Origin of the sequence: Nocardia sp. CA-290969 (assembly GCF_050936135.1) — a bacterium.
Classification (GTDB): domain Bacteria; phylum Actinomycetota; class Actinomycetes; order Mycobacteriales; family Mycobacteriaceae; genus Nocardia.
Map to the genome: position 1 here is coordinate 743,980 of NZ_JBNJNJ010000001.1, position 55,400 is coordinate 799,379.

The window sequence follows — 55,400 nt, forward strand, 5'->3', positions numbered from 1 at the left end:
TCAGCGGGGTTCCGGGTCGCGCCCATTCGAGCAACAACGCGCCGGTGGCCGGATCGAAATCGTACAGCCGGGCCGCGCCGTCGCCCTGGTAGCAGTGCATTCCGGTGGCTTCGCCGGCGTTCTCCTCATCGGGGACCGCGATCTTCAGCACTGCCACCGATCCGTCGCCGCGTCGCACCGGGGCCACGAACGAATGTGTGCCACCGGAGAACGGCCGGCCGATCAGTTCGAGCTCCCATTTCCGGCACTGCCGGTCCACCACTGCCGGCAATTCCGCGAGCCAGCGGTCGCCGCGCTCTTCGAAGATGGTGCGGATATTGTCCACCACATCGGGCGGCAGGCCGATCGTCATCGGACCAGCTTGCGTAATGCCGAACCGGCGGACAACCGATTTTTACCCATCCCGAAACGGGCAGCCGGGCGATCGGATCCGCGTAGGCTGCGAGGGCCCGGGCAGTTCCCGACCCGGTTCGACAGCGAGAGGACGGCTCGTCGATGCCTTCGCCGAATTTCCACCCCGACCTGCGCCGGGCCCGGTTGCTGCCCCGTTCGGTCGTGCATCCGCGCACCCTCGGACTCATCCGCCGCATCACGAGCCGTACGGGGGCGGCCCAGCCGGTCGGCGGGACTGTCGAGCGGGTCGACGAGGCGGTGACGGTCCGGGTGTTCCGCCCCGCCGCGGCACCCCAACCGGGACCGGCGTTGCTGTACATCCACGGCGGCGGCTATGTGATCGGCAATGCCGCGATGGGGGACCGGTTCTGCCGTCTGGTCGCCGATCGCCTGGGGGTTGTGGCGGCGTCGGTGGAATACCGGCTGGCGCCGGATCACCCCTTCCCGGTGCCGCTGGATGATTGTTACGCGGGTCTGCGCTGGCTGGCCGCACAATCCGAGGTCGACCCGGAACGGATCGCCATCGCCGGCGAAAGCGCGGGCGGTGGATTGGCCGCGGCGCTGGCACTACTGGCCCGCGACCGTGGCGAGATCCGGCCGGTGTTCCAGCTGCTGTCCTACCCCATGCTCGACGACCGCACCTCCGCCGCCGAAATCGATCCGCGCCGGATGCGCATGTGGAGCGCCCGGAGCAACCGGTTCGGCTGGTCCTCCTATCTGGGTCCGGCGGCCGACGGTGACGTTCCGCCGCTCGCCGCACCCGCGCGATACGAAGATCTTTCCGGCCTCCCGCCCGCCTGGATCGGGGTCGGCACCCACGACCTCTTCCACGCCGAGGACCTCGCCTACGCCGATCGTTTGCGCGCCGCGGGCGTGCCCTGCGAGGTGCACGAGGTCGACGGCGCGTACCACGGTTTCGACCTCGTCGAGGGCGGTACGGGGGTCGGCCGCGCCTTCCTGCAAGCGCGGCTCACCGCGCTGACGGCGGCGCTGGGCGAGGGAGAGCGCGTCTCGTAACGTCCGGTCGCATCCGGTTGGACGATTCGCGGCCACGGTCGGCGCGGACGTGGTCGCGTGCCCCTGGGTACACCGCGACCCTGCTCGGCACACCGCGGGCGGGCATACCGGGCCGGTGCCCGCCGCGTCGCGTCGGCGCGGGGGCGGCCGACGGGTCCGCACGGTCCTCGGTGGCCGGGGCAGTAGGGTGGAGCCGCCCATTGTCGACAGGAGTGCGCAGGTGTTCGCGGGATCCGTCACCACTCGCCGGCGCCTGGGCCAGTCTCCGGCCCGGGGGCTCGGCCACGGAGCCGAGAACTTTGAGTAGCGCGCGTACCAGGCACAGCTACGCGGGCCGGTCGGTCGCCGAGCGCCGGGCCGAACGTCGCGCGCTGTTCGTCGAAGCCGGGTTGACGGTATTCGCCGAGCGGTCCTATGCGGCGAGTTCGATCTCCGATGTGTGCGCGGCCGCGGGGCTTTCGCGCCGGCAGTTCTACGAGCAGTACTCGGGGCGCGAGGAACTCCTCGTCGATGTGTACGACCACGTCCAGCGGCAGGCGCGGGCGGCGTTCCGGGAAGGGCTGACGGACTCGGGCAGTAGCGATCCCCGGGCGCTGATCGAGGCGGGGCTGCGTGCCTACGTACAGTCGATCACCTCCGATATGCGCTGTGTACAGGTGGCATTCGTGGAGATCGTGGGGGTCAGCGAAGCGGTCGAGGCCCATCGGGTGCGCGTGCGGGAGGGCTGGGGTGAGGTGGTCGCGGCGGCCGCGGCCGCGGTGCCGGAGGTGCGTACCCCGCCGGGTGGCTGGGAACTGGCGATGGCCGCGTTCATCGGCTCGGTCAACGGCGCGGTGCACCATTGGAGCCGGAGCCGGCCGCGTCCCCCGGTCGACGAACTGCTGGCCGTGCTCTCCGCTCTGCTGATGGCGCTCGTGCTACCGGATTCCGCCACTCGCTGATTGTGCTTCCCGATCCGCCCGTGCCATACTCTGCGGCAAGTTTGAGACGCTGTCGTCTCAAAATGGCTGTGAGGATGTGGGTCGATGAAGACCGAACCCGGACGGATACGCCGGATCTGCACCCTGGTGCTCACCACTTTCGCGCTGACAGCGGCCCTGACCGGTCCCGCCGGTCCGGCCCTGGCCGGGCCGCCGCCCGCGATGCTCGAGCCCGCCGGAGTGGTACCGCTACCACCGGAACTCGATCCGGGCTTCTACCATCCGCCGGTCGAGGTGGTCGCCGCCCGGGCGCCGGGCGAGATCATCGCGGTACGCCCGGTGCGGGTCGCCAATTTCGGGCTCATTCCGCTCAATGTCGACGCCTGGCAGGTGTCCTACCGGTCGAACAACAGCCGGGACGAGGCCATCCCCGCCGTGGCGACCCTGCTGAAACCCCGCGGCACCGCCGCGGCGCCGCGGCCGCTGCTGTCGGTGCAGATCGCCGAGGATTCCACCGCCGGGTACTGCACCCCGTCGTATGCGCTACAGCATCTGTCGGCCGCACCGCTGCTCGGCCAGATCGTCGCGCCCGCCGAATTCGTCTTCGCGCAGGCCGCGCTGCAACAGGGCTGGGCGGTGGTGATCCCCGACCATCAGGGCCCGGACTCGGCCTACGCCGCCGGACCGCTGGCCGGGCGCATAACCCTCGACGGGATCCGGGCGGCCACCTCGTTCGCACCACTGGAGGCCGGTGATACGGCGCCGGTGGGAATGTACGGCTACTCCGGCGGTTCCATCGCGACCGGTCATGCCGCGGAACTGCACGCCTCCTACGCACCGGAACTGAATATCGTCGCCTCCGCGATGGGCGGGGTCGGTGCGGACCTCGGTGCGGCACTGGAGATGTCGAACAATCAGGCGACTTCCGGCCTGGTCTTCGCGGCTGTCATGGGCCTGGCGCGCGAATATCCGGAGTTCGCCGGGTTCCTCGACCGCAACCTGGACGCGGTCGGCAAAACACTGATGACCCTCAAAGCGCCGCTGTGCGTGCAATACCAGAGCGCTCTGCTGCCTTTCCTGAACCTGAAAGGCATGATGCGCACCGCCGGGGACCCCATGCGCGACCCCGCCGTCACCGCGATGCTCGACGACACCCGCATGGGACAATCCGTACCCGGTATGCCCCTGTTCGTCTGGCATTCCGCATGGGATGAGATCCTGCCGCTGCATTCGACGAATGCCCTGGTGGACACCTACTGCCGCGACCCCGGCGCCCGCGTCCACTACACCCGCGACCACGCGAGCGAACATATCGCCGCCGAGGTGACCGGCGGACCCGCCGCCCTGCTGTGGTTGCGCGACCGGCTCACCGGCGTGCCCGCCGCACCGGGCTGCACCACCACGGATGTTCCCACCATGCTGGCCACGCCGGGCGAGTTGCCGTTCCTCGCCTCGGTATTCGGCGAAACCGTCGCCTCGTTCTTCGGTAAGCCGATCGGCGCCCGGTAGCGGCGAAGGCGGTGGTTCGGTGCGGCGGACCCCGCACCGAACCACCGCGGTCACGACCGGCGCGGCCGGGCGGACCCGTACTGCCGCAGGACCACCGGAACCGTGACGACCAGCGCGACCGTCAGCCAGGCCACCGAAGCCGCGACCGGTTCCCGCCGCGGCCAGGCCGCGTCATCGGGGACAGTGCCCGGTGCACCGAACAGTTCCCGCAGCGCGGCGGTGCCGGTGATCACCAGGATCACCGGCACCGCCGCGGCCGTGGTACGGCTCAGTAGCGGGCGGGGTCAGTAATAGTGCCGCCGGCCACCGACGGGGCGGCCCACCGATCCGGCGACCGCCAGGACCGCGCCGATGACGAGCAGGATGATGCCGAGGGTGGTGAGCAAACCGATACCGAGCAGGTAACCGGCGATGAGCAGGATGAGGCCTAGAACAATCATGACACTGACTTTCTGATCGGAGATTCGACGCCGGGACGACGCCGAGAACTACTTGGTGGTCGCAGCGCCCTTGCCCGGTTTGCGCAGAAATTTGCTCATCGACCAGGCCGGGGCAGCCGGACGGGCGGGCGCGGGCCGCTTCGCCGGACGTTCGGCCTCGGCGAGATCCCGCTGGGTGGCGGCGATCTCCTTACGCGATTGCCGTAGCTCACGCCGCGTCGCCAGACCTCGGCGGGTGGACCGCCAGGCCCCGGCGGAAACGAGACCGACCCCCAGCCCGCCGGCCACACCGACGATGATGCCGATGAGGAACAGTTCACCGGTGGTACCGGCGAAGTGGTAGTCGAAGACCGAGAAGTCGCTGGTCAGACGATTGGCGTCACTGGTATTGGCCGCGACACCGGCAACGCCGGCGGCAATCGCCGCGACGGCGATCACGAGCCCGAGAACTATGATCATGGCAATTCCCATGGTCGAGGGACACTGTGCTCCCGCTATTCCCGGTCACGCCGATGTCAAACGGTCGGAAGGCCGTGTATTCCGGTCGGTTTCATCGACAGTGCTGATCCCGGGGACATGCTGTCCTGCGTGACGGCACCGGGGCGGGGCGGGTGGCAGACTGCGGGTATGAGCACAGCCGAGTGGGCAAACGTCGACGAATACGTGGTGGACCAGCTGGTGCGCGATGCCGAGGCGAGCGCGACCCTGCGGGCGAACGCCGAGGCGGGGTTACCGTCCATCGACGTCTCCGAGGCGCAGGGCAAATTCCTGTATCTGCTGGCCCGGTCGACCGGGGCGCGGCGGGTGCTGGAGATCGGCACGCTGGGTGGGTTCAGCACCCTGTGGCTGGCCCGGGCGGTCGGGGAGCGGGGGAGCGTGACGACGCTCGAATTCGAACCGCGGCACGCGCAGGTGGCGCGGGAGAACCTGGACCGGGCCGGGGTGGGGAATGTGGTCGATATCCGGATCGGCGCGGCGATGGAATCGTTGCCCGTGCTCGCCGAGGAGAAACCGGATCCGTTCGACCTGATCTTCATCGACGCCGACAAGGTGAACAATTCGAACTACGTGCGGTGGGCGCTGCGGTTGAGCCGGCCCGGGGCGGTGATCGTGGTCGACAATGTGGTCCGCGGCGGGCGTCTGGTCGATGCGTCCTCCGACGATCCCGCGGTCCGGGCGAGCCGGGAACTCGTCGAACTCCTCGCCGCGGAACCGCGGCTGGACGCGACGGTTCTGCAGACGGTGGGCGCGAAGGGCTGGGACGGTTTCGCGTTCGCCGTGGTGAACTAGCGCGGACTCCGCTCCTGCTCCGGGAGCGCGTTCTCCTCGGCGCCGGGCGCGGCGGTGATGCGCCCGTCCTCGATCGCGCGGCGCAGGGTCGCGTGGTCGCGGGCGCTGCGGTCGGCGTAGTCCTCGGCGAAAGCCGCCATCGCCGAATCGAATTCGTCACCCGAACCCAGATAGCCGGCCAGGGCGAAGCGGTCGCCGCCACGGGCGTGCGCCTGGGCGAGGACCCGGGCGCACAAACGGCCGTACAGGGCCATCAGGTCCGGTGACATGGTGTCGATATCGGCGGACCCCTTGCCGTCGCGCAGCTGGCGGATGTAGAAATCGCGGGTCACGCCGTCGGCATCGGGCCCGCGATGCCAGCCGAGGAAGATATCGCTGGTCGCCTGCATGAGCCGCTGCCCGGTCACCACCCGTTCCGCTTGGTTCGGGTACTCGGGACCGTCGAGGTACCGGGCGAGTACCGAAGGTTGCGCCTCCTTGGCCTGCAGGAACAGCGGATCGTCGCCGGGGCCGCGCAGCAGGACGATCCAGCAGCGGGTGCCCACACTGCCCACGCCCACCACCTTGCGAGCCGCGTGCACGTAGCCGAACCGGTCGAGCAGGAAGCGGCGGTCGGGTTGCAGGGTGGCGCGGTAGTCGGACAGACGTTTGCGCATCGTCCGCTGCACCAGCTCGGCGTCGGTGGCCAGTTCCTCGACCGGCACGATCAGCGGCGGCATACTGACGATCCGCGGCCGCCCGTCGGCGCCGGTGACACACAGTTTCGACAGGGCGTGCGCACTGTCGCGACCCCACGCCTTGCCGATCGTCTTCTCGACTCGCTTACGTGTCGGGGAATCGAGGACCGCACGCAACTCGGCCATCTCGGTCTCCGCCTCGATATGCGCGTACCACACCGCGAGCTCACCGAGCCCGGCCTGGTAGGTGAGGGTTTCGCGGTATTCGGCGGCGCAGGCCCGCAGGATCCGGTGGCGGTGCTTGGTTTTGAAACCGTTGTCGCGCCCGGCGACCGCCAGGCTCGCCACCAGCCGCTTGACGTCCCATTCGAACGGGCCGGGATAGGTTTCGTCGAAGTCGTTGACATCGAACGCGAGCCGGCGCTCCGGGGTCGCGAACAGGCCGAAATTGCTCAGATGTGCGTCCCCGCACAGCTGAGTATGCAGGCCCGTATCGGGGGCGTGGGCCAGATCGTCGGCCATCACCAGCGCGGCACCGCGGAAGAACGCGAACCGGGAGGTCGCCATCCGGGCGTAGCGCACGGGGACCAAGTCCGGGAGCCGGGTCCCGGCCTGGGATTCGAGGAGCGCGAGGGGGTCGCGATCGTCCTCGGGGCCGAGGGCGGCGAGCGCGTCGAACGGAATCCGTTCGCGCTGCGGGGCTCCCTCCTCGATGCGCTGCGCGCGATCGGCGGGCGCGCCCTGGCCAGGCTCGGTAGCAGCCCTCGGGCCGGGCTCGGAAGCTGAATGCGGGCGCGCCATGGGCGAAGAGTATGGGTGGTGTGCCCCGCCCCGCGTCACCCGCCGCGGGTGATGCGGGACCCACGCCGGCCCGATCACACCCGCGGAACCGACCGAGCTGGCCGATCACGCACTGCTGCGGGCTGCCCGCGCGTTACCGATCGGTGCGGTGGCCGATGTCCCGGAACTGCTCGCCCCGGGCCGGCGAAGAACTGGCCGCGCAGCAACTGTTCCTGGAACGAGCCACCACCTCCGACCGACCTACTTCAGGGTGCGGTCGAACAGCTCCCGCAGCTCCCGGAAATGCCGCTCGGCCGCTTCTTCCTGATAAGCGGCGGTATCGGCCATGGTGTACCCGTGGAATGCGTCCGGGTAGACGGCCGTGCGGTAATCGACACCGGCGGACTTCAATGCCGTATCGAAGGCCGCGATCTGTTCGGGGGTGTTGGAGCCGTCGTTGTCGGCATGCCCGGCCAGCACGGCGGCCCGGACCCGGGGGACCTCGGTGTGCGGACTGCCGGGGTCGTCGGTGACGATCCCGCCGGTGTGGAACATCCCGATCGCCGCCACCTCGTCCGGGTGGTACGCGGCCAGGCGCAGCGCGATCCGACCGCCGAAACAGTAGCCGGTGGCGCCGACCGCGGTCCCGGTCACTCCGGGCAGCCCGTGCAGGGTTTCCAGCCAGACCGCGCCGTCGGCCCGCAGAACCTCGGGCGTGAGCCGGGCCATCCGCTCACCCACCCCGGAAGCGAAGAATGCGTCGCGGCTCGCCGGATCACGCAGGTCCACCGTGGGCGCGAGGTCCGCGGCCCGCCCATCCCGCCAGAACACATGCGGCGCCAGCACCACATAACCCCACGACGCGATCCGGTCCACCATCCGCTCGATCTGCGGGCGCAACCCGATCGCATCCTGGAAGAGCAGCACCCCGGGCCCGGACTCACCGGACACATAGCCCTCCGCACTGCCACCGGGAAGCGAAATCTCGATCATCGTCACGGTCGCCGACCCTACCGCGCGCCCCGCGAACCCCGTTCAGTCGTTCGGGTCGGTCATGGTCCGACGTGGCGTCAGCCGGCTCGGCAGCTGTGTATGCATTTCGGCGTCGGCGATCTCGACGTGTTCGGGAACCATTCGGTCGGCCGCCGGCGTGTGTGACCGGATTGCCGGAGGTCGCGTGTCCCGCCGCGGTTACCGGGCGTCGGTCGCCGATACTCGGCGGATGACCGGCACCCGCGAGGTTCCCGATACGGCGCCGACGCTCGATCGCCGCCGCCGCAACATCGTGTTCGTCACCATCGTGCTCGGCATGCTGATGGCGGCGCTGGATCAGACGATCGTGGCGACCACCCTGCCGACGATCGTCGCCGATCTCGGCAGCGCCGGGCATATGGCCTGGCTGGTCACCGCGTATATGCTCGCGGAGGCCGTATCGACGGTGCTGGCCGGCAAATTCGGCGACCTCTTCGGTCGTAAACCGGTGTTCCAGATCAGCGCGGTGGTCTTCATCCTGGGGTCGATACTCGCCGGGGTCGCCCAGGACATGCTGACCTTGATCATCGCCCGGGGGATCCAGGGCGTGGGTGCCGGTGGGCTGATGGTGACCGCGATGGCGTTGATCGCCGATGTCATTCCGTTGCGGCAGCGCGGGAAGTACCAGGGTGCGATGGGTGCGGTGTTCGGGGTCACCACCGTACTCGGGCCGACGCTGGGCGGCCTGTTCACCGATCACGCCAGCTGGCGGTGGTGTTTCTACATCAATGTTCCGGTTGCGGTGGTGATGATCGTGCTGGCCGCCCGGACGATCCCCACGGTGCGCCCGGCCGTGCGCCCGGTGATCGATTACCTCGGGATCGCGCTGGTCGCGCTCGGGGTGGCCGGATTGATCCTCGGACTCGAATGGGGCGGGTCCGAATACGCCTGGGGTTCGCCGATGATCATCGGCCTGTTCGCCGGTGCGGCTCTGCTGCTGGCGGCGTTCGTCCTGGTGGAGGCCAGGGCGCCCGAGCCGATGCTGCCCATGGAGCTCTTCCGCAACCGGGTGTTCACCGTGTGCTCGATTCTCAGTTTCATCGTGGGTTTCGCGATGCTCGGTGCCATGACCTATCTGCCCACGTATCTGCAGTACGTGGACGGTGTGTCGGCGACGGAGTCCGGGTTGCGCACCTTACCGATGGTGTTCGGCCTGCTGGTCACCTCGATCATCTCCGGCAATATCGTCTCGACCACCGGTCGCTACAAACCTTTCCCGATCGCCGGTGCGGCGGTGATGGCGCTGGGCCTGTACCTGATGTCGACCATGGGCCGCGATACCGGTATCTGGCTGGAATCGCTGTACATGCTGACCCTGGGCATGGGCATCGGCCTGTCCATGCAGGTGCTCACCATCGTCGTGCAGAACACCGTGCCCTACGCGCAGCTGGGTACCGCGACCTCCGGTGTGACGTTCTTCCGCACGGTGGGCAGCGCCGTCGGTACCGCGGTGTTCGGCACCCTCTACACGGGGAAACTCGATCCGGCCCTGGCCGCGGCGCTGGCCGAGACCGGAGTGCCCCCGGAGGCCGCGCAGAACCCGGCCGCCCTGCGGGCGTTGCCCGCCGACCTGGCGGCGCCGATCATCGAGGCCTACACGACCGCCATCGACACCGTGTTCCGGTGGGTGGTGCCGGTGGCGCTGGCCGGTTTCGTGGTGGCGTGGTTCCTGCGCGAGATACCACTGCGCGACAGCACCCGCGCCCGCGCCGCGGAACTGGGCGAGGGTTTCGCGATGCCGGATTCCGCCGACCGGGCCGACCAGCTGGAACATGCTGTCGCGCAGATATTGCGGCGCGACCAGCGGAAGGCGGCGGGCCTGCCCGGGCCTTCGCTGCTCGACCTCACCGGCGGCGAACTCTCCGAATCGGTGGCCTGGGCGATCGGGGCGGTCCATCTGCGCGACCGGGTGCGGGGCGGGGCGACCCTGACCGGTATCGCGGATGACCATATGGTCCCGGTGGGTGTACTCGAACCGGTTTACCGTGACACCGCGAACGCCGGATTCGTGGCGGTCGAAGGGGATTCGCTGCGCCTGACCGCGAGCGGGGAACGGCAGGCCCAGCGTTTCCGGCGGGTGTGGCGGGGCTGGCTGGACCGCCGGCTGGAGGACTGGACCTTCGACGATCCCGCCGACCGGGCCCTGCTCGAACAGGCGCTGGACAGAATGGCCGGCGACCTGCTGAACGAGCAGGCCGGTCGCCCCACCTTCGCCGATTCGACCGGACCGGGCAGGTAGCCGGGACGCTCAGGTGCCGGCCGTGCCGGACCGCGCGGGCGGCCTTCGGCCGAGCGGGGCGGGTTCGTACTCCACGCGCGGCGTCAGGGAGCGGGCTCGGTGACGATGGTCCGGTCGGTGACCGCTGCCAGCATCCGGCCCCAGTCGGGATAGGTCCGGACCTTCGCCAGGTGCAGTTCCTGGATCTTGTCGGCAATGCCGGGATCGGGATCGTCGGACAGCCGGACCGCGGAAAGACGCGACAGGTAAGGCAGGATCTGCGGATCGCCCGCCAGATGCACCGGGTCGTGCAGGTAGCGCTCGAGTGCCGCGAGGTCGGCGACCGCGGCGCAGTAGGCGTGGGTGAACCCGTCGCGCGGATCGCCGATATCGCGGCCCACGGTGCCGAAGGCGACCGATTCCACGCTCGCGGTACGGCGCATCAGATCCACGACGGCAGCCTGCTTCTCGGCAGGGACATCGTCGTGGAACCGGAAGCGCAATATGTTGACTATCACCGGAAAACCTCCATCAATTGAACCAGTGGGTTCAGATTAAGGTACCCGTCGGGAATGTCAACACGGTTCGTCTAACTGAACCAATGGGTTCAATTCGGGGTGAAGCTCGGGTATCCTTCGAGCGTGCGTGCGCGAACGGTGGAGAGCCCGGGCAGAGGGCGGATCGACAAGCGTGAGGCGATCCTCGACGCGGCCTTCTCCGTTTTCGCCCGGCGTGGCTACGAACAGGCCTGTGTGCGGGAGATCGCCGAGGAGGCCGGTGTCGCCAAACCCACCGTCTACAACCACCTGAGCGATAAAGAGGATTTGCTCCGGGTGACGCTGGAACGCGTCGCCGAGGAGGTCGGTGCCGAATGCCACGCCGTGATCGAGCGGCTGCGCGATCCGGGTGCCGACCTCGCTGCCGCGCTGGAGGATACGGCCCGGCGGCTCCTGCGGATCTGTGCCGGGGACCGTTCGCATGCCCTGCGCAGGCTCGCCATGGCGCAATCGAACCGCCTCCCCGACCTGGTCGCGTCGGTCCGGGACAGGACGGCCGGCCGCACCCTGGCCGCCCTGACCGACCGGTTCGGGCTTCTGGCCTTGTCCGGCCGGCTCCGCATCACCGATCCCGCCGTGGCGGCGGAACAGTTTCTCGCGCTGCTCACCGGACCGCTGGAGAACCGGTCGGCCCACGGGACGCGCAAGGTCGGCCAGGCGGAATTACGTGCTGTCGCCGCGGCCGCGACGCGCACCTTCCTGGCGGCCTACGGCGGTGACACCCCCGCCGGCTGACGGCACCGGCTTGGCCGGACAACACGCACTTCCGGCTGTGCGCGCGGGCCACGGGGTGGAACCGAAGACCATGCCGCGGTAACCCCGTGGACCGCTCACGCGCAGCGATCACGCGGGCCGGCCGGTGGCGTCGGCGTTGTGCGGGAACCGGTGGCGAACACTGGTCAGGATTTCGGCTACCTGTTCCGGGTGGGTGAGATGCGGGTAGTGGCCGGCTCCCTCGATCACGGTGATCGGCGCCGCGGCCGGTGTGGTGAGCGGGTCGCGTGAGCCGGCGACGATATGGACCGGCACCGTGACCTCCTCGAGCAGGCGGCCGGCTTCGGCGCGGCGCTCCGGCCGGCTCGCCGCGCGCAGCGCCTGGACGGTTCGCCGGGCCACGCCGGGGCGGCGCAGATTCGCGCTCGCGCTCTCGATCGCCGGGCCGGGCGGTACGCCGAGGGTGGCGGCGAGACGGTCCGGTCCGAGACGGCGCAGGATCGGGGCGGTGATCGGGAGGCGGGTGAGCCAGGAAGCGCGCGGTTGCAGGAAAGCCGGTGCGATCAAGACGATTCCGGCGATGCGGTCGGGGTGGGCGGCCGCGTAGCGCAGCACCGGGAGGCAGCCCAGGGAGTGTCCGACCAGGATCGGGCGGGTGGTGACCGCGGCCATCAGCTCATCGGGTGTGTAGCGGGTGGGGTCGGGGCCGGGAGCGGAACGGCCGAGCCCGGGGAGGTCGATGGTGTAGGAGGATCCGCCGGTCGCCGCGGTGACCGGGCGCCAGGCTTCGCTGTCGGTAGGAAGTCCGTGCAGGAGAACGAAATCCGGGGTCCGGTTGTCGCCGCTCACCCAACGGCCGTTGTCGAAGCCGGCGGTGGGATCCGCCGCGGTGGCGCCGAAACGGCTGCTCACCAGGTGGTCGGCCCAGGTGCGCAGGATGGTGTCGGCGGGCGGCATCGTGAGGCCTGCGGCGGAGGCCACGGCATCGGCGGCGGAGGTGTCGTAGCGGTCCTCGGCGAGGAAGGCCAGCCGCTCCTCGTCCACCCCGGTGAGCCGGCGGGGGAGCCGGGCGACCAGGCCCAGTGGGATCGTGAAACGTGGTGGGCGGACGTGCATATGCCGGGCGAGGGTGCCGATCAGTTCCGGGAGCGGCGGGCTCGCGGGGTCCAGCACGGTGTAGGAGCGGCCCGCGGTGTCCGGGTTGTCCGGGAGGGCGGCGAGGAACTCGGTGAAATAGTCGAGGTCGAGGGTCGGTAGCAGGGTGCGGGCGTTGCCGGGGAGCGCGGGGAGTTTGCCGGACCACAGGTCGCGGGCGAGTTCGGCGAGACCGATGTATTGGCCCGGGCCGACGACGGTGCTGGGGTTGGCGATCGTCAGCGGAATCCCCGCGGCCGCGGCCCGTTTCCGCAAGATCGCATCGGACTCGGATTTCGAGGCCTCGTAGGCGCCGACGTCGTAATCGTGTTCTGCGGAATCCGGGCCGGCGACCCGGTAGCCGCTGATATGGACGAGCCTACGCGGATCGGGGAGCTGCGCGGTCCAGTCCAGGATGTGCAGAGCGCCATCGATGTTCACGGCCCGGGCCAGGGCGGGATCGGCCCCGAAGGCGAACAGGGCGGCGCAGTTGTACACATCGCGGATGCCGGTGAGGCCGGCCCGGCCGACGTCGCCCAGTTCGGGGTCGGTGATATCGCAGTCGAGAACGATCAGCCGCCCGCGCTCGGCACCGCGCTCGTCGAGCCAGGAGGTGAGCCGGTCGCCGCTGCCGGGGCGTACGGCGGCGGCCACCGTGTGCCCGTTGTGCAGGAGGTGGGCGACAAGGGCGCGTCCGATGAACCCGGCGGCGCCGAAAACGAGGGAATCAGGGGTGGGCATGGCAGATTCCTAACTTGACTGGTCTACATATTTTGTGGCGTGCGAGAAGTGGGTTCTGATCCCGGCGGGTCAGAGTAGGGTCTGGGCGACCCGTGCCGCACGCTCGAGCGGTTCGCGCGTTCGGTGGGTCTGGGCGAGCAGGAGTGCGCCCTCGATGAGAGCCAGCAGGGATACCGCCAGATCCTGGGCATTGCGGTGGCCGGTGGCATGCAGGCTGATCCGCAAGGCCTCGGTCCAGCGTTCGTAGACCTCCGCGCAGGCGCGCCCGACGGTATCGTTCGTGCCCGAGACCTCCAGTGCGACGGTGGCTACCGGGCAGCCGCATTGCCAGCCGGAGGCTTCGAGCCGGTCACCGAGGAGGGTGAGCAGGCCGGTGACCGCGGTGGCGGGATCGGTGAGATCGGCCTCCGCGATCGCGGTATCGATCACGCCCGAGGTCTGCGTGATCGCGGCGGCGACGAGTTCGTCCTTCCCGCCGGGGAAATGGAAGTACAGCGAGCCGCGCGGAGTATTGCTGTCGGCGAGTATCTGGTTGAGTCCGGTGCCGAAGTAGCCGCGGCGTTCGATGGACGCGCGGGTCGCCTCGATCATTCGCTGCCTGGTTTCGGCTCCTTTGGCACCCATGCCTGAAAAGTAGACCGGTCTGCATAAAAAGTCAACAGATCGGCCGTCGTCATGGAACCGGGCGGCCGGGTCCGGGTCGCCGTTGTTCCCGATCAGCGGTGTCCGGCCTTGGTGACCGCGGTACCGGGACGCCCGTGTTCGATCCCCGAGTGGCGGCCGGTATGCGCGAATGCAGCGGCGAAACAGGATGTGGCCGTGGCCGGGTGCGGCGGCGGCCCGGTGCGGTCGGAGGCCGTTCGGGAACGGCGGCGGGACCGGTCGGTGACCGGTCCCGCGAGCGGTGGGGATATCAGGCGCCGAATCCCGGGAAGCGATCGGCGGGATCGATGATCGAGAAATGGGAGGCGTCGCCGGTGCGGATCCGGCTGGTGGAGTTGTCCACCGCCACCGGGACATCGCCGGCCAGGGTCACCCGGTGCACGCTGCGCTTGTGGTCGCCGTAATCGGCGATACCGTAGTGCTGGGTGGCGCGGTTGTCCCAGATCACCAGGTCGCCGGGGGTCCACGCCCAACGCAGGGTGTTCTCCAGGCGGGTGATCCGCTCCTGCAGCAGCTGGAAGATCGCCGTCGATTCCGAGGGCTTCAGGCCGATCAGATTCTTGACGAAATGACCCAGCAGCAGTGACTTCTCACCGGTCTCCGGATGCACACGGACCACCGGATGCTCGGTTTCGAAGACGATGCGGGTGAAGTTCTGCATCCGGTCCCTCAGCGCGGAGGCACGTTTCGGGTCGGCGTGGACGCCGGCGTAATCGTATTCGTTGCTGTGCACGGCCCACAGATTGTCGGCCAGCGCTTTGAGCGGCGCGGGCAACTGCTCGTAGGCGGCGACCGTGGAGGCCCAGGTGGTGGCGCCGCCGTAGGGCGGGATATCGACCGCACGCAGGATGGAAGCCTTCGGCGGGCGGTCGATGAAGGTGACATCGGTATGCCAGCTGTTGGCGGCGCCCTCGATCACCAGGGTCCGGTTGTCTTCCGAGGTCAGGGTCGGATGGGTGGTGGTCGGGGTGCCGAGGGTTTCGGCGAAACGGTACTGCTCGGCATCGTCGAGATGGTGCTGGCCGCGGAAGACGATCACCTTGTGGGCGGCAAGCGCGTAGCGGATCGCGTAGGCGGTCTCCCGGGAGATGTCCCCGCCGGCGTGGACGCCCTGGATGAGCGCACCGATGTTCTCACCGAGTTTGCTGACGGTGATCCCGCCGGCGGCATAGATATCCGCGGCGGTGACAGGGCGGGTTTCGGTGGTGGTCACGGTTTCTCCCGGTGGATCTAGGCGGCGGTGCGGTGATTCGGGCCCCGGCCGGATGACCGATGGGCGCCCTCGTCGGTATAGATGGAAAGTAATCGCGGCGTATTAATTTGCGAAGGCATGCGATCGGTATGCGTCCTTCCCTTTACAAAGCCTTCCGGCTCCGGTACGACGGCACCGAAAGATTCCGATCACCGCGCCGGGTCGTACCGATTCGCGGAAAACCGGCCTCGGAACGAACCCGGAACGAGCTGAACCACCGAATGACCGCCAAACGCAGCCGCTACCAGGCCGGCGAGGAAACCCGGGCACTGCTGATCGAAACGGCGGAACGGCTGTTCGCCCAGCGCGGGTACGAGGCCGTCACTCTCGCCGAGATCCGCGCTGCCGCAGGCCAACACAACGCCTCGGTGATCGGCTACTACTTCGGTTCCAAAGAGAATCTGCTGCGCGCGGTACTCGACCACCGCCTGCCGGTGATCAACGCCGAACGGGAGGCCCTGGTTCGCGAGCTGACCACCGACGGCCGGCTGCTGACCACCCGGGAGGCGCTGTGGGCGTTGGCGCTGCCGCTGGTCAGCAGTGTCCGCCGGGGGCATCATTACGCGGGTCTGCTCGACCGGCTGATGGGTTCGGAGATCCTCGACCGGGCCTTCCATTCGGCCGACCCGCGGGTCACGGCCAGTGGACTCGCCGTGGACCGGGCGCTGCGCGCGGCGGTCGCCGGGTTACCGGAAGCGGTTCGGCGCCAGCGCATCACCATGGTCTACGGGAGTATGCTGCGCACCTTGGCCGGCTTCGGCCGGTCCGGCAATATGCCGGACGAGGCGGGGCTGGCCGATCTCATCGATGCCTGCGACGGGTTGCTCCATGCCCCGTCCACCGGCCGGACGCTGCGAGCCGGCGCCGTTCCGGAAGAGTCCGGATAGCGGCGGTCAGTAGCGGGGACGGCTGGTTTTGTTGCGGTACATGGCGGTATCGGCCGCCTGCATCGCCTCATCGATCTCGGTCGGCGCCTCCTCGAGATACACCGTGCCGATACTCGCCCCGATGGTGATCGTCCGGCCCCGGATATCCATCGGTGCGGTGAGTGAACGGCGCAGAGCCACACTGAGCGTGGACAATTCGCCGGTTCCGGTACAGCGCTCGAGCACCGCGATGAATTCGTCACCGCCCAGGCGGGCCGCCAGTCCGCCCGCGGCCGTGACGGTCTGCCGCAGGCGGGCGCCGACGATGCGCAGCACCTCGTCGCCGACGGTGTGCCCCCAGTGATCGTTGACCGCTTTGAAACCGTCCAGATCCAGGTAGGCCACCCCGACCGGGGGTGACGCCGTGGCCAGGCGCTGGAAGAAATGGCCGCGGTTGGGCAGGCCGGTGAGTTCGTCGTGGTTGGCGTCGTACCAGAGGCGGTCGGCGAGTTCCCGGCGTTCGGTGACATCCACGGCGACGCCGATCAGGAAACGTACCTGCCCGCTGTGGTCGCGTACCGCCGACATCGACAGGTCGATCCCGGTCCGCGCGCCGTCGGGGCGGAGATGGTCGAGTTCGAGGCGGAACCGGTCGATACTGCCCGCCAGCAACTGTGTCATCCTGGCGTACGCCTCGCCGATATTGGCCTTACCCACCAGATCCGATACCGGGCGGCCGGGCATCTGACCGACCTCTAGACCGAGCATTTCCGCGAACGCGGCGTTCGCCTCCAGGACACGGCCGTGGGTGTCGACCGTCCCGATCCCCACCGAGGCACCCGCGAACACCGCCGCGAACCGGGCCTCGGAGAGTTCGCGCCGCCGCTCGGCCTCCTGCGCGGACGCCAGCGCCGCGGCGAGCATGGCCTCCTGCTCGGACAGCGATACCGAGCGCAGCGCCGCCGTGTAACCCGCGGCGAACTCGGCGGCGACCCGTATCGCCCGCTCGGACACCCCGCCGGGTTCACGGAACCGGCCGGTCGCGTGCACGTATTCGGCGAGCGCACCACAGATCAACGGGATCGTCCCCGCGACCACCCGAGGGTCGCGGTAGTTCGCCGCGACCAGCGCCTCGGCCGCACCGTGTGCTGCTTCGGGACCGGTGTTCCCGCGCAGGGCATCGAGAAGTAGTTCGACCTGGACTGTCAGCAGGTCCTCGATCCGGTCGCGGGTCAGGGTCGGGGCCACCGTGCCGTCGAGCGCGTCGGCCCAGCCGACCGCGAGCTCTCGTACCGTCACCGCACGCCCCATCGCCGGACCGCCCGGGTCAGGTGTTGACCGCTACGCCGGCCAGACCGAGCGACCGGCCCGGCTCTTCGTGCCGGTCGCGGTCGGATTCCGGCCGCCACAGGGGTAGTTCGACCACACCGGGTTCCACCAGCTCCCAGCCGTCGAACATCGCGGTGATCGCGGCGCGCGAGCGGAACTGGATCCCGACCTGGTTGCCCTCCCGCGACGAATGGTGCAGGGCCTCGGCATCGTCGGGGCGCAGCGCGGAGGTGAGATGAGAGATGGCGACATAGCTGCCGCCGGCCACCGCCTCCCGCAGCGCCCCGACCTTCGCCGCCGGCAGATCGGCGTCGGCGAGCAGGTGCAGGACGGCGATGAGCAGGATCCCGACCGGCTGCCCGGAATCGATCAGCCCCGTATCGCGGACCCGCGCCAGCAATTCGGCCGGTTCGCGCAGATCGGCTTCGATGGCGCCGTACCGTTCGTCGCCCACCAGGATCGCCCGCGAATGTGCGACGGCGACCGGGTCGATATCCACGTAGAGCACCCGGCCGCGCGGATCGCATTCGCGGACGATCTCGTGCACATTGCCGGCCGTGGGGATACCGGAACCGATATCGAGGAATTGGGTGATACCGGCCTCGACGAGGAACCGCACCGCCCGGCGCAGGAATGCACGGTTGCTCAACGCGAGCCGCGGCAGATCCGGTACCAGCCGGCTTCCGCGCTGCGCGGCCAGCCGGTCGACCTCGAAGTTGTGCGAACCGCCCAGCAGCGCGTCGTACATCCGCGCCGGGCTCGGTTGCATCATGTCCACACCGTCGGGTGCCCATGCCGGCCTGTCCATCTCGTCCCCTCCTGCGCTCGATATCCGGACCCGGCCGGAATCGTCCGGCCGGGCACGGGAAACCCCTGCGCTGCGCTACGGGCCGGCCGTGGAGCGGCGGCCCGGTGCCCCCGGGCGCGGTACCGCGTGGACCGGATGACACTGTGCGAATAATAGCCCGTGCCCCCGACACCGGCCGTGGCCTGCATCGCCCGGCCGCCGGAGATCATTTCCGGTCATGGACGAAAGAGGTTCTCAGGAAACAGGAGTGAGAACTTTCCCGGCGGTCTCCGGGGCGGTTCCGGTTTCCCGGGCCGGCGCGGTGGTACCGCCCGTGTTCGCGCGGGTGAGCACGACGTAGGCCAGCACCGCCAGGGCAACGGCACCGAGCATCAGAACGGCCATCGGGGTCGCTGTTGCCTCACCCCACAGGCCGACCAGCGGCGATACCGCGGCGGCGAGGAGGAACTGGAGGCACCCCAGGAAGGCCGACCCGGTGCCGGCGTGCTGATCGGTTTCCGCCAAGGCCAGCGTGGTGGCGTTGGAGAAGATGAAACCCATCGATCCCTGGAACCATGCGAACAGGACGAGAGCCGGGATCGTCGGCGTGCCGAGCAGTACCGCGATGAGCAACCCGGTGGTGGCGAGGGCGGCGCTGGTCAGGCCGATGGCGATCATCGTGCGGTAGGCGACCCGGCCGGCCAGTGCCGCCGAGGCACCGCTGGTCACCACGATGACGAGGGCATTGAGCCCGAACAGCAGCGAATAGGTACCGGTCGACAGGCCCATCACGTCCTGCATCACGAACGGTGAGGCCGAGATATAGGCGAACATCGCGGCGAACGAGAAACAGAAGGCGAGCAGGTAGCCGGTGTAGTTCCGGTTCGCCAGCACCGCCCGCGCACTGCGCAGCGTGGCCCCGAACCCACCGCGGGTACGGGCGGCGACGGACAGTGATTCCTCGGCGAAGATCGCCGCGCCCAGGAACATGAGCAGCGTCAATACCGCGAGGGCGGCGAAAACGATGCGCCATCCGGTGGCGTTGATGATCGCGCCACCCGAGACGGGCGCGACGACCGGCGCGATCACGCTGATCACCGTCACGACCCCGATCAACTTCCCCGCCGCCGCGCCGCGAGCGGTATCGGAGATGATGGCCCGGGCCAGCACCACCCCGGCGGCCCCGCTGAGTCCCTGGACGAACCGGGCCACACCCAGGATCTCGACCGTGGGCGCGACCGCGCAGGCGATACTGGCGACCAGGCAGACCAGCGACCCCGCGAGCAGCGGCCGGCGCCGGCCGTAGGTGTCGGAGAGCGGTCCCAGGAACAACTGCCCCAGGCCGAGGCCGAGCAGGAACGCGGTGAGGGTGAGCTGGATCCCGGACGCGCTCGCGCCGAGTTCGCCGGCCATTTCCGGGAAGGCCGGCAGATACATATCGGTCGCGAGCGGTGCGACCGCGGTGAGCAGGGCGAGCACGGCGATCAGCGCGGGACCGATCGAATGGGCGCGCGGGTCGGCGGTTTCTGACATGGGCTGCTTCCTGGACGTGGAAAGGACCGGTTCAGAATAGTTATGAAAAAATATATATGTCAAACGATGCGATATTCTGACGGCATGAACTCCGATCGTCGCGCCCACGGTGGCCGCGACCTGCCGACGGTCCTGCGTGACCTGGCCTGGACGGTGCATCGGCTCGTCCCGGAAGTCGCCGGCGTACCGCATCTGCCCACCACGGAACTCGCCGTGCTCAAACAGATCCTGGCCGCCCCCGGGATCACCGTCACCGAACTCTCGAAACGGCTGGGCATGCGGCAGAGCAATGTCAGCGCCGCGGTACGCGGGCTGGTCGAACGCGGGATGGTCGCGCGCTCGGCGGATCCGGCCGACCGCCGGGTGATCCGCCTCTCGCCGACCGAGAAATCCTTCGGTGCCCGGCGAACCATTCACAGTGTGTGGTCGGGCACGGTCGAACAGGCGATGGCCCGGCTCGACGACGAACAAGTCGCCGCGCTGCGGTCGGCCGAAGACGCGCTCGAGGCGCTGGATCGCGTACTGCGCGAGAACCGTGACTCGTACTGAGGTTTTCTCGCCGGGTGGGCCTACGCGATACCCGGTACGACCCCGCGCGGCTGGATGAGCGGCAGATCATTGTAGGTGGCAATACCCGGCGGCGCCGCGACCACGGCCGCAATCGCGTTGATCACCGGCATGGCGGTCATGATGTGGCCCAGTGTCATGAAATCGGCGATCGTCTCGGCCTGGAAATCCGGTGGTGGCAGGAAGCTCACGACGTTCTTCACCGTCGGCCGGCCGTCCACCTGCAACACCCAGCCGTCCTGATCGATCTTCCAGTCCGGTTCCAGCGTCGGGCCCTTGCGCCAGCGCACCGTCAGCTCGACGAGCGTGCGGCCGGCGACGATACCTTTCCAGCTCGCGAACACCCCGGCCACACAACCGGCCGGGATCGTCCAGGAACCGAGGTCCAGATCGGCTGTGGTCTGCGCGTATTCGGCATCGCAGCGCACCTCGTCGAGTTCGGCGCCGAGGGCGTCGGCGATCAACCGGACCGCTTCACCGAAGACCGCGGTCCCTTCCGCGGTCATATCCGGAAGGCCGGGATGGTCGATCGGCTGCCCGAAACCCACCGGTCGTTCGGTGGCGGGGGAGTCGTAGAAGGTGGTGTCCGCCGCCTCGCTGACGGTCACCTTGTCGACGCGGTCGCAGATACCCGCCGAGACGATGGCCAGCAGGTTGACGAACCCGGGGCTGATCCCCGAACCGAACATGGTCGAGCCGCCGCGCCGGCACGCCTCGAGCAGGCGGTCGCGCCCGGGACCCTGACGGTGGCCGGTGATGAAGGATGCCGAGGACACCACGTTCACACCGGATTCCAGGATCCGGACCAGTTCGTCGACATCGATCCACATCGGGTTGTAGATCACGCAGTCCGGTTTCAGCGCGAGCAGCGCGTCGGCGTCATCGGTCGCGGTGATCCCGACCGGGTCGATGCCGCACAGCTCCCCGATATCGCGGCCCACCTTGTCCGGTGACCAGGCGTAACAGCCGACGAGTTCCAGCGTCGGATTCGCGGCTACGGCGCGAACCGAGCTCTTTCCGACATTGCCGGTCGTCCACTGGACGACCCGATACCGACGATCCTTGGGCACGCGCTCAGCATAGGTCCGGTTGCCGGTTTGCGGAACGAATCCTCTGATTTTGGAGAACAATATTCTCGAGCCGTGGCGGGAACTTCGGCGCGGTCGCCGCCCAGCGGCCGACCGCCGAGCGCGCAACGGGTGCGCGTCGAGCCGGCCACCGAACCCGGCCCGTACGGTGCTCTGCTTCCCGGCTGCGCTCCGGGTGAACCCTGGGCGGGTGGCGCAATGGTCACGAACTCCCGTGTCCACGCTGGTCGCGTCTCTGTGTGCCCCGGCGCATCGGCGATGTTGCGGCGATCCAGGCCGCGCGGACGGCCGGGCCGTCGAACGTGGCGTCGCCTGTACGCCGGGGTGTGCCGCAGGCGGCGCCGAACGCCACGACCAGCGGGCCCGCAGGCCGGCGAACCCTGCTACCGGAGACGGCGACGCGGGGCGGTCGATCGGGTCCCGGCGGTGGGCATGCGGACGGATGCGGTGGCGCACATCACAACCGGTTCCGGACTCGCGGCGGCGATCTCCGGCCGAAGCGGTATACGTCACACTGTGGCCGGTCCGCACGTGGCGGGCGCGGCCGCGAAATCGGCAGCTGTGTGCCGTAGTCCGGGAGCGCGGAGCTGTGTTTCGGTTCCGTTGCCCGGCAAGCTCTTCGGGGCACCTCTGGTCCGCCTGCGGGCCTGGACGGCTGATGCCCGCGAAGTCCCTGGTCATGCGCCCGGCGGAAGCCGGCGATCCGTCCGACTCTCGTCAACGTGTGTTATCTCCAGGTCACGGCGCGGTAATATCGAATTGCTCGCCCATGTCTGTTCGGGCGGGTCCCGCCCGATCGAAGGTTGGTGAGACCATCCATGTCGGTATCGATGTTCGACGAAACCCTGCCACGTGGTGAACGAGACGGGGTCGGGCTGCGGGTCGGCGCGATCATCGATCGGGGCGGCGAGGTCCTGTTACTGGAACTACCGAGTACCGGTCCGATTCGTCCCACCAGCAAGCTTCCCGGCGCCACAGTGGAACCGGGGGAATCGGTGACCGGAGCGCTGATCCGCGGTGTGCGCGAAGAAACGGGGCTCACCGTCACCGATATCCGGCACCACGTCGGTGACTTCGACTATCTGTCGCCTGCCGGTAAACCGGTGCGCCGGCTGCACTTCGCGGTCGAGGTGGAATCGACGGGTCCCGTGGTGCTGAGTGCGCACGCCGGATACGTCTGGGCGCGTCTCGACGAGGAGGGGCTGCCGGTCACCTCGTCGATCCAGAAGATCCTCGACACCTACCGCGAGCTCGTCTACCCCTGATCGACGCCACCACCGAGGCGCTGGGCGGCGGGGACGATCCGCCGGCGCCGGGGCGGTGCTGCTCGGCGTCCGGTCGTGCCGGTCGCGGCGGGCAGCACGGTTTCTCCGCCCACGTGTAGTACGGCACACCCGCGCGGTCCTGCGTGGGAGGGGCTGCTCCGTGCCGGATGCCGGATCGATTCCGGACCGCTCCCGACGGGCCGGGCCGATCCGGCACGCGCGGCCGGCCGCAGTGAGGTGGTGTGCCGACGCGATACCGTCCTCAGCGATGCCGGGCCGGTACCGGTGTGTTCGCGGCGAAGATGGCTTGCGGAGTGTTCTCCCGGCCTTGGCTGCCTGGCGTAACCCCAGGCCCGGCGGGTTCGCGCAGCCGGGTGCGTACCGCGCTCGCGGCACACGCGATCACCGCGAGCGCGCCGAGTGCGGTCGGCCAGGTCAGTTCCTCGTTCAGCAGTAGCACTGCCCAGCAGAGGGTGAATACCGGCTGGGCGAGCTGGACCTGGCTGACCTGTGTCATCGGTCCCAGGGCCAGGCCCCGGTACCAGGGCAGGAACCCGAGGAACATGCTCACCACGCCGAGGTAGACGAAGGCGGCCCATTGGGTCGGTGATCCTGTCGGTGGCTGCTGGGCCACCGAGACCGTGGTGAGGGCGAGCATCGCCGGTGCGGACAGGACCAGGGCCCAGGAAATGGTCTGCCACGCGCCCAATTCGCGGGCGAGCAGACCACCCTCGGCGTACCCGGCCGCCGCCGCGCACACCGCGCCGAGCAGCAACAGATCCGACCAGTGCGGTCCCGTGAGGCGCTCGCCAGTGAACGCGGCGAATCCCACCGCCGCCACAGTGCCGGCCAGGGCCGTGAACCAGAACGCGCGCGGCGGGCGTTCCCGTCCGCGCCGCACCGCCAGTACCGCGGTGGCCGCCGGTAGCAGCGCGATGACGACCGCGCTGTGCCCGGCCGACGCCTCGGTGAGTGCGTACGACGTCAACAGGGGAAACCCCGCGACCACACCACCCGCGACGACTCCCAGCCGCAGCCATTGGCGGCCCCGCGGCAGGCGCTGTTTCGTGATCGCCAAGGCGAACGCGGCCAACAAGGTCGCGAGGACCGCGCGGGCACCGGCGACGAACAGAGGTGAGAGACCATCTCCGGCGACGGCGTATTTGGTGAGCGGGACGGTGAACGAAAATGCCAGAACCCCGAGTAGGCCCCAGGCGGGCCCGGACGATAGCGGAGTGCCAAGTCGGGCGATAGCGCTACTATGATCCTTCATGTCTGACGATAGCAGCTCGCGGATCGCCGCGGACCTCCGCGACTGGATCGCTGCGGCACCACCGGGCGCGCAGCTGCCGTCCACTCGAGCCCTGGTGACCCGCTACGCCGCCGGGCCGGTCACGGTGCAGAAGGCGCTGCGAATACTGACAACGCAGGGTCTGATCGAAAGCAGGCCGGGCGTAGGCACTTTCGTGCGTGCCGTCCGGGCGGCCCGACCGCACGACTACGGCTGGCAGACCGCGGCACTGGGCACACCGCCGCATCGGGCTGCCCGGCTGTTCACCGCACTCAGGACCGTCCCGAACGACCGGATCGCCCTGCACTCCGGGTACCCGGACCGGGAACTGCTTCCCGAACGACTGGTCCGCGCGGCGTTCGCCCGGGCGGCGCGCGGGGACGCGACGGTGAACCGCCCGCCCAGCGCGGGCCTGCCCGATCTACAGTCCTGGTTCGCGACGGAGCTGGCGGCGGTCACCCCGGCCGGGGTGACCCCGCCGGCGCCGAGCGATGTGGTGGTGTTCCCCGGTAGTCAGAGTGGGCTGAACACGATTTTCCAAGCACTCATCGGTGCGGGCCGACCGCTGCTCGTCGAATCCCCGACCTACTGGGGTGCGATCATGGCCGCCGAACGGGCGGGCGTGCGGATGGTGCCGGTACCCAGCAGCTCCCAGGGGCCGCACCCGGACGAGCTGGCGCGCGCTTTCGAGCAGACCGGCGCGCGGGCGTTCTACGCGCAGCCGCATTTCGCCAATCCCACCGGCGCACAGTGGGAATCGCGGCGGAGTACGGAGGTACTCGAGGTGGTCCGGCGGTTCGGTGCGTTCCTGATCGAAGACGACTGGGCGCACGATTTCGGGATCGACGCCGTGCCGGTGCCGCTGGCCGGCCGGGACGACAGCGGGCATGTGGTCTATCTGCGGTCGCTCACCAAAAGCGTTTCGCCGGCGGTGCGGATCGCCGCCGTGGTCGCACGGGGCCCCGCCCGGGACCGGATTCTGGCCGATGCCCAGGCGGAGGCGATGTATGTGAGCGGTCTCCTGCAGACGGTGGCGCTGGATATCGTCACCCAACCCGGTTGGCGCACCCATCTGCGCGGCCTCGGACGTCAGCTGGCCACCCGCCGCGATCTGCTGCTCACCGCCCTGCGCGAGCACGTACCGGCCGCGCAGCCGGAACTGGTTCCCCGCGGGGGGCTGCACCTCTGGGTCCGGTTCCCCGAACGCACCGATCTCGCCCGCCTCGTCGCCGATTGTGATGCGGCCGGGGTTGTCGTCGCGCCCGGCGACGAATGGTTCCCCGCCGAACCCACCGGCGCCTACCTGCGCCTCAACTACTCCGGCCCGAATCCCGGAGCATTCCCGGAGGGCGCGCGGCTCCTCGGCCGGGCGCTCGCCGATCAGTCCCGCTAGCCGCACCGCGCGGATACCGGCCGCGAGCAGTGCCACCACCACTGCCGGGCAGCTGCCGTGGACTGCTCAACCCACGTGGGAGCCGGTGACCCGCAGCAGCTCGAGTTTGCTCGCGGCATCGCTCGCCGCCGGGGCGGTGTAGGTGACCATCCGCAGGTCCACACCGGGAACCAGGAGGACATCGCAGTCGACGAGAATATCGCCCACTTCCGGATGGCGGATCGTCTTCCGCTCGCTCGTATGGGCAGTGGCCGCGGTGCCGGTCGACCACACGGCTTCGAAAGCCTCGGATTCCGCACGTAATTCACCGATGAGGCGGTTCAGCTCCGCGTCGGCCGGATAGCGGCTCAGGGCGTCCCTGAGGTCGGCGACGATGGCCGCCGCGAAGGCCTCGTCCCCCCGTTCGGAATGCACCGATCGCACCGCGGTGTGCGCGGCCCCGGTACGGAAGAGCGCGCGGGCGAGGTTGCGGTCGTCCGGGGGGATACTGTCCGGATCGCCGAAGAGGTCGGCCCACATGCCGTTCCACCACACGAGTGTCCAGTCGGCGCTGAACACACCGATCGGGATATCACCGAGGCGGGCGACGAGCCGCTGGACGCCGGGCGGGACATGGGTGTCGACCGTGCCGTCGCGCGGTGGGAGCAGTCCCGCACCGCGGTAGAGCTGGTCACGTTCGGCGCGCGAGAGTTGCAGGGCGCGGGCGAGCGCTCCCACCACCTGTGCGGAGGGATTGCGGGCGCGGCCCTGCTCGAGCCGCAGCACATAGTCGACGGACAGACCGGCCAGCTGGGCGAGTTCCTCCCGCCGCAGCCCGGGTGCGCGCCGCCGGCGGCCGGGGGGCAACCCGGCGTCGGCGGGATCGAGGCGGTCACGCCAGGTGTGCAGGAGCCGGCCGAAGCCGCCGTCGGAGGTACCCATCCCGTCATTTTCGCCCGCGGCCGCCGCATCAGCGTGGGTACTGCCGGTCCGTGGTCTCCGGAAGGTACTGGCAGGCGGCCCGGACCGGCGGAAATCTGGGGGAGTGGGCCGGTCGCGGTCCGTCTGGAACCACTGAGGAGCACGAATGCCGCACACTCTCGTCATGACCGGCGCCGGGCGCGGGATCGGCCGCGTCGCCGCCGCGAACATTCTGCGCGAATCACCGGATGTGCATCTGGTCGTCGTGACGCGGGACGGGGCCGAGGTAGGACTCCCGGCGCCGGCCGGCGGCGGCGCGGTGTCGTACTGTGCGGCGGACCTCGGTTCACTCGACAGTGTGCGCCACGCCGCCACACTGATCGGCGAGCGGATCGATGCCGGTGAATTGCCGCCGCTGCGCGGGTTCATCGGAAATGCCGGAATCCAGTACCCGAACGCGCTCACCACCGGCCCCGAGGGGTTCGAGACCACGTTCACCGTGAACGTGCTCGCGAACCATCTGTTCGTCCGGCAACTCTGGGATCGGTTCCGGGCGCCGGCACGGATCGTCCTCACGGCCAGCGATACCCATTTCGGCGATCTGCGGCACAACCTCGCAATGGTGCCCGGCCCGGTCTGGAACGCACCCGCCGCCCTCGCCCGGGCGGGTGCGTTCACCGCTCCGGCGAGCGCCGCCGCCGGCCGCACCGCCTATTCGACGAGCAAACTGGCCGTGCTCTACCTCGTGCACGAATACGCGCGCCGACTACCGGCCGCAGTGGAGGTGATCGCCTTCAATCCCGGCTTCGTGCCGGGTACCGGTCTGGCGCGGCACGCCGATCCGCTGTCCCGGTTCGCCGTGCGCCGGATCCTGCCTGCCCTCACACTGACACCGCTGGCGAGTACGCCCCGGTCGGCCGGCCGTTGGCTGGCCGATATCGCCCGCGGAGTCGTCCCGGCCCCGACCGGTTCCTACGTGGATCGCCGCCGGGTCGCGCGTTCGTCGCGGGAGTCGTACGACCCGGCCCGCGAACGCGATCTGTGGGACATCCTCGAGGTGCTGAGCGCAGCTTCCGGCTGAGGGCGCTCGCGGCCCGGACCGGATCAGCTTCGGACGTGGTCTTCGACGAAGATCTTGCGGCAGGACGGGGCGCAGAAGGCGTAATCGACTCCGTCGTGGGTGTAGGTGAACTGCGCGGTGGCCCATTCGACCTGCATTCCGCAAGTGGGGTCGACGGTGAACCCGTCGGGGGCGGCGGGGCGCACGCCGGATTCGCGGAAGTCCTCGGTCATCAGGCGGGTCAGTTCGGTGCTGGTCGTGGCGCGGCCCAGCGTGCCGACGCAGTTTTCGCGCAGGCCCACCAGTTGTACGACACAGTGCGGTGCGCGGCGGAGGCGCTGGGGGTCGGGTTCGGTGCCGGCGATCGCCTCGGTGATCAGCGGGATGATGTTGTGTCCGAAATCGGGGTCGCCGCTCCATGATCCGGGCACCGTGAGCCGGACCAGGTAGCGGGGTGCGCCGGCGGGGGCGGGGCCACCGGTGACCCACGTGCGCGGCTGGTGTACCAGCACATGGGTGAATTCACGGGCCTTGGCCATGGTCGCTTCGGGGGCGCTGTCGTAGCCGGTGAGCGCCGCGAGTACGCGCTCGGCGAGTTCGTGTTCGGCGGCGCGGTCGAGTTCGCGTCCGGTAACCGAGATTTCGATGGTCATCATGGATCAGTCCTCCGATGTCGTGGTGCCGGTTGCGGCCTTGGCCGGCGTCGCGGCCAGAGCGAGGAGTTCGTCGACCGGCCATTGGTCGTCGGCGTGGGCGCCGTACTTGGCGGCGAGCAGTGTGCCGTCGGGCCGGATCAGGAAATCCGCGGGTAGGCCCAGGCGGCCGCCGTCGGGACGGGCAGGCGGAGCCGGATGCCCGGCCGGGCGGCCGGAGAGTTCGGTGCCCACGGCGCGGGCTATGGCCGGCCAGGCCCGCGGATCGAGGAGGGCGCGGGGGGCGGATTCGACGCCGAATTCGCGATACAGCGCCCGTTCCGGATCGGCGACGACATCCAGCGGCAGGTCGCCGGAGTACTTGCGGAGTTCCTCGGCACGGGAGTGGAAGACCACTACCTCGCGGATTCCGGCCGCCCGTATTTCGGGCAGACGGGTGACCACCGACCGTAGGTGCAGGTGACAGACCGGACATCCGGCGAAGCGCCGGAACTGCAGGTGGATGAGCTGGGCGGGGTCGGGAATCGGGATCGCGGCACCGGCGAGGGAGGTGAGTGTGCGGGCGGGTACGGGATCGGGCGGCAGCATCGGCACTCCTTTAGGTGTACTACGTACGCTTACACTCCGAGTATGCGCGTATCCAGTACGCTGTCAACTCGTGCCCAGGCCCCGTTCTCTCACCGACGAGCAGCTCGTTGCCGCCGCACTGGCGGTGATCGACCGGGACGGCCTGCCGGGGCTCACCATGCGCGCGGTCGCGGGGGAACTGGGGATCGCCACCATGGGCCTGTACCGGTACGTCGCCGATCGGCAGGCCCTCGAAGTGCTCGTCGTCGATCACATCTTCCGCACGGTGGACCTCTCGCTACCCCCCGCGAACTGGGCCGACCGGATGCGGGTGCTGATGGACCGGCTACGGGTCGCGGTGGCGGCCCATCCGGCGGTGGTACCGCTGGTGCTGCGCCACCGGCAGGCCGCGCCGGGCTCGCTGCTGCTGATCGAAACGATGCTCGCGGTGCTCACCGACGGTGGCCACGCCGGGACCGAACGGGTCGTCGCCCAGCGCACACTGATCGGCTATTTGCTCGGATTCCTGCAGAACGAGCATTACGCGGCGCTGTCGGGGGCGGGCACCGTCACCATGTCGGAACTGTCGCCGCAACAATTCCCGCACCTTGCCCGTACCGCGGCCGATGCGCGCACGCTACCGCCCGCCGAGGAATTCCGGCGCGGGCTCGACGTCGTACTGCGCGGCCTCGGCGGCTGATCCCGCGGGAATCGGGTAGAACTCAGTCCGATCCGCCCGGAACGGTATCGGGGCCCTCCGGGTCCGCATCCGGGCATTCCCCAGCGAGGATGGCGCCCAATCGGGCTCTTTCCGGCGGTGTCACCGCCTCCTGGAGGATGGCCAGGATCTCGTCCTCGGTGCTGCGGCCGTGGTTGGTCGCGCGAATCCGCAGGGCGCGGTATACCGCGTCCGGTACATGTCGAACAGATAGCGTCACCATGGGCGGGCGTCTTTCCTCGACAGTGGTCGGTGACCCGATTGTATTTCCCGGGCCGCGGGGGATGCGGCTGCGCCGATGTCTCGTTCTGATATCGCCCCGTGCCAGGGACCGGAAGCGAGGTGCGAGCCGGTGCGCCGTAACGTATTCGAGCGAAAGCCCTTCCGGCAGAAGAAAAATGGCGCAAGATCGAGACCGGTCGGTGCGATAGGAAACCTGGGCCGGCTGGTCCGGCGCGGTGCGCGGCTCATCACGCGCGCATCCGGAAAGTGAGGCGGAAATGAATCACAAACTCTGGCTACTCGGTCGGCTCGTCGCCGTGGGCGGGCATATTCTCGGCGAGAAGATCACCGGGCACCGCGCCCGCACGATCGAAGATGTACCCGCCTCCGGCGCGGCGCTCACCACCGACTGGCTCACAGCGGTGCTGTGCCGGGATATCCCCGGTGCGGAGGTGACCTCGTTCGAAATCGCCGGTGGCAGTAGTGGCACCTCCACCCGGGTCTCGATCCGGGTGGAATACAACGAGGCGGGACAGGCGGCCGAGTTGCCCCGGGCGCTGTTCGCCAAGACCACCACCTCGCTCAGCCAGCGCATCCTGCTGGGCGGCGGGAAGATGATCGACGGGGAGACCAGATTCTTCCGTGACTTCCGCCCGAAACTCGATATCCAGGCACCGCTCGGCTACTGGGGCGCCTCCGATCCCGCTTCCTGGCGTTCGATCGCGCTGATGGAGGATATCGCCGTGACCCGCGGCGCGGTGTTCAGCGAACCCACCGAACCGATCGGGCGCGCGGAGATGGAGGATCTGGTCCGGAACCTGGCGCGGTTGCACGGCACGTTCTGGGAGAGCCCGGCGATCGAACCGCTGAAGACGACGAACGAGGCCCTCGCCGCCTATCTGGCGGCGATCGATATGAAAACCCGGTGCGCGGTGGGGCTGGAGCGCGCGGCCGAAGTCGTCCCGGAGGCATTGCACGGCCGGGCGGACCGGCTCTGGGCCGGTGTGGAGCGTGCGGTGGACCTGGCCACTCGCGAACTTCCGCACACCCTGCTGCACGGTGATCCGCATATCGGCCAGACCTACCGCACCGCCGAAGGCCGCATGGGGTACGTCGACTGGCAGGTGGTGATGCGCGGCGGCTGGGGACACGATTTCGCGTACACGGTGAACTCGGGATGCGAACCGGCGGACCGCCGGGCCTGGGCGCCGGATCTGCTGCGGGCCTATCTCGACGAACTCGCGGGTGCCGGCGGCCGGGCCCCCTCCTTCGACGAGGCATGGCTGATCTATCGGCAGCAGTCGATGTTCGCGTACGCGGCGTGGGCGTTCACCATCGGCCGTGCGGCCTATCAGCCCGAAATGCAATCGCGGGAAACCTGTCTGACACTTATGCGACGGATCACTGCGGCCGTGCACGACAACGAATCACTGGACGCGCTCGGAGTCTGAGCGATGGGCCGGGGCCGGACTCGGTGGTCCGGTCCTGGTCAGGTGGGTCGCGGGCGCGGTAGCGAGGTCCGAAACGTGCGGACCAGTCCAATGATTTCCGCGAAAAGCGCGGTTGGGCAACCCATTTCGTAAACAAACAGAGAGCCCGACAGTGTCGTAACATCGCCTCGTTCCGGCTCGAGTCAGTGTGCAGGAGGAGGCTCGATCCGGTGTCCGGCCGGTGGAAGACCACCGGCCCCGCTACCAAGAGGTTGGAGTTTCTTCTTGACCAGCTCGGATTATCGGACGCTTACGCACGGCCCGGTCGGCCCCGGTTCGCACGACGACGGACCCAGGGTCGCGCTCCATTCGCCGGAGTTCGCCGCCGACCCTCATCGTGCCTACCGGGAAATGCGCAGTCGGTACGGATCGCTGGCTCCGGTGGAACTGGCCCCCGGCGTGCCCGCCACCTTGGTGATCGGCTACTCGACCGCACTGCGGGTGCTCAACGATCCGGAGCGCTTCCCCGCCGACCCCAGGGTCTGGCAGAAGGACGTTCCGGCGGGTTGCCCTGTGCTGCCGATGCTGGAATGGCGCCCGATGGCCAGCCGCTGCTCGGGCCAGGAATTCCTCCGGTACCGGCAGGCGATCACCGCCAGTATCGACCAGGTGGATATGTACGCCATCCACACCGTGGTGGAGAATCTCGCGGCCCCGCTGATCAATTCGTTCTGTGCGGACGGCCGGGCGGAGTTGATCGAGCAGTATGTCTTCCCGCTGTCCTTCCAGGTGATCAACTATCTGCTCGGCAGTCCCCCGGAGATCGGCGGGCAGGTCGCTGCCGGGATCGCCGCCATGCTGGAGGGGATCGATGCCGAAGCGGGCAGCCGGATGCTCGGTGAAGCCCTGATGAACCTTGTGCTGCTGAAGCGGGAGAATCCCGCGGCCGATATCACCTCGGTACTGCTACGTCATCCGGCGGAGCTATCGGACGAGGAAGTGTCCCACCATGTTTCGCAAGTCTTCGGCACCGGGATCGAGTTCGAACTCAACCTCATCGTCAACACTCTGCTGCTTATCCTCACCGACGACCGGTTCGGCGGCAGTGTGCTCGGCGGTAACCTCACCTCCCGTGACGCATTGGACGAGGTGCTGTTCAACGACCCCCCGCTGGCCAATCTGCTCGTGACCTATCCGCGGATGCCGATTCTGCTCGACGATGTCTGGCTGCCGGCGCATCAGCCGGTGGTGATCAGCATGGCCGCGTGCAACAACGATCCCGCCATCCGGTCCTCCGAGCTGACGGGTAATCGCGCGCATCTCGCGTGGGGTCTGGGTCCGCACGCCTGCCCCGCGCAGTCGCTGGCCTACATGATCGCCGAGGGGGCGATCGACCAGCTGCTGGACGCGCTACCGGAGATGCGCGCCGATTTTCCCGGTGGGGAGCCGGCCTGGCGGCCGGGGCCGTTCCACCGGTCATTGGCCGCCCTCCCGGTGGTCTTCCCGCCGGGTGCGCCGTTGGCGGCGTACGACGAGAGTTTCGGGCGTCCGGCCGTGGGATTCTGAGCGGTGATCCGGCTCGGAAGTTGAATCCGGATTCAACTTCGCTTACCGTCGGAGTGCATCGAACGCCCGCCTCCGGCGCGTCGAGCCGCGCCCCGAAGATCGGAGTTCTCCCGTGGAACTGTTCACCTCGACCGACCGCGCCCGCGAGTACCGGCAGACCCTGCTCACCTTCATGGACGAATGCGTGTACCCGGCCGAGCCGGTCTACGCCGAGCAGATGGCCGAGGCCGGCGACCCGCACCACCACCCGCAGATCCTCGAGGATCTGAAGGCCGAGGCGAAGAAACGGGGTCTGTGGAATCTGTTCCACCCGCACAAGGAGTGGGGTCCGGGGCTGAGCAACCTGGAGTACGCGCCGCTGGCCGAGATCATGGGCCGCAGTCCGGCGCTCGCGCCGGAAGCGTGCAACTGTTCGGCCCCGGACACCGGGAACATGGAGGTGTTCACCCTCTTCGGCACCCAGGAGCACAAGGAACGGTGGCTCGAACCACTGCTCGACGGCACCATCCGGTCGGCATTCGCGATGACCGAACCCGGGGTCGCCAGCTCCGATGCGACCAACGTCGAGATGCGGATGGAACGCGACGGCGACCACTACGTCCTGAACGGCCGGAAATGGTTCGCCTCCAATGCGATGCACCGCAACTGCAAGGTGCTGATCGTGATGGGCAAAACCGATCCGGACGCCCCCAAGCATCGCCAGCAGTCGATGATGGTGGTGCCGATCGACGCGCCCGGCGTCCGGGTGGTGCGCAACCTGCCGGTCTTCGGATATGTCGATCGTGAGGGGCATGCCGAGATCGACTTCACCGATGTGCGGGTACCGCTGACCGATGTGCTCAAAGGTGAAGGCGAAGGGTTCGCGATCAGCCAGGCACGGCTGGGCCCGGGCCGGATCCACCACGCCATGCGCGCCATCGGGATGGCCGAACGCGCCCTGGAACTCATGTGTGTCCGCGCGGAATCGCGGACCACGTTCGGCCGCAAGGTCAGTGAACGGGCCAATATCCGGGACTGGATCGCCGAGGCCCGTATCGATATCGAACAGGCGCGGCTGCTCACCCTCAAGACCGCGTGGATGATGGACACGGTCGGCAACAAGGAGGCGCGTACCGAAATCGCCGCCATCAAGATCGCCGCACCGGTGATGGCGCTGCGTATCGTCGACCGGGCGATCCAGGTGTACGGCGCGGCGGGTGTCACCGAGGATTTCCCGCTGGCCAGCATGTACGCCCACCTGCGGACCCTGCGCATCGCCGACGGCCCCGACGAGGTCCACAAACTCACCATCGCGCGCGCCGAACTCGGCAAGGCACGTGCTGCCGCGGAAGCCGCCGCGAACACGTAGGCCGGACATACGGGCCGCCTCCGGATACGTTGGACAGGTCCGGCCGGTACCCGGTGAGCTCCGGGGCTGTCGTGGACGAGCACGAGGAGGCAAACCTATGACGGTGGAGACCGGAGCGGAACGGCAGCGGAGGCGGCATATTCTGCTGGAGCTGGGTTTCGCGACCACGCTGGTGGGCGAGGAACTGCACGGTGCGGCCACGATCACCCCGCAGATGTACGTGCCCGGGACCGAGCGGTTGCGTACCTCCGTCCTCGCGACCTGGACCGATACTGTGACCGGCCTGCTTGCCGCGCTCACCTTGGGGCCGCGTGTTCCGGTGACCCTCGAACTCGATGTGCACCTGTACCGGCCCGCGCCGGCCGGTGGTGAGGTCCGGGCGGTGGGCCGCAAGATCAAGGCGGGGCGTTCGGTGTTCGTCGCCGAGGTCGAGTGGACCGTGGACGGGGAACCGTTCGCCTTCGGTGGCGGGTCGTTCATGGTGTCGCCGAACGAGGAGCTGCGGTTGCCGGAGGGGCTGAGTATCGATATGCCCGTTTCCGATCAGCTGCTCGCCGTCCCGCTGGCCGAGCGGGCGGGTTGTGAGCGGCGCGCACCGGGCACCGCGGTGCTGCCGCGCACCGACGACGGGCTCAACGCCTCCCGCACCGTGAACGGCGGCCTGATCGCGCTCGCCGCCGAGGAGGCGATCCTGTCGCTGGCTCCGGGCGCGACCCTGAGCACCCTCGGCCTGCGCTATCTGCAGCCGGCCCGGGTGGGCCCGGTGGTCGCCGACGCGACCCTGCGCGCCGATGTCGGCCGGGCCACGCTGCGCGACGCCGGTAACGACGACCGGATCACAACCCTCGCCACGGGCCGCCTGTTCCCCGCCTGAGCGGCCCGCGGCATCCAGACACCCTTCGACGACAGCGAGTAGACCGTGAACGCCCAGGAAGAAGACGCTGCTGCGGGCACGGTGACCGACCCTGTGCGGACGGCCCCACCGGCCGCGGGGGGATCACCGCGTCCCGCCCCGAAGAGCCGGCGCGGTATCCGGACCCGTGCCGCATTGGTCGCGGCTGCCCGCCGGGTTTTCGAATCCGACGGGTTCGTCGATGCCCGGATCAGCGATATCACCCGCACCGCGGGGGTGGCCTCGGGTTCCTTCTACACCCATTTCGACAGCAAGGAAGAGATCTTCTCCGAGGTCGTCGCCCAGGTGCGCGACGAGATGCTGCATCCGCACGTCCGGGCCCGCGCGGGCAGCGACGACCCACGCGACTGGATCGCCGCCGCGAACCGCGAGTATCTGCGCTCGTATCGCCGCAACGCCCGGTTGATGGCCGCGCTGGAGCAGGTTTCCCGGGTGGATCAGCAGTTCGCCGCCCTGCGCGCCGAACGGGCCGCGGCCTTCATCGACCGCAATGCCGCCCTGATCCGCGACCTGCAGGACCGCGGTTCGGTCGCCGCGCACCTGGACGCCCGGGTGACAGCACTGGCATTGTCGAGCATGGTCAGCAGGATGGCTTCGCTCGTATTCGTCGAGGGCGAGAAGATCGGTTTCGAGACGCTGCTGGAAACGCTGAACTGGATCTGGTTCAACGCCCTGCAATTGCCCGGCGCACGGTGACCTACCGTGCCGCGGATCCGGTCCGGGAGCGCCGGTAACGGAGGACGGTCACCCCGTAGACGACCGCTGCCCCGAAGAGGGATCCCCAGCTCACCAGCAGGCTCGGCATCGCCACGGCCTCGGCCCGCCACAAGAATTCGGGCGTGTTGCCGTTGTAACCGTCGACCCCGAGGAAATGCCCGGCCGGCGACTGCCAGTCGTCGGCATCGCCGCCGTCGGACATGAACAGGCAGAAGAAGGTGAGCGTCGCCAGGTACACCCACAGCAACCCGTAGACCAGCCGCCGGGAGCTCCGCGGCCCCAGGTGGAACGCGCTGTCCGGAGTGAACAGCTCCAGCGCGATCCAGAGCTGCGCGGCGAAGCATCCCAGCCAGATGGGCGCGCCGTAGATGAACACGAACGCGAAGATCCAGCCCATCGAGATCTGCACTCGCACAGCGATCACCACGAGCGGTATCAGCAGGATCGCGACCCCGGTGCTCACCGCCCACGCCCTTGCCCACGTCATCGGATCTCCCCTTACCCATTCGGCCGATTCGGTTCCCGGATCGAGTCTGTCGCGGGCAGGGGTGGCCGGGCATGAGTATTCCTACGGTGATATCCCCGGTGTTATCCCGCTCGGCGGGTGGCGGCGAAGCCGCGGAACCTGCGGAGGTAGCCGACGATTGCGCGGAGTGGGACGGCGCGCGGCCAGTCGTCCGGGCGGAAGTAGGCGTCGGTGCCGCCGTCGACGAACAGTACGCTGCCGCAGAGGAATTCGGCCGCGGGGGAGAGCATCATGCAGACCCAGTCGGCGATGTGCTCGGGTTTACCGAAACCGCCGGTGGGCACGGGGAAGGCGTTGATCGCCTTGGCCTCCGCGGGGGTGGCGAGCTGGCGTTCCAGCAGCGGAGTGAGGATCGCGCCGGGCGCGATGACATTGAGCCGGATACCGGCGCCGGCCCATTCCGGCCGGACGGCGTTGCGGCGCACCCAGCGGCTCACCGCGATCTTGGACGCGGCGTAGACGAACGGCGCCGCCTGGGAGCCGAAGATCTTCACACTCCGGACGGCGCGTCCGGTATCGCCGGCCAGGAACGCCTTCACCGTCCGATTCGGTACCGCGGGCACCGTGGTGGACGAATTACTGCCGAAGGCCACCACCCGCGCGGCACCGGTGGCGGCCAGCGCCGGGCGCCAGCCCTCGAGTAGATCGACCACGCCGAGATAGTTCACGGCCGCGATCACCGGCAGCCGGGCCGGATCGGGGACCGGACCCAGACCCGCGGCGAGCACCGCGCCGTCGAGCCGGCCGTCCGCCGCGGTGAGGACCGCGTCGATCGCCGTGCGCCGGCCCGCGGCGGTGGACAGGTCGGCGACGATATCGGTTTCCTGGATATCGACGCCGATCACCCGGTGCCCTTCGGCCGTCAGCTTCTCGGCGACGGCTCGTCCCATACCCGACGCTGCCCCGGTGACCGCGTAGACACCCATCCGAAATCCCTTCGTCCTACCCGGCGCGCCGCTGCGCCGGGCGATTTCGTCGGAGTCTGTCAAAAGTCGGCGGCATGTCAAGCGCGGGTTCCGGAGGGCGGTACCGGTGGGCCGTTCCGGGGTGGAATCACGGAGGTCAGAACGGCAGGTGCACCTGCTCGGGCAGGGTGAAGCAGATGATGCCGAAGTCGTAGCCGGTCGCCACGTTCACCACCGTGGAGACGCCGCCGGCGGAGAGGGTGTGCCGGCCGGTGACGGCAGGGTCCCAATCCGCGCTGAACACGCCGGGTTCCTCCTCCACGACAGGGCCGAAGGTGCCGCCCGGCTGCCCGTTCACCAGATCCGTGAACGCGACTCGATCGCCGGGGGCGCCGGTGGCCGCCACCGTGTAGGTGCAGCCGACGCCGTACTGCAGGAAGCCGAGACCGAATCCGCCGAGGACGCCGATATCGGTCACGGCGGCCGAAGCGGTGGTCGGCGAGCCGAAGGTGACCGCCGCGGCGAGCGCGCAGGCGGTGAGCCCGGATCGAAGACTTCCCGAAGTGTTCATGGCAGGCTCCGGTCGTATCGGCGGTGCGGCGGACATCCTGGTAAGTAGTGCAGCAGCTGCGGATCACGGGACACAGTGCGCGACGGTCACGAAGTGTGTGGGCGGGTCACGAATCGGGTACTCCGCGCCGGACGAAACGCGACATTGCGGCGCGGGTGTAACGATTACGGGGCTGTTGGTGGATAACGGTGCGTAAACGTTATCGGCGCGCGGTGATAGCGGGGCGAGTGCTGGTGTCCCGGCGAATCGCCCGCGGCGAATATCGCAAGAAGGTATAACCGTTGCACTTCGGGGGTTAGGCCGAATTTCGGCCGGAGAATTCGGTTATTCACCAGCAATTTAAAAGTATTGATTTTCCTCTTAAATTCGGATGTGCACGTGAAGTCCGAATATCGGTATGGTCCTGTGCGCGAACTGAAATCGCAGCCGCCCGGGCTCGGACGGTCCACGTGAGAAGGAATAGAACGTCATGAAGTTCGGCACTTTCGCCGCAACCGCACTTCTGTCTGTCGCCGCCGTCGGTATTTCGGCCGCGACCGTGCACGCCGAACCGGCGGCGCCGGCTCCCGAGATCAAGAGCGAAGGCGTCGACCAGGGCGTTGCCTACGAAACCAGCGTCGACCAGAAGACGCAGACCATCACCACCGCCGTCGAGAACGGCAGCTTCGAACTGACCCCCGACGGCGCCAAGGCGATCCTGAAGGCCGTCAGCGGCGCCGTCGTCGCCGAAGTGCCGCTGGAATACGAGATCTCCGGCAGCGAAATGGCCGTGGCGCACGAGATCAGCGCGGACGGCAGCACACTCGAACTGACCCCGACCGTCACCGCCGAGAACATCGGTGAGATGCGTCCGGTGAGCTCGATGGCCCGGCTGACCTCCGAACTGGAGAAGAACGTCGCCGGTGTCGCGGTCGGCGCGGTGCTCGGCGGTCTGCTCGGCGCGCTCGTCGGGCTCGGCTTCCTGAGCATCATCACCGGTCCGATCGGGCTGGTCGTCGGCGCGGTCGCCGGCGGCTACATCACCGGTGGGCAGTCGTTCGGGGACGCCGTGACGGCGGTCCTGCGCGGCGAGCCGTGACCGAACCGGTATCGGGCGAGGACGGCGGTCAGCCGCAGCTCTCGCCGCAGGACAAACGCGCTCGGGTCGGCGCGACCGCGGCGGCGATCGCCATCGCGGCCGTGGTGACCTCGATCGTGCTCGGTATCGGTATCGCCGCGCTGATGGCCACCGCCGGTGGTACGGAGGAGAGCACCCAGGATCTGGCGGTGCCGAGCCCCGCGGGCACCACCTCGGTCGCGGGTACCACCGCGACCTCCGGCGCTCCGGCCGCCCCACCGCCGGTTACGGTATCGCCGAGTGCCCCGCCGACCACCACGCCGGAGGTCCTGGGTACCGCCGGTGAGGCCAACAAGGAGGCGAAGCAGGCGCCGCCGAAGGTCGAGGTGGTGGCCGGGGAATGCCTCAGCGGGTTCGGTGAGAAAGAGGTCACCGAAGCGCCCTGTGGCAGTGCGGAATCCCGGTACAAGGTGTCCGCGGCCGGTCCGGTGGGAACCGCCTGTCCCGCCGACGGTGACACCACCCATACCATCGCCGACACCACCCTGTGCCTCGATATCGATTGGGTCGTCGGCAGCTGCGCGGATGTCTCGGGCGATCAGCCCCAGCGCACCGACTGCGCACCCGGTGGGGTGCAGGTGATCAGCATCCTGCCGGATACCAACAGCGTGAACGCCTGCCCCTCGGCCGATCGTGGTTTCGTCTACGACCAGCGCCGGTTCGTGGTGTGCTTCGCTGATCTGTAGGTCCCGGGCCCGGTCGGTCCCTTCCGGCGACCGGCCGGGTGCCGCTCGAACGGCAGGCCGCGGCGGCCGGATGGCCGGCACCGGTCCGGGAGGCGGGCCACCCGGGCGAGGCGGTGCCGAAGACGAGCGGGCCGGTACGGAACACCGGCCCGCGGCCGAGTCGACCGGTGGCCGCTCCGACGGCGAGCGGCAGATCACCGTCGCCGTGATACGTGCCTGCTCGTGGTTACCCGGGCCGCGGCGCCGAACTACGGGGGACAGGCAATAATTTGATCCATGCCCCTATCCCGTCGCGCATTGCTGCATGCGGGGTCGGCCGGTGCCGTCGCGATGCTGGCCGGGGCGGGTCTGGTGAGCAGTGCGCCGTTCCGGGCGCCCCGGCTGCTCGGTGATCCCTTCTCGCTGGGAGTCGCCTCGGGCGATCCCCTGCCCGACGGTGTGGTGTTGTGGACCCGCCTGGCTCCCGACCCCTTCGCGCCCGACGGGCTGGGTGGTACCGGGCTGGCGCCGGTCACCGTCGAGTACGAGGTGGCCGAGGACGAACAGTTCCGGCGGATCGCTGCCCGGGGCAGCGCCGTGGCGACCCGCGAACTGGGGCACAGCGTGCACCCGGAGGTGCGGGGTCTGGCGCCGGATCGGTGGTACTTCTACCGGTTCCGGGCGGGGTCGGCGGTCTCGCCGGTCGGCCGCACCCGCACCGCGCCCGCCGCGGATGCCCGGGTGGACCGGTTGCGGTTCGCGTTCGCCTCCTGTCAACACTGGAGTTCCGGTTACTACACCGCCTACCGGCATCTGTGCGACGAAGACCTCGACTTGGTGGTGCACCTCGGCGACTACATCTACGAAATCGAATGGGCGCGCGGGCGGGTGGGGGTCGGGATACCGGAGACGCTGCGGGCCGAAGCAACCGATCTCACCGGATATCGACTCCGCTACGCGCAGTACAAGGCCGAGCCGGAGCTGCGCGCGGCACATGCCGCTTTTCCGTGGGTCTGCACGTTCGACGATCACGAGATCGACAACAACTGGGCGGGTTTCGAGCCGGGCGCGGGAATCGATATCCACCTGCTGCCCGCCCTGTTCCGCCGCCGCCGGGCAGCGGCGTTCCAGGCCATGTACGAGCATCTGCCCCTGCGGATCGGCCAGCTGCCGGCCGGGCCGTACGCCCGGATGCACCGCCGCTACACCTTCGGTTCACTCGCCGATCTGACGATGCTCGATACGCGCCAGTATCGTTCGCCACTGGTTTGCGGGGACGGCGCGAACCTCGTGGTGGACTGCGCGGACAGGTTCGCCGCCGACCGGACGATCCTGGGCGCCGAACAGCGCGAATGGTTGATCGATGGGCTCACCCGCTCGCCGGCGCGCTGGCAGATCCTGGGCAACCAGGTCGCGATGGCGCAATCCGATTACGACCCGGGCCCGGCCGTCGCGGTCGGTACCGACGCCTGGGACGGCTATGTCGCCGACCGCGACGCGGTGCTGGCCGCGGCCGCCGCCCGGGGCCGGGGCGATCTGGTGGTGCTCACCGGTGATCGGCACGAGAACTACGTCGTCGATATCCGTGGCGACTACCGGGATCCGCAATCGCCCGTCGTGGCCACCGAATTCACCGGTACCTCGATCACCACCGGCCGCGACGGCGCGGATCTCACGCCGCGCGGCCGGACCCTGCTGGCCGCCAATCCGGATATGAAGTTCTTCAACGGGCAACGGGGATATGTCCGCGTGGAAGTCGACCACCGGTTGTGGCGCAGTGATTTCCGGGTGGTCCCGTTCGTCCGGGAGCCCGGCGCTCCCGTGGTCACCCGGGCGAGCTTCGTGGTGGAACACGGCCGGCCGGGCGCCCTGGCCGCCGCCGACCCCGGCCCGCCGCCCGTTCCGCCCGAGGTGGATGTATCCGGACCGGAACCGGCGATCGACGCGGGTCGCTGAGCCGCACAGCGCTGCCGGTGTCCGGCCGGCCGGGCCGCCCGAGTTCGCCGGGACCCGAGGAACCCGTGCGCGCACTGCTCATCGAGCGCCGCCCTGGGTTCGCGGTCGCGGCCCGGGGAGCCGAAGTTCTCCGGTATCGGTACGGCCGGCCGAATGTGCTCGGTAGCTCCGGTCGCCGGTCCGCGCCGCGGAGGTTGGCCGAAAGTGCCGATTTTCTGTCCGCGGGTATGTGCCCGCGGGCGTGATCCAGGCCATAGTCTCGGAAGAATGTCCAGTTCCGCAACGAGCCCCGGCACCGACGCCGGGCCCGGCCAGACCTTCGACTACGACGTGCTCGTCATCGGCTCCGGATTCGGTGGCAGCGTGAGTGCCCTGCGGTTGACCGAGAAGGGTTACCGGGTCGGTGTCCTCGAGGCCGGGCGCCGCTTCGCCGACGACGAATTCGCGAAAACGTCCTGGCGTGCCAGGCAGTACCTGTGGGCGCCTTTCCTCGGGTGCTTCGGTATCCAGCGGCTGGCGCTGTTGAAGGACACCCTGATCATGGCCGGCGCCGGAGTCGGCGGTGGTTCCCTGGTCTACGCGAACACGCTGTACGAACCGCCGGAGAAATTCTTCCGCGACGGGCCGTGGGCACATATCACCGACTGGAAAGACGAGCTCGGCCCCTATTACGACCAGGCCAAGCGCATGCTGGGCGTGACCACGAATCCCGCGACCACTCCCACCGACCGGGTGCTGCGCGAGGTCGCCGAGGAGATGGGGGTGGCCGACACCTATCAGCGCACCCCGGTCGGTGTGTTCTTCGGTGGCCCCGGCGCCCGCCCCGGCGAGGACGTCGAGGACCCCTTCTTCGGCGGGGTGGGCCCGGCGCGGCGCACCTGTACCCACTGCGGCGAATGTATGACCGGCTGCCGGCACAACGCCAAGAACACCCTGGTGAAGAACTATCTGTACCTGGCGGAGCGGGCGGGTGCCGAGGTGCACCCGTTGCGCACGGTCACCGATGTGAAACCGCTGCCGGACGGCGGTTACGCCGTGCGGACCGTGACCACCGGACGCTGGGTGCGCAAGAAGCGCACCACCTTCACCGCCGAACAGGTGATCTTCTCCGCCGCTGCGCTGGGCACCCAGCGGCTGCTGCACAAACTGCGTGATTCCGGGTCGCTGCCCGATATCTCCGGCCGGCTCGGATACCTCTCGCGCACCAACTCCGAGGAACTGCTCGCCATCCGCAGCCGCGTCAAGGACAGCGATTTCACCAAGGGGGTGGCGATCACCTCGTCGATCCACCCCGACGGCGACACCCATGTGGAGCCCGTGCGCTACGGCAAGGGCAGCAATGTGATCGCGCTGCTCGGCAGCATCATGGTCAGCGAAGAGCCGGGCGTCTCCAAACGCCGGCTGTGGCTGCGCGAGATGTGGCGGCATCGTCGTGAGATGCCGCATGTGCAGAATCCGCGGCACTGGTCGGAGCAGTCGATCGGCCTGCTGGTGATGCAGTCGGTGGACAATTCGATCACCACCTACACCAAGCGTGGGCTGTTCAAACGCAAGATGACCACCCGCCAGGGCGAGGGCGCCCCCAACCCGACCTGGATCCCCGCCGGGCACGAGGTGGGCCGGCGGGTCGCACGCAAGATCGACGGAACGCCGGGCGGGCCGCTCAGCAGTGTGTTCAATATCCCGATGACCGGCCATTTCATCGGCGGCTGCGTAATCGGCGACAGCCCTGAAGCCGGTGTGGTCGACGCCTACCACCGGCTCTACGGGTATCCCGGCCTGCACGTGATCGACGGTTCGACCATCTCGGCCAACCTCGGCGTGAACCCCTCGCTCACCATCACCGCCCAGTCCGAACGGGCCGTCGCGCTGTGGCCGAACAAGGGGCAGGCCGACCCGCGCCCACCGCTGGGGTCGCCGTACCGGCGCATCGCTCCGGTCGCTCCGGTCGCCCCGGTGGTGCCCGTCTCGGCGCCCGCCGCCCTGCGCCTGCCCCTGGTGGAGGTCAACCACCGCGAGCGTCCGGAGGCCGGGGTCGGCGAACAAGTGCGCTGATCCGCGGGTGGTGCCCGGATCGGGCCACCGGCCTACCCGGGATCGCGTATCTACGCCACCGGCTGAGCGTCGGCGCGCCGCCGCCGTCGCCGGGGTCGGATGCCGGCCCGGTGGACCGCCGATCGGCTCCGCCGCCGCCCCGTACGCATCACCGCAGGTCCCGCAGTCGCCCGGACCGCGCCCGTGGATCGCCATGCAGTACGTGGAAGGCGTGGATCTGCGGCAACTGATCCGGCGCGGACCGCAGGTGTGCACAGCCCGCGTGGGCGGCGGCGGTGCACCTTCCCGAGGTTGCGGCGGGTCGGTACGGGCACCCCGTGACCGCCTTCACATAAGCTGGAAAGTAGCTGATCGGAGCGGTTGACCGCCGGGCTCCACAGCGGGCTCGCGTTTACCTCGGGCAAATCCCGGGTAACGGTTTGTGGTCGATACTCGCCGGAACCCGGTCGCCGGCGGGCGCGACATCATGGGTCGGCCGGGCCGACTCGGCCGCGCACGCCGGAGAGGACTGACCGTGACGGAGCAGCAGCCGGAAGCACCACAACTCGACAAGCACCGCGAAGTGGCTCATCTGGAGGAGCCACCGCAATCGCCGCATCTCAAGAGATCGGTGGCGGCCTCGGCGATGGGTAACGCCACCGAATGGTTCGACTACGGCGTCTACGCCGCGACGGCCACCTACCTCACCGACGCCTTCTTCCCCGGCGAGCTCGGCACCCTGGGCACCATGCTCGGGTTCGCCATCTCCTTCGTGCTCCGCCCCCTCGGCGGGCTCGTCTGGGGTCCGCTCGGCGACCGGGTGGGCCGCAAGGTGGTCCTGGCCACCACCATCCTGCTCATGGCGGCGGCGACCGGTCTGATCGGTGTACTGCCGACGCACAGCCAGGTCGGCGTACTCGCGCCGATCCTGCTGATCCTGCTGCGCGTGGTGCAGGGTTTCTCGACCGGCGGCGAATATGGTGGCGCGGCCACCTACCTCGCCGAATGCGCCTCGGACAAGCGGCGCGGTTTCTTCGGCAGTTTCCTGGAGTTCGGCACGCTCGGCGGGTTCGTCGGAGGTTCGGCGGTCGTGCTGTTGTTCCAGTTGATCCTCGGCACCGACGCCATGCACGACTGGGGCTGGCGGATCCCGTTCCTGATCGCGATCCCGCTGGGCGCCATCGGCTGGTACCTGCGTACCCGGCTCGACGAATCGCCGGTGTTCACCGAGGTGAACGAGACGGAGCATCCCGACAGCGGGCTGCGGGTGTTGCTCTCCACGTACTGGCGCGAGGTGCTGATCCTGTTCGGTCTCGTGGTGGCGCTGAACGTGGCCAACTACACGCTGCTCACCTACCAGCCGACCTACCTGCAGAACACCATCGGCGTCGGGGAGTCGACCACCACCGCGATGATGCTGATCGGACAGGTCATCATGATGCTGTGCGTGCCGTTCTTCGGCCGGCTCTCCGACCGGGTCGGCCGTCGGCCCATGTGGTTGTTCTCGCTGGTGGGCCTGGCGGTACTCGCCGTGCCGATGTACTGGCTGATGGGTCAGGGCACGGGCTGGGCGATCGTCGGCTTCGTGGTGCTGGGGCTGCTGTACGTTCCGCAGTTGTCGACCATCAGCGCGACCTTCCCCGCGATCTTCCCGACCCACGTCCGCTACGCGGGTTTCGCGCTCGGCTACAACGTGTCCACCGCGGTGTTCGGTGGCACCGCGCCGCTGGTGAACGAGGCGGTGATCGAGGGCACCGGCTGGAACCTGTTCCCCGCCATCTACATGACGGGTGCCGCGCTCGTCGGCCTGGTCGCCTGGGCGTTCCTGCGGGAGACCGCGGGGACATCACTGCGCGGAACCGAGGTGCCCGACGCCGCCGATCCGGCACCCGCCACCACGGAGAAACAATCCGTCGCCTGACACCCCGGAAGGGCCCACGCCGCCATGAGCGAAACCCGCAATCCGCCCATCGCCGAAGTCGTGAACTCGGCGCTGGAGCACACCATCCCGGTGGCCCACCGGATGGGTGTGCACGCCGAGGAGGTGCGGCGCGGCCATGCGGTGGCCACGGTGCCCGTCGAGGGCAACGGTAACCATTTCGGCGTCATGTACGCCGGGGTGCTGTTCACCGTCGGCGAGATCCTGGGCGGCGCCATCGCCGTGGCCAGTTTCGATACCGCGAAGTTCTATCCGCTGGTGAAAGACCTGCGGATCGCGTTCCGCAAACCGGCGACCACGGCGGTGCGGGCGCAGGCCACCCTGGACGACAGCGAGATCGAGCGGATATCCGCGGAGGCCGCGGCCCACGGTAAGGCCGATTTCACGCTGCGTGCGGTACTCACCGATACCGACGGTGTGGTGGTCGCGGAAACCGAGGGGTTGTATCAGTTGCGCGCACATCCCTGAGCCGGGTGTGCCGCCGTACGGCCCGGTCCCGGCGCAGGGGGCCGGGCCGTACAGGTTTCAGAAGCCGGCCGAGCCGCTGGGCGGTGCCGGCGGCACCATCCGCCAGGGACCGCAATTACTGGTGCGGAAACCGGCATCGGTCGGTTTCACGGTCACCCGGATCGGCCCGAACTTGGTGTAGTTGTTCTCGATGATGTACTGCATATTCGTGTTGTCGCCCTCGATCCGCCACAGGCGCCGCCAATCGCAGCCCTTGGCCGGGTCGACGGGGCCGGGTGATTCCCAGACGCCGGGCCGCATATCCACGCCGACCCGGTAGACGCCGTCGTTCGGTATGAAATCGGCGGGTTCGGCCGCCGCACTACCGCTGCCCAGCACGGTCGCCGCCGACAGCAGCGCTGTGGCGACCAGCAACGTGCCTGCACGCATTCGATACTCCTAGATAATTCTGTTTCAACTGTTCTGCAACGAGATTCCCCGCGATCTCCCCGGCACGTTTACCAGAATCGGCATACCGATTTCCGCGGAATCACGAGTTTTCTGCGACATTCCACGAAATCGAACCGGTGAATGGGATATGCGCCCCCGGCGGAATTTGAAACGAAACCAATTCTTTTCGAATCCCCGGGGCGGGTTCGGCGCGCGGCACTCAGTAGGGTGGTCGCGTGGCTGAGCGCATACCCGTGGTGATCGTGGCCGGCTTCCTGGGCGCCGGGAAGACCACTCTGCTCAACGATCTGCTGCACAACCACCGCGGCACCCGGATCGGCGTGATCGTCAACGATTTCGGCGCCGTCAATATCGACGCCATGCTGGTCGCCGGACAGGTCGACGCGATGGTGTCGGTGGGCAGCGGATGCGTCTGCTGCGCGGTCGACGTCACCGAACTCGACGAACTCTTCACCCGGCTCACCGATCCACGGGCCGGTATCGATGTGATCGTGGTGGAGGCCAGCGGCCTGGCCGAACCGCGCAATCTCGTGCGGATGGTGGTGGGGAGCGAGAATCCCCGAATCCGTTACGGCGGCCTGCTCGAGGTGGTCGACGCCGCCGAGTTCACCGCCACCCGCGAGCGGCATCCGGAGCTGGCGAGCCATCTGCGCCTGGCGGACCTGGTGGTGCTCAACAAGGTCGACCGTCTCGCCGCCGGTGAGCTGGAGCGGCTGCGCGCGGAACTCGTGACGATCACCGAGGGCGCGCCCGTGTACGCCACCACCCGCGGCCGGATCGACCCGGGCCTGCTGTTCGACCCTCGCGACCCGGCCGTACCACGGGCCGGTGAGCAGCTGAGCCTCGACGAACTGCTCCTCGACCACCACGACCACGACGAGGAAAACCACCGGCACCTGCACGACGAATACACCAGCACGGTGTTCAGCACCGGCACCCCGGTACATCCGCGCCGCCTGATCGCGTTCCTGGAGGACCCGCCGCCGGGACTGTTCCGCGCCAAGGGTTTCGTAACGTTCGCGGTACCGGACGCCGACCGTTTCGTGGTGCATCTGGTGGGACGCGCGATCACCCTGGAACCGGTGCGCCGCGGCCGTACCCCGCGCACCGAACTGGTACTGATCGGTACCGGCCTGGACACCCGCGCGGTACTGGATCGCCTGGGCGAGACCGTGCACGCCGGCCCGGAACCCCTGCCCGAGCAGGAGCTGCTCGGAGTCTGGCGCTACGTTCCCGCGGAGGTCACGGAATCGGATACGGTCGCCGGGGGAGCGTAGAACACGGACGCCGGATCCGCCCCCGGTACTGCCCCGGGGCGGCGGTCAACCGCAGGCGTTCACCCATTCGGACAGGCCGTCGGCGAACATCTGCCGTTTCCAGATCGGCACCTCGTGTTTGATCCGGTCGACCAGCGCCGAGCACGCCGCGAACGCCTCGGCGCGATGCGGCGCCGCCACCGCGGTGACGATCGCCAGATCACCCACCCGCAGATCCCCGACCCGGTGCACGGCCGCGACCGGCAGACCCGTCGATTCCGCCACCGCGGCACAGCATTCGCGCAGGAACCGGGTCGCTTGCGGATGCGCCGAGTATTCCAGGGCGGATACCGCCTGCCCGCCGTCGTGATCGCGGACCACGCCGGTGAATACGACGACCGCGCCGTAACTCGGCCCGCGCACCGCGGTGTCCACGACGGCGGGATCCAGTGGGCCGTCACTGATCTCGGCGAGCCGGACGCCACCGGTCGTACCCGGCGGCTGTGCAGATTCTTCAGGCATGAGCGCTCTCGTTTCCCCTCTCGGCACGCGGTGCCACAAAACCGTTCTCATGCGACCCGCCGCCGGCCACCTGCGCGAGCAGATGCGCCAGCAGCGGTTCGAGCACCGCGATACCGTCTTTCACGCCACCCGGTGAGCCGGGCAGATTCACCACCACCGACCGTCCGGCCAGCCCCGCCACGCCGCGGCTGAGCGCCGCCAGCGGGAATTTCGCGGTACCGCGCAGCCGAATGGCCTCCGCCACCCCCGGAAGCTCACGGTCCAGCAGCGCGGCGGTCGCCTCTGGGGTGTGGTCGGTGGGTGAGGCACCGGTTCCGCCGGTGGTGACCACCAGGTCGGGAGCGGTGCGCAAGGCCTCGGCCAGCCCATCCGCGATATCGGCGTCCGGATAGACGAGCGGGCCGCGCGTCGTGAAGCCGAGGCCACGCAACCACGCCACCAAATGTGGCCCGGTTGTATCGGTACGAGTCCCCGCTGCCGCCCCAGTGGAGGCCACCACCACGGTGGCGGTACCGCGCGCACCGGTCTCGGGCGCGTGCCCTCCGACCTCGCCGATGTGGCCGTGTGCCTCGGTACCCGTGCCCGAGATATGCGCCCCGGGATCGGTACCGATTGTCCGCGTCCGGGTTTCGACGGCGTCGGCGCGGCTGCCGGTGGGTGCGGCGGCGTGCGCCGGGGTATCGGCCGGGGGCCTGCGGGTCTCGTCGCGAATGTGTTCCGCGGTAGTGGTGGCAGGTGCGTGCACTCGGGAGTCATCGCCGTGCGTGTGGCTGTTGCCGGGAATGTTCGCCTCGGTGCCGGTCGTGTGTGGTCGTGGGTTGTCGCCGGTGCTGCCCGGGTTCGCCCGGGTGCCGGTATCAGGCGTTGGTGGGTGCGAGGAGTCCCCGGTCGCGGTGCGGGCCTCAGGCGCGCCTGCGGCCTGGAGTGTGGCCTCAGAGGGGACGTCGGGACGGGTCCAGACGCCTCGTTTACCCCCCTCCTTGGTGAGTAGGCGTACGCCGTTCAACACCGCGGCCGGGTCGACCGCTTTCACCATGTCGTGCAGGGTGAGCCCGGCGACCGCCACCGCCGTCAGCGCCTCCATCTCCACCCCGGTGGGCCCGGTGGTTTTCGCCGACGCCTCGATCGTGATCGCCGAATCGGTGAAACCGAACTCCACCTTCACCGAGGAGAGCGCGAGCTGATGGCACAAGGGGATGAGTTCCGAGGTCTTCTTGGCCGCCGCGATCCCGGCCAGCCGGGCGGTGGTCAGCACATCGGCCTTCGGCATGTTGTCGGCCCGCACCAGCGCGACCACTTCCGGCGTGGTCGCCAGCTCCCCGCCGGCCACCGCGATCCGGGTGGTGTCGGCCTTGCCGCTCACATCCACCATCCGGGCGCGGCCCTCGGAATCCACATGCGACAAATCGCTCATAACGTCCACACTCGCACAGTTGCCCCGGCGGGCAGTTCGGTAACCTCCGCCGGGATATCGATCAGTACATCGGCCGCCGCCATACTCGCGACCAGATGCGATCCGGGCCCGGATACCACCTCCACCGCACGCGGCTGCGAGCCCTTCCACACCAGTTTGCCGCGCAAGAACTGGCGCCGCCCCTCCGGCGACCGCCGGACCGCGCCGAGCAGCGGAAGTTCGTACTCCGGCACCGGCCCCAGCCCTGCCAGCCGGCGCAGGATCGGCCGGGCCAGCACCTCGAACGACACCACCGCGCTCACCGGGTTACCCGGGAAACTGAGCACCGGCACCCCGTCCACCACGGTCAGCCCCTGCGGCCCGCCCGGCTGCATCGCCACCGGACCGAAATCGCCGCCCAGCGGGATCAGCACCTCCCGCACGACCTCGAAATCGCCTTTGGACACACCCCCGGTGGTGATCACCAGATCCGCGGCCGCGGTCGCGGCGTGCAGCAGCCGGCGGAACTGCGCGGGATCGTCACCGCTGTGCTCCACCCCGGCCACCGAGATCCCGTTGGCGGTGAGCGCGGCGGCCAGCGCGATCCCGTTCGAGTTGTAGATCTGCCCGGGCCGCAGCGCGGTGCCGGGTGCGACCAGTTCGTCGCCGGTGCTGATGACGACCGCCCGCACCGGACCGAAAACCGGAAGCCGCGCGACCCCGGCCGCGGCGCACGCCGCGATATGCCGCGGCGCCACCGTCGTCCCGGCGGCCACCAGTTGCGCACCGGCCCGCACATCGCTGCCCGGCTCCCGGACGAATTCCCCCGCCGCGCGGCCCCGGCCGATCCGCACGGTATCGCCCTCGGTGGTCGTATCCTCCACCGGGACAACGCAATCCGCGCCGTCGGGCAGCGGTGCGCCGGTCATCACCTTGCGCGCGGTGCCTGGGGCGAGCGGTTGCCGGCCCGGATCGCCGGCCGCCACCACCCCGGCCAGCGGGAGCGTGACCGGTGTGACGGCCACATCCCGGGCCCGCACCGCGTACCCGTCCATCGCCGAATTCCGGAATACCGGCAGATCGATCGGCGCGTGCGTATCCGCCGCGAGCTGGCGGCCGAGCGCGTCGGCCACCGGCACGGTGTCGACGGGCCGGGCGGCCAGCGGGCGCAACAGTTGTTCGATGGTGTCGCGGTAGTCGTCCGCCGACCGGACCGGGGGACTGGCGGGCCGAGAGATCATGCGCTCAGACTAATGGCGGCGGCCGGGCGGGCGCCGCCGTATTGCCCGTCGTTCGCGGGCACCACCGGTTGCCCGCCACGCCCGCGCGACCGCCGGGCCGGGCATTATGCGGTGATCCTGTGCGGGAGGGTTACGTGTGGCGGCCCGGCGGCCATAATGGGGGTGTGACGCTGGTCGATATGGGGATACCCACTGTGCGGTCCGGGCGCCCCTCGATGACCGGGCGTCCGGAGACGCCGCTGCTCGTGGACCGTTTCGGTCGCACCGCGCGCGACCTGCGGGTTTCCATTACCGAGAAATGCTCGCTGCGCTGTACCTACTGCATGCCCGAGGAGGGTCTGCCCGCGATACCGGCGGAGGAACTGCTCACGGCGGCCGAGATCGTCCGGCTGGTCACCCTCGCGGTGCGTGAGCTGGGAATTCGCGAAGTACGGTTCACCGGCGGGGAGCCGCTGATGCGACGCGATCTGGAAGAGATCGTGGCCGGATGCCATACGGCGGTCCCGGAGATCCCGCTGGCGATGACCTCGAATGGGATCGGATTGCGGCACCGGGCGGCGGGTCTGGCGGAGGCCGGGCTGAGCCGGGTCAATATTTCCCTCGACACCGTGGACCGCGCCGGTTTCGCCCGGCTCACCCGCCGCGACCGGCTGGAATCCGCGCTGTCGGGTATCCGGGCCGCCGGTGCGGCCGGGCTCGCGCCGGTGAAGGTGAACGCGGTGCTCATGCGGGAAACCCTGGACGGCGCCGCGGATCTGCTCAGCTGGTGCCTCGACGAGGGCTGCGAGCTGCGGTTCATCGAGGAGATGCCGCTCGACGCCGACCACGAATGGGCGCGGGCGAATATGGTGACCGCGGCCGAACTGCTCGAAGTGCTCGGTACCCGCTACCGGCTCACCGCCGCCGGCCGCGAAGATCCGTCCGCCCCCGCCGAGACCTGGCTGGTGGACGGTGGCCCCGCCACCGTCGGCATCATCGCCTCGGTCACCCGCAAATTCTGCGATACCTGCGACCGCACCCGCCTCACCGCCGACGGTATGCTCCGATCCTGCCTGTTCAGTGATCAGGAGTTCGATCTGCGCGGTGTGCTGCGCGCGGGCGCGAGCGATGCGGAGCTCGCCCAGCTGTGGCGCGGCGCGATGTGGCAGAAATGGGCGGGTCACGGTATCGATGCCGCCGGCTTCGTGCCGCCGGAACGCACGATGGGAGCAATAGGTGGTTGAGGTCCGGTATTTCGCCGCCATCGCCGACGCGGTCGGGAAAGACGCCGAAACCCTGGATCTACCGCCCGGCGCCACCGTCGCCGATCTGCGCACTCACCTGGCCGCCGCCTACGGTCCCGACCTGGACAAGATGCTCGCCGTCTGCGCCTACCTGGTGGGTGACGAACTGACCCGCGACACCACGGCCGCGCTCACCCCCCGGGTGGACGTCCTGCCCCCCTTCGCCGGCGGCTAGTACAGAGTCCGATACCGGCAGACCCCGAGCCGCACTCCCCGCGGCCGGGCACGGAGCCCGGCGGATCACCGTGCCCGAGATAGTGGTGTGGGCGCGGTCCGGGCGCCTCCGGAAGTCCGAGGTTGTTGCCCGGGGTCCGGAGAAAGCCCGGCCCCGCGGCCCGGTGGTTCCGCCCGACCTGCGGCCCGGGGGCGAGAAGCTCGACCTGTGGCCCGGGGCAGGAAGCCCGGCCCTGTGGCTTGGGGAACCCAGGCCCCGGCCTGATGGTTCGAGGAGCCCGGGGGCTCCCGTGGCCGAGGTCGACGCGTGAACGGTTCGTCCGGCCCGAGCGCGCGGCATTCTCCTGGGGCGAGCGCATCGACGCCGGTCCGGGCGAATGTGGCCACCGCCGCCGGTTTGCTCAGCGCCGGCCAGGAAGCCCGGCCGGCCTGGTCTGCGCGGGCGTCCGGAGTTACGCGCGCAGGGATTTCTCCGGCCGGAATTCTTTCGTCCTGTCGAGGATCCGTATTGCCGATCGTCGTTTCGGTGAGAGGGGTATCGGACCCCTCCGGTACGCGGAAGGATGACGTTATGTATTACCTGGCATTGCTGACCGGCAACGAGGGTGAACCCGCGGCACAACCGGGCTCGGCGGAATTCGACGCGGAGGTCGAACAGTACGCGGCGTTCGACGCCAGGGTCGCCGAGGTCATCGCCGGTGGCGCCGCACTGTATCCGTCCGAGGCCGCTGTCACCGTGCGCCGCAACGGCGCGGACACGCTGGTGACCGATGGACCGTTCGCCGAGCACGCCGAGGTGATCGGTGGTTTCTACGTGTTCGATGTGGCCGATCTGGATGCGGCGATCGAGCTCGCCCGGCAGTTGCCGGCCGTGGCGACGGGATCGGTGGAGTTGCGTCCGCTGGTCCAGTGGCGGCCCCACGACGAGCCCGGACCGGACTGGTGGATGGCGTTGCTGTGGGAGCAAGCGGATGCGGTGCTCACGCCGGGCACCCCGGAATGGGATGCGGCCGTCGCCGAGCACGAGCGGTTCGGTGCACAGGCCGGGCCGGTGCTGCGCGCCGGCGGAGCCCTGCAACCGCCCACGACCGCGACCACCGTGCGCGGCTCCGCCGGTGCACCGCTGCTCACCGACGGACCCTTCACCGAAACCGCCGAGGTGGTCGGGGGCCTCTACCTGTTCACGGCCCCGGATCGCCGCGCCGCCACGGAGATCGCCGCGCAGATGCCGATCGGCCCAGGAGGCGGTACTGAGGTCCGGCAAATCGTGGATCTCCCGGGATGAGGGGATTGCCGGCGGCGGTCGCGCGGCGTCACCGCCCAGGGCTCCCGCTTGTGCGCGATGGGCAGGGTGGGAGCGGGGTGGGCCCGATAGCGGCAGCGCGGCGTGGCGACGGAGGTTCCCGGCTCGTGCCTGGTGGGCCGAGTGTGAGCGGGCCGGGCCCGGAGGCGGTTGCGGAGCGGGTATGAGTGGTGAGCGGGCGGTCGATCTCGACGGCGTGTACCGCGCCGAGTTCGGTCGCGCCGTGGCCACCATTGCGCGATTCACCGGGGATATCGACCTGGCCGAGGACGCGGTGCAGGAGGCGTTCGCGATCGCGTTACGGACCTGGGACCGCGACGGTGTCCCGGCGAATCCGGGCGCCTGGATCACCACGACGGCCCGCCGCCGCGCCCTGGACCGGCTGCGCCGGGAGACCGCCCGCCTCGGGAAGGAACACGAGGCCGTTCTCTCGGCGCCGGTTCCCGCGGAGATCGAGGTGAGCGAATTGCCCGACGACCGGCTACGGATGATCTTCACCTGCTGCCACCCCGCACTGGCCCCGGAGTCCCGGGTGGCGTTGACCCTGCGGTTGGTGTGCGGCCTGCGGACCGCGGAGATCGCCCGGGCCTTCCTGCAATCGGAGGCGACGGTGGCGCAGCGGATCAGCCGGGCGAAGGCCAAGATCCGCCAGGCCGGGATTCCGTTGCGGGTCCCGCCGGCGCATCTGCTGCCGGAACGCGCGCCGACGGTGCTCGCGGTCGTGTACTTGATGTTCACCGAGGGCTATTTCGCCACTGCCGGCCCGGTCGCGGTGCGCGACGAACTGTGTGACGAGGCGCTGCGCGTGGGGCGGCTACTGTGCGCCCTGCTACCGGTCGGGGAGCGTGCGGTACGGGCCGAGGCGCACGGGCTGCTCGCGCTCATGCTCCTCACCGACAGCCGCCGGTCCCAGCGCCGGACCTCCGGCGGCGCGCTGATTCCGTTGGCGGAGCAGGACCGCAGCCGTTGGGATCGCGGGGCGATCCGGGCCGGGTTGAACTGCCTACTGGTCGCGGCCGCGGGTGGCGGGCCGTACCTGGCGCAGGCCCGGATCGCCGCGGCACATGCCGTCGCGCCGAGCTGGGCGGCCACCGACTGGCCCGCCATTGTCGCCGCCTACGACGAATTGCTCGGCTACACGCCGTCACCGGCAGTGCGGGTGAACCGGGCGATCGCCCTGGGCTTTCGCGACGGTCCGGACGCGGGCCTGCGGGCGCTCGACGAGCTCGCGCCGGACAGCCGAGTGGCCGGCGGGCAGCCGATAGCGGCCGCGCGCGCCGATCTGTACCGGCGGGCGGGGCGGTACACCGAAGCCGCGCAGAGCTACCGGGCCGCGCTGGCAGCCGCCGGAAACGAGGGGGCGCAGCGCTATCTGCGGCGCCGGCTGGACGAGGTCGAGTCGAGCGGACTCGGCGTTCGCCCGATGCCGGAGACCGGCCGGCGCTAGGGTGCCGGCCGAAGCGGTCAGCGCCACCAGTCGTCGAGCGGGGTGACCGGGACGGTCCGCTTGTGCCGGGTCGCGGCGAACACCGATTCGATCCGTTCGGCGACCTCCGCGGTGACGTCTTTACCTTCCAGGTAGTCGTCGATCTCGCTGTAGCGCAGCCCGAGCGCTTCCTCGTCGGGCAGGGCGGGGCGGTCGTCCTCGAGGTCGGCGGTCGGCACCTTCGACCACAGCCGTGCCGGCGCGCCCAGTTCCTGGAGCAGCGCGGCGCCCTGGCGTTTGGTCAGACCCGTCAGTGGGGTGATGTCCACGCCGCCGTCACCGTATTTGGTGAAGAACCCGGTAACCGCTTCGGCGGCATGATCGGTGCCGACCACCAGCAGGTTCTCCTGCCCGGCGAGGGCGTACTGGATCACCATCCGCTCCCGGGCCTTGATATTGCCGCGCACGAAATCGCGGAGTTTGCCGATCTTCAGCGCCGACGCCACTTCGGCCGCCACCGCGTTCGCGCCCGGCCGGACGTTGACGACCACGGATTCGTCGGGTGCGACGAAGGTCATGGCGACCCGGGCATCGGCCTCGTCGGCCTGCACACCGTAGGGC

General features: G+C 69.3%; 55 protein-coding genes and 2 pseudogenes (2 of these 57 only partly in view). 29 read left to right on the top strand and 28 right to left on the bottom strand.

The genetic code is table 11. From position 1 onward, the window contains the following. Positions 1–352, bottom strand: partial view of an aminoglycoside phosphotransferase family protein gene (locus ACQEVO_RS03480; RefSeq protein ID WP_432908814.1) — the start only. It extends 581 nt beyond the left edge of the window; only the first 352 of its 933 coding nucleotides appear in the window; the start codon lies at positions 350–352; its stop codon lies off the left edge, out of view. 143 nt (positions 353–495) lie between these two features. On the opposite strand from ACQEVO_RS03480, the gene ACQEVO_RS03485 reads away from it, so the two are divergent. From ACQEVO_RS03485 to ACQEVO_RS03495, 3 genes are all read left to right on the top strand, one after another. Beyond that, positions 496–1,410, top strand: a complete 915-nt coding sequence (locus tag ACQEVO_RS03485) for an alpha/beta hydrolase (RefSeq protein WP_432908816.1) — start codon at positions 496–498, stop codon at positions 1,408–1,410. A 299-nt stretch (positions 1,411–1,709) separates the two neighbouring features. Further along, a complete protein-coding gene (locus ACQEVO_RS03490) occupies positions 1,710–2,351 on the top strand; it encodes a TetR/AcrR family transcriptional regulator (protein WP_432908818.1) in 642 nt (213 codons plus the stop codon). An 84-nt stretch (positions 2,352–2,435) separates the two neighbouring features. Further along, on the top strand, positions 2,436–3,839 hold the full coding sequence (locus tag ACQEVO_RS03495) for a lipase family protein (RefSeq protein ID WP_432908820.1): 1,404 nt from the start codon (positions 2,436–2,438) through the stop codon (positions 3,837–3,839). A gap of 50 nt (positions 3,840–3,889) precedes the next feature. Here ACQEVO_RS03495 and ACQEVO_RS03500 read toward each other — a convergent pair whose 3' ends face one another. From ACQEVO_RS03500 to ACQEVO_RS03510, 3 genes are read right to left on the bottom strand one after another with little or no spacing between them, the layout of a single operon-like run. Then, positions 3,890–4,087, bottom strand: a complete 198-nt coding sequence (locus ACQEVO_RS03500; protein WP_432908822.1) for a hypothetical protein — start codon at positions 4,085–4,087, stop codon at positions 3,890–3,892. A gap of 36 nt (positions 4,088–4,123) precedes the next feature. Then, a complete protein-coding gene (locus tag ACQEVO_RS03505; RefSeq protein ID WP_432908824.1) occupies positions 4,124–4,279 on the bottom strand; it encodes a DUF6131 family protein in 156 nt (51 codons plus the stop codon). Between the two features lie 48 nt (positions 4,280–4,327). Further along, complete coding sequence (locus ACQEVO_RS03510; RefSeq protein WP_432908826.1) at positions 4,328–4,738, bottom strand: hypothetical protein; 411 nt, start codon at positions 4,736–4,738, stop codon at positions 4,328–4,330. A 168-nt stretch (positions 4,739–4,906) separates the two neighbouring features. On the opposite strand from ACQEVO_RS03510, the gene ACQEVO_RS03515 reads away from it, so the two are divergent. Beyond that, entirely contained in the window at positions 4,907–5,569 is a 663-nt protein-coding gene (locus ACQEVO_RS03515) for an O-methyltransferase (protein ID WP_432908827.1), read from the top strand. Here the strand turns inward: ACQEVO_RS03515 and ACQEVO_RS03520 are convergent. Together ACQEVO_RS03520 and ACQEVO_RS03525 are read right to left on the bottom strand one after the other, a co-directional pair. Next, positions 5,566–7,047, bottom strand: coding sequence for a DUF2252 domain-containing protein (locus ACQEVO_RS03520; protein WP_432908828.1), 1,482 nt, complete (start codon positions 7,045–7,047; stop codon positions 5,566–5,568). The two genes, ACQEVO_RS03515 and ACQEVO_RS03520, sit on opposite strands and share 4 nt — an antisense overlap. Positions 7,048–7,287: 240 nt before the next feature. Next, positions 7,288–8,019 carry a dienelactone hydrolase family protein gene (locus ACQEVO_RS03525; RefSeq protein WP_432922306.1) on the bottom strand — a complete coding sequence of 244 codons (732 nt, stop codon included), beginning with the start codon at positions 8,017–8,019 and terminating at the stop codon, positions 7,288–7,290. Positions 8,020–8,248: 229 nt separating this feature from the next. Between ACQEVO_RS03525 and ACQEVO_RS03530 the strand changes: the two genes are divergently transcribed. Further along, positions 8,249–10,297, top strand: a complete 2,049-nt coding sequence (locus ACQEVO_RS03530; protein WP_432908830.1) for a DHA2 family efflux MFS transporter permease subunit — start codon at positions 8,249–8,251, stop codon at positions 10,295–10,297. A gap of 83 nt (positions 10,298–10,380) precedes the next feature. On the opposite strand, the gene ACQEVO_RS03535 is transcribed toward ACQEVO_RS03530, so the two are convergent. Continuing rightward, positions 10,381–10,794 carry a Dabb family protein gene (locus ACQEVO_RS03535; protein WP_432908832.1) on the bottom strand — a complete coding sequence of 138 codons (414 nt, stop codon included), beginning with the start codon at positions 10,792–10,794 and terminating at the stop codon, positions 10,381–10,383. A gap of 123 nt (positions 10,795–10,917) precedes the next feature. Here ACQEVO_RS03535 and ACQEVO_RS03540 point away from each other — a divergent pair, with 123 nt between their 5' ends. Beyond that, positions 10,918–11,568: a TetR/AcrR family transcriptional regulator gene (locus ACQEVO_RS03540; protein ID WP_432908834.1), complete on the top strand. Its 651-nt coding sequence runs from the start codon at positions 10,918–10,920 to the stop codon at positions 11,566–11,568. A gap of 108 nt (positions 11,569–11,676) precedes the next feature. On the opposite strand, the gene ACQEVO_RS03545 is transcribed toward ACQEVO_RS03540, so the two are convergent. From ACQEVO_RS03545 to ACQEVO_RS03555, 3 genes are all read right to left on the bottom strand, one after another. Then, positions 11,677–13,422 (bottom strand): alpha/beta fold hydrolase, encoded by a 1,746-nt coding sequence (locus ACQEVO_RS03545; protein ID WP_432908836.1) that lies wholly within the window; start codon positions 13,420–13,422, stop codon positions 11,677–11,679. A 69-nt stretch (positions 13,423–13,491) separates the two neighbouring features. Further along, the gene (locus ACQEVO_RS03550; RefSeq protein ID WP_432908837.1) at positions 13,492–14,046 is read right to left on the bottom strand and encodes a TetR/AcrR family transcriptional regulator; all 555 of its coding nucleotides are present in this window, start codon (positions 14,044–14,046) and stop codon (positions 13,492–13,494) included. Between the two features lie 289 nt (positions 14,047–14,335). After that, positions 14,336–15,298 carry a TauD/TfdA dioxygenase family protein gene (locus ACQEVO_RS03555; protein WP_432908839.1) on the bottom strand — a complete coding sequence of 321 codons (963 nt, stop codon included), beginning with the start codon at positions 15,296–15,298 and terminating at the stop codon, positions 14,336–14,338. 260 nt (positions 15,299–15,558) lie between these two features. Here ACQEVO_RS03555 and ACQEVO_RS03560 point away from each other — a divergent pair, with 260 nt between their 5' ends. Next, a complete protein-coding gene (locus ACQEVO_RS03560) occupies positions 15,559–16,224 on the top strand; it encodes a TetR/AcrR family transcriptional regulator (RefSeq protein ID WP_432908840.1) in 666 nt (221 codons plus the stop codon). Positions 16,225–16,230: 6 nt separating this feature from the next. Here ACQEVO_RS03560 and ACQEVO_RS03565 read toward each other — a convergent pair whose 3' ends face one another. Both ACQEVO_RS03565 and ACQEVO_RS03570 read right to left on the bottom strand, forming a co-directional pair. Further along, positions 16,231–17,502 (bottom strand): diguanylate cyclase domain-containing protein, encoded by a 1,272-nt coding sequence (locus ACQEVO_RS03565; protein ID WP_432908842.1) that lies wholly within the window; start codon positions 17,500–17,502, stop codon positions 16,231–16,233. Between the two features lie 28 nt (positions 17,503–17,530). After that, complete coding sequence (locus tag ACQEVO_RS03570) at positions 17,531–18,304, bottom strand: SAM-dependent methyltransferase (RefSeq protein ID WP_432908843.1); 774 nt, start codon at positions 18,302–18,304, stop codon at positions 17,531–17,533. Here ACQEVO_RS03570 and ACQEVO_RS03575 point away from each other — a divergent pair. Beyond that, positions 18,303–18,479, top strand: a complete 177-nt coding sequence (locus ACQEVO_RS03575; protein ID WP_432908844.1) for a hypothetical protein — start codon at positions 18,303–18,305, stop codon at positions 18,477–18,479. The two genes, ACQEVO_RS03570 and ACQEVO_RS03575, sit on opposite strands and share 2 nt — an antisense overlap. Positions 18,480–18,574: 95 nt before the next feature. Here the strand turns inward: ACQEVO_RS03575 and ACQEVO_RS03580 are convergent, their stop codons facing one another. Then, positions 18,575–19,852 carry a multidrug effflux MFS transporter gene (locus ACQEVO_RS03580; protein WP_432908846.1) on the bottom strand — a complete coding sequence of 426 codons (1,278 nt, stop codon included), beginning with the start codon at positions 19,850–19,852 and terminating at the stop codon, positions 18,575–18,577. A gap of 84 nt (positions 19,853–19,936) precedes the next feature. On the opposite strand from ACQEVO_RS03580, the gene ACQEVO_RS03585 reads away from it, so the two are divergent. Further along, on the top strand, positions 19,937–20,401 hold the full coding sequence (locus ACQEVO_RS03585; RefSeq protein ID WP_432908847.1) for a MarR family winged helix-turn-helix transcriptional regulator: 465 nt from the start codon (positions 19,937–19,939) through the stop codon (positions 20,399–20,401). 20 nt (positions 20,402–20,421) lie between these two features. On the opposite strand, the gene ACQEVO_RS03590 is transcribed toward ACQEVO_RS03585, so the two are convergent. Further along, a complete protein-coding gene (locus tag ACQEVO_RS03590; protein WP_432908849.1) occupies positions 20,422–21,489 on the bottom strand; it encodes an NAD(P)H-dependent amine dehydrogenase family protein in 1,068 nt (355 codons plus the stop codon). Positions 21,490–22,325: 836 nt separating this feature from the next. On the opposite strand from ACQEVO_RS03590, the gene ACQEVO_RS03595 reads away from it, so the two are divergent. Beyond that, positions 22,326–22,772 carry an NUDIX domain-containing protein gene (locus ACQEVO_RS03595; RefSeq protein ID WP_432908851.1) on the top strand — a complete coding sequence of 149 codons (447 nt, stop codon included), beginning with the start codon at positions 22,326–22,328 and terminating at the stop codon, positions 22,770–22,772. Positions 22,773–23,034: 262 nt separating this feature from the next. On the opposite strand, the gene ACQEVO_RS03600 is transcribed toward ACQEVO_RS03595, so the two are convergent. Continuing rightward, positions 23,035–24,045 carry a DMT family transporter gene (locus ACQEVO_RS03600; RefSeq protein ID WP_432908853.1) on the bottom strand — a complete coding sequence of 337 codons (1,011 nt, stop codon included), beginning with the start codon at positions 24,043–24,045 and terminating at the stop codon, positions 23,035–23,037. Here ACQEVO_RS03600 and ACQEVO_RS03605 point away from each other — a divergent pair. Then, on the top strand, positions 24,044–25,456 hold the full coding sequence (locus tag ACQEVO_RS03605; protein WP_432908854.1) for a PLP-dependent aminotransferase family protein: 1,413 nt from the start codon (positions 24,044–24,046) through the stop codon (positions 25,454–25,456). The two genes, ACQEVO_RS03600 and ACQEVO_RS03605, sit on opposite strands and share 2 nt — an antisense overlap. Positions 25,457–25,522: 66 nt before the next feature. On the opposite strand, the gene ACQEVO_RS03610 is transcribed toward ACQEVO_RS03605, so the two are convergent. After that, positions 25,523–26,377, bottom strand: coding sequence for a helix-turn-helix transcriptional regulator (locus ACQEVO_RS03610; protein ID WP_432908855.1), 855 nt, complete (start codon positions 26,375–26,377; stop codon positions 25,523–25,525). Between the two features lie 145 nt (positions 26,378–26,522). Here ACQEVO_RS03610 and ACQEVO_RS03615 point away from each other — a divergent pair, with 145 nt between their 5' ends. Then, positions 26,523–27,437, top strand: coding sequence for an SDR family NAD(P)-dependent oxidoreductase (locus ACQEVO_RS03615; RefSeq protein WP_432908856.1), 915 nt, complete (start codon positions 26,523–26,525; stop codon positions 27,435–27,437). 23 nt (positions 27,438–27,460) lie between these two features. On the opposite strand, the gene ACQEVO_RS03620 is transcribed toward ACQEVO_RS03615, so the two are convergent. Continuing rightward, positions 27,461–28,072: a YHS domain-containing protein gene (locus ACQEVO_RS03620; RefSeq protein WP_432908857.1), complete on the bottom strand. Its 612-nt coding sequence runs from the start codon at positions 28,070–28,072 to the stop codon at positions 27,461–27,463. A 3-nt stretch (positions 28,073–28,075) separates the two neighbouring features. Next, positions 28,076–28,657 (bottom strand): peroxiredoxin-like family protein, encoded by a 582-nt coding sequence (locus ACQEVO_RS03625; RefSeq protein ID WP_432908859.1) that lies wholly within the window; start codon positions 28,655–28,657, stop codon positions 28,076–28,078. Between the two features lie 70 nt (positions 28,658–28,727). On the opposite strand from ACQEVO_RS03625, the gene ACQEVO_RS03630 reads away from it, so the two are divergent. Next, complete coding sequence (locus ACQEVO_RS03630; protein ID WP_432908861.1) at positions 28,728–29,336, top strand: TetR/AcrR family transcriptional regulator; 609 nt, start codon at positions 28,728–28,730, stop codon at positions 29,334–29,336. Between the two features lie 22 nt (positions 29,337–29,358). Here the strand turns inward: ACQEVO_RS03630 and ACQEVO_RS03635 are convergent, their stop codons facing one another. Beyond that, positions 29,359–29,577: a FitA-like ribbon-helix-helix domain-containing protein gene (locus ACQEVO_RS03635; protein WP_432908863.1), complete on the bottom strand. Its 219-nt coding sequence runs from the start codon at positions 29,575–29,577 to the stop codon at positions 29,359–29,361. A gap of 277 nt (positions 29,578–29,854) precedes the next feature. Here ACQEVO_RS03635 and ACQEVO_RS03640 point away from each other — a divergent pair, with 277 nt between their 5' ends. The 5 genes from ACQEVO_RS03640 (at position 29,855) to ACQEVO_RS03660 (ending at position 35,529) form a co-directional block, all read left to right on the top strand. After that, positions 29,855–31,027: an aminoglycoside phosphotransferase family protein gene (locus tag ACQEVO_RS03640; RefSeq protein ID WP_432908865.1), complete on the top strand. Its 1,173-nt coding sequence runs from the start codon at positions 29,855–29,857 to the stop codon at positions 31,025–31,027. Positions 31,028–31,291: 264 nt separating this feature from the next. Beyond that, positions 31,292–32,572, top strand: coding sequence for a cytochrome P450 (locus tag ACQEVO_RS03645; RefSeq protein ID WP_432908866.1), 1,281 nt, complete (start codon positions 31,292–31,294; stop codon positions 32,570–32,572). A 118-nt stretch (positions 32,573–32,690) separates the two neighbouring features. Beyond that, positions 32,691–33,920 (top strand): acyl-CoA dehydrogenase family protein, encoded by a 1,230-nt coding sequence (locus ACQEVO_RS03650; RefSeq protein WP_432922309.1) that lies wholly within the window; start codon positions 32,691–32,693, stop codon positions 33,918–33,920. 97 nt (positions 33,921–34,017) lie between these two features. Continuing rightward, on the top strand, positions 34,018–34,794 hold the full coding sequence (locus ACQEVO_RS03655; protein ID WP_432908868.1) for a hotdog domain-containing protein: 777 nt from the start codon (positions 34,018–34,020) through the stop codon (positions 34,792–34,794). Positions 34,795–34,839: 45 nt separating this feature from the next. Beyond that, positions 34,840–35,529, top strand: coding sequence for a TetR/AcrR family transcriptional regulator (locus ACQEVO_RS03660; protein WP_432908870.1), 690 nt, complete (start codon positions 34,840–34,842; stop codon positions 35,527–35,529). A gap of 1 nt (position 35,530) precedes the next feature. Here the strand turns inward: ACQEVO_RS03660 and ACQEVO_RS03665 are convergent, their stop codons facing one another. The 3 genes from ACQEVO_RS03665 to ACQEVO_RS03675 form a co-directional block, all read right to left on the bottom strand. After that, positions 35,531–36,037, bottom strand: coding sequence for a hypothetical protein (locus ACQEVO_RS03665; protein WP_432908872.1), 507 nt, complete (start codon positions 36,035–36,037; stop codon positions 35,531–35,533). Between the two features lie 101 nt (positions 36,038–36,138). Next, positions 36,139–37,002, bottom strand: a complete 864-nt coding sequence (locus ACQEVO_RS03670; RefSeq protein WP_432908874.1) for an SDR family oxidoreductase — start codon at positions 37,000–37,002, stop codon at positions 36,139–36,141. A 136-nt stretch (positions 37,003–37,138) separates the two neighbouring features. Next, positions 37,139–37,552, bottom strand: a complete 414-nt coding sequence (locus ACQEVO_RS03675) for a hypothetical protein (RefSeq protein ID WP_432908876.1) — start codon at positions 37,550–37,552, stop codon at positions 37,139–37,141. Between the two features lie 469 nt (positions 37,553–38,021). Here ACQEVO_RS03675 and ACQEVO_RS03680 point away from each other — a divergent pair, with 469 nt between their 5' ends. From ACQEVO_RS03680 to ACQEVO_RS03705, 6 genes are all read left to right on the top strand, one after another. Next, positions 38,022–38,630: a hypothetical protein gene (locus ACQEVO_RS03680; protein ID WP_432908877.1), complete on the top strand. Its 609-nt coding sequence runs from the start codon at positions 38,022–38,024 to the stop codon at positions 38,628–38,630. Beyond that, positions 38,627–39,355: a hypothetical protein gene (locus ACQEVO_RS03685; protein WP_432908879.1), complete on the top strand. Its 729-nt coding sequence runs from the start codon at positions 38,627–38,629 to the stop codon at positions 39,353–39,355. The genes ACQEVO_RS03680 and ACQEVO_RS03685 overlap by 4 nt, the downstream gene beginning before the upstream one ends. 276 nt (positions 39,356–39,631) lie before the next feature. Then, a complete protein-coding gene (locus ACQEVO_RS03690) occupies positions 39,632–41,290 on the top strand; it encodes an alkaline phosphatase D family protein (protein WP_432908881.1) in 1,659 nt (552 codons plus the stop codon). 267 nt (positions 41,291–41,557) lie between these two features. Then, positions 41,558–43,345, top strand: a complete 1,788-nt coding sequence (locus ACQEVO_RS03695) for a GMC family oxidoreductase N-terminal domain-containing protein (protein WP_432908883.1) — start codon at positions 41,558–41,560, stop codon at positions 43,343–43,345. Positions 43,346–43,970: 625 nt separating this feature from the next. Then, positions 43,971–45,245: an MFS transporter gene (locus ACQEVO_RS03700; protein WP_432922311.1), complete on the top strand. Its 1,275-nt coding sequence runs from the start codon at positions 43,971–43,973 to the stop codon at positions 45,243–45,245. A gap of 24 nt (positions 45,246–45,269) precedes the next feature. After that, complete coding sequence (locus ACQEVO_RS03705) at positions 45,270–45,731, top strand: PaaI family thioesterase (RefSeq protein WP_432908884.1); 462 nt, start codon at positions 45,270–45,272, stop codon at positions 45,729–45,731. A gap of 57 nt (positions 45,732–45,788) precedes the next feature. Here ACQEVO_RS03705 and ACQEVO_RS03710 read toward each other — a convergent pair whose 3' ends face one another. Beyond that, complete coding sequence (locus tag ACQEVO_RS03710; protein ID WP_432908886.1) at positions 45,789–46,160, bottom strand: hypothetical protein; 372 nt, start codon at positions 46,158–46,160, stop codon at positions 45,789–45,791. Between the two features lie 236 nt (positions 46,161–46,396). Here ACQEVO_RS03710 and ACQEVO_RS03715 point away from each other — a divergent pair, with 236 nt between their 5' ends. Continuing rightward, a complete protein-coding gene (locus ACQEVO_RS03715; protein ID WP_432908888.1) occupies positions 46,397–47,458 on the top strand; it encodes a CobW family GTP-binding protein in 1,062 nt (353 codons plus the stop codon). 45 nt (positions 47,459–47,503) lie between these two features. Here the strand turns inward: ACQEVO_RS03715 and ACQEVO_RS03720 are convergent, their stop codons facing one another. The 4 genes and pseudogenes from ACQEVO_RS03720 to ACQEVO_RS03735 form a co-directional block, all read right to left on the bottom strand. Further along, the gene (locus ACQEVO_RS03720; RefSeq protein ID WP_432908890.1) at positions 47,504–47,959 is read right to left on the bottom strand and encodes a molybdenum cofactor biosynthesis protein MoaE; all 456 of its coding nucleotides are present in this window, start codon (positions 47,957–47,959) and stop codon (positions 47,504–47,506) included. Continuing rightward, positions 47,952–48,470 (bottom strand): annotated as a pseudogene (locus ACQEVO_RS03725) (molybdopterin-binding protein); the annotation flags it as partial. The gene ACQEVO_RS03720 and the pseudogene ACQEVO_RS03725, both read right to left, overlap by 8 nt. 402 nt (positions 48,471–48,872) lie before the next feature. Next, positions 48,873–49,373, bottom strand: a pseudogene (moaC, locus tag ACQEVO_RS03730) (cyclic pyranopterin monophosphate synthase MoaC); the annotation flags it as partial. Continuing rightward, positions 49,370–50,593 (bottom strand): molybdopterin molybdotransferase MoeA, encoded by a 1,224-nt coding sequence (locus ACQEVO_RS03735; RefSeq protein ID WP_432908891.1) that lies wholly within the window; start codon positions 50,591–50,593, stop codon positions 49,370–49,372. The pseudogene moaC and the gene ACQEVO_RS03735, both read right to left, overlap by 4 nt. Positions 50,594–50,757: 164 nt before the next feature. Between ACQEVO_RS03735 and moaA the strand changes: the two genes are divergently transcribed. The 4 genes from moaA to ACQEVO_RS03755 all read left to right on the top strand — a co-directional run bounded on the left by moaA (position 50,758) and on the right by ACQEVO_RS03755 (position 54,800). Continuing rightward, positions 50,758–51,816, top strand: a complete 1,059-nt coding sequence (gene moaA, locus ACQEVO_RS03740) for a GTP 3',8-cyclase MoaA (RefSeq protein ID WP_432908895.1) — start codon at positions 50,758–50,760, stop codon at positions 51,814–51,816. Beyond that, positions 51,809–52,051 (top strand): MoaD/ThiS family protein, encoded by a 243-nt coding sequence (locus ACQEVO_RS03745; RefSeq protein ID WP_432908897.1) that lies wholly within the window; start codon positions 51,809–51,811, stop codon positions 52,049–52,051. The genes moaA and ACQEVO_RS03745 overlap by 8 nt, the downstream gene beginning before the upstream one ends. Positions 52,052–52,621: 570 nt before the next feature. Continuing rightward, complete coding sequence (locus tag ACQEVO_RS03750) at positions 52,622–53,335, top strand: YciI family protein (protein ID WP_432908898.1); 714 nt, start codon at positions 52,622–52,624, stop codon at positions 53,333–53,335. A gap of 181 nt (positions 53,336–53,516) precedes the next feature. Beyond that, positions 53,517–54,800, top strand: coding sequence for an RNA polymerase sigma factor (locus tag ACQEVO_RS03755; protein WP_432908900.1), 1,284 nt, complete (start codon positions 53,517–53,519; stop codon positions 54,798–54,800). Positions 54,801–54,817: 17 nt separating this feature from the next. Here the strand turns inward: ACQEVO_RS03755 and nadE are convergent, their stop codons facing one another. Next, positions 54,818–55,400, bottom strand: the 3' portion of a protein-coding gene (gene nadE / locus ACQEVO_RS03760; protein ID WP_432908901.1) for an ammonia-dependent NAD(+) synthetase. Its footprint extends 242 nt past the window's final position; only the last 583 of its 825 coding nucleotides appear in the window; its start codon lies beyond the right edge, outside the window; it ends in the stop codon at positions 54,818–54,820.

Bases quoted from the DNA above. Each gene is read 5' to 3' on its own strand.
- ACQEVO_RS03530 (WP_432908830.1), top strand. From the start codon at position 8,249: ATGACCGGCACCCGCGAGGTTCCCGATACGGCGCCGACGCTCGATCGC.
- ACQEVO_RS03545 (WP_432908836.1), bottom strand. From the start codon at position 13,422: ATGCCCACCCCTGATTCCCTCGTTTTCGGCGCCGCCGGGTTCATCGGA.
- ACQEVO_RS03710 (WP_432908886.1), bottom strand. From the start codon at position 46,160: ATGCGTGCAGGCACGTTGCTGGTCGCCACAGCGCTGCTGTCGGCGGCG.
- ACQEVO_RS03575 (WP_432908844.1), top strand. From the start codon at position 18,303: ATGTCCACACCGTCGGGTGCCCATGCCGGCCTGTCCATCTCGTCCCCT.
- ACQEVO_RS03585 (WP_432908847.1), top strand. From the start codon at position 19,937: ATGAACTCCGATCGTCGCGCCCACGGTGGCCGCGACCTGCCGACGGTC.
- ACQEVO_RS03640 (WP_432908865.1), top strand. From the start codon at position 29,855: ATGAATCACAAACTCTGGCTACTCGGTCGGCTCGTCGCCGTGGGCGGG.
- ACQEVO_RS03570 (WP_432908843.1), bottom strand. From the start codon at position 18,304: ATGATGCAACCGAGCCCGGCGCGGATGTACGACGCGCTGCTGGGCGGT.
- ACQEVO_RS03510 (WP_432908826.1), bottom strand. From the start codon at position 4,738: ATGATCATAGTTCTCGGGCTCGTGATCGCCGTCGCGGCGATTGCCGCC.
- ACQEVO_RS03680 (WP_432908877.1), top strand. From the start codon at position 38,022: ATGAAGTTCGGCACTTTCGCCGCAACCGCACTTCTGTCTGTCGCCGCC.
- ACQEVO_RS03515 (WP_432908827.1), top strand. From the start codon at position 4,907: ATGAGCACAGCCGAGTGGGCAAACGTCGACGAATACGTGGTGGACCAG.
- ACQEVO_RS03655 (WP_432908868.1), top strand. From the start codon at position 34,018: ATGACGGTGGAGACCGGAGCGGAACGGCAGCGGAGGCGGCATATTCTG.
- ACQEVO_RS03580 (WP_432908846.1), bottom strand. From the start codon at position 19,852: ATGTCAGAAACCGCCGACCCGCGCGCCCATTCGATCGGTCCCGCGCTG.
- ACQEVO_RS03735 (WP_432908891.1), bottom strand. From the start codon at position 50,593: ATGATCTCTCGGCCCGCCAGTCCCCCGGTCCGGTCGGCGGACGACTAC.
- ACQEVO_RS03615 (WP_432908856.1), top strand. From the start codon at position 26,523: ATGCCGCACACTCTCGTCATGACCGGCGCCGGGCGCGGGATCGGCCGC.
- ACQEVO_RS03665 (WP_432908872.1), bottom strand. From the start codon at position 36,037: ATGACGTGGGCAAGGGCGTGGGCGGTGAGCACCGGGGTCGCGATCCTG.
- ACQEVO_RS03560 (WP_432908840.1), top strand. From the start codon at position 15,559: ATGACCGCCAAACGCAGCCGCTACCAGGCCGGCGAGGAAACCCGGGCA.
- ACQEVO_RS03505 (WP_432908824.1), bottom strand. From the start codon at position 4,279: ATGATTGTTCTAGGCCTCATCCTGCTCATCGCCGGTTACCTGCTCGGT.
- ACQEVO_RS03595 (WP_432908851.1), top strand. From the start codon at position 22,326: ATGTCGGTATCGATGTTCGACGAAACCCTGCCACGTGGTGAACGAGAC.
- ACQEVO_RS03695 (WP_432908883.1), top strand. From the start codon at position 41,558: ATGTCCAGTTCCGCAACGAGCCCCGGCACCGACGCCGGGCCCGGCCAG.
- ACQEVO_RS03550 (WP_432908837.1), bottom strand. From the start codon at position 14,046: ATGGGTGCCAAAGGAGCCGAAACCAGGCAGCGAATGATCGAGGCGACC.
- ACQEVO_RS03635 (WP_432908863.1), bottom strand. From the start codon at position 29,577: ATGGTGACGCTATCTGTTCGACATGTACCGGACGCGGTATACCGCGCC.
- ACQEVO_RS03690 (WP_432908881.1), top strand. From the start codon at position 39,632: ATGCCCCTATCCCGTCGCGCATTGCTGCATGCGGGGTCGGCCGGTGCC.
- ACQEVO_RS03720 (WP_432908890.1), bottom strand. From the start codon at position 47,959: ATGCCTGAAGAATCTGCACAGCCGCCGGGTACGACCGGTGGCGTCCGG.
- ACQEVO_RS03525 (WP_432922306.1), bottom strand. From the start codon at position 8,019: ATGATCGAGATTTCGCTTCCCGGTGGCAGTGCGGAGGGCTATGTGTCC.
- ACQEVO_RS03520 (WP_432908828.1), bottom strand. From the start codon at position 7,047: ATGGCGCGCCCGCATTCAGCTTCCGAGCCCGGCCCGAGGGCTGCTACC.
- ACQEVO_RS03700 (WP_432922311.1), top strand. From the start codon at position 43,971: ATGGGTAACGCCACCGAATGGTTCGACTACGGCGTCTACGCCGCGACG.
- ACQEVO_RS03625 (WP_432908859.1), bottom strand. From the start codon at position 28,657: ATGCTGCCGCCCGATCCCGTACCCGCCCGCACACTCACCTCCCTCGCC.
- ACQEVO_RS03675 (WP_432908876.1), bottom strand. From the start codon at position 37,552: ATGAACACTTCGGGAAGTCTTCGATCCGGGCTCACCGCCTGCGCGCTC.
- ACQEVO_RS03605 (WP_432908854.1), top strand. From the start codon at position 24,044: ATGTCTGACGATAGCAGCTCGCGGATCGCCGCGGACCTCCGCGACTGG.
- ACQEVO_RS03620 (WP_432908857.1), bottom strand. From the start codon at position 28,072: ATGATGACCATCGAAATCTCGGTTACCGGACGCGAACTCGACCGCGCC.
- ACQEVO_RS03600 (WP_432908853.1), bottom strand. From the start codon at position 24,045: ATGAAGGATCATAGTAGCGCTATCGCCCGACTTGGCACTCCGCTATCG.
- ACQEVO_RS03750 (WP_432908898.1), top strand. From the start codon at position 52,622: ATGTATTACCTGGCATTGCTGACCGGCAACGAGGGTGAACCCGCGGCA.
- ACQEVO_RS03495 (WP_432908820.1), top strand. From the start codon at position 2,436: ATGAAGACCGAACCCGGACGGATACGCCGGATCTGCACCCTGGTGCTC.
- ACQEVO_RS03670 (WP_432908874.1), bottom strand. From the start codon at position 37,002: ATGGGTGTCTACGCGGTCACCGGGGCAGCGTCGGGTATGGGACGAGCC.
- ACQEVO_RS03485 (WP_432908816.1), top strand. From the start codon at position 496: ATGCCTTCGCCGAATTTCCACCCCGACCTGCGCCGGGCCCGGTTGCTG.
- ACQEVO_RS03755 (WP_432908900.1), top strand. From the start codon at position 53,517: ATGAGTGGTGAGCGGGCGGTCGATCTCGACGGCGTGTACCGCGCCGAG.
- ACQEVO_RS03705 (WP_432908884.1), top strand. From the start codon at position 45,270: ATGAGCGAAACCCGCAATCCGCCCATCGCCGAAGTCGTGAACTCGGCG.
- ACQEVO_RS03610 (WP_432908855.1), bottom strand. From the start codon at position 26,377: ATGGGTACCTCCGACGGCGGCTTCGGCCGGCTCCTGCACACCTGGCGT.